Raw genomic sequence first — 42,241 nt, 5'->3', positions numbered from 1 at the left:
CCCACTCCCCCCTCCCCACTCCCCACTTCCCACCCCCCACTCCCCACTCCCCACTCCCCACTCCCCACTCCCCCCTCCCCCCTCAACCCAACCGCAACTCTCCCTGACGAATCCGTTCAATCATCGCGGCGGCGGTGAGGGGTTCCCCAAAATAGGGGCCTTGGGCGAATTCACAGCCGAGATCCTGGAGGGTGGCCACTTGGGGGGCGGTGGTGACGGTGGCGGCGATCGCCGCCATCCCCAACTGATGGGCGAGGAGGATTAAAATTCGCACGGTTTCCGCTGTTTTAGGGTTGTCTTCAATTTCGGCAATGAGAGCGGGGGCCAGTTTCAGGGTTTGAATGGGGCATTGATCTAAGCGGCTGAGGGTGGCGTGGCTGGTGCTGAAGTCGTGAATGCAGAGATGTAAACCGCGATCGCTCAACGCCAATAAACGTTCATTCCACACCTCTGGGGCAATACTCCACAGGCCTTCCGTCACTTCTAACCGCAGTTGGCTAGGGGGGACGGCGGTTTCTGTGCAGACGCGATCAATTTGATCAAGAAATTCAGGATGGAGCAGTTGGCGAGGGGAGCAATGGAGATGGATAAATAAGGGCTGGGTGAGTTCCCATTGTTGGCACTGTTGGCAGGCAGCTTGGATCATCCATTGGGCGATCGCCAACCCCTGGCCCGTTTCATCAACGGTGGTTAAAAATGCCAACGCCGGGATTAAACCCCGTTGGGGATGTTGCCAATAGGGGAGGGCTTCTAGGCCGACAATCCGCCGGGTGGCCAGGTCTAAAATCGGTTCATAATAGAGACAAAAGGCTTGGCTGGCTAAGGCTTGGCGGAGTTCTGTTTCGAGTTGCATCTGGCTGACAGCGTTTTGATGCATGGTGGGGGTAAACAGTTCGTAGCGGCCTTTGCCCCTCGCCTTGGCCTGATACAGCGCCGTATCCGCATCCCGCAACAACTCTTCAACGGTTTGATGGATGCCCACCCCTTGGAGGGGATGGACATTACGACTCAGGACAATGCCAATACTGGCTCCGGTAAACACCTGATAACCCTCCAACTCAAAGGGGGCATGGAGGGCGGTTTCAATGCGATCAGCAATGGCGGTGGCCGCATGGATGTCTTCAATGCCATCGAGAAGAATGGTAAATTCATCCCCCCCTAAACGAGCCACCATATCATGGTGACGCAGACATTGTTCAATGCGGCGGGCAATGGCGATCAGTAATTGATCCCCCACCAAATGCCCCAAACTATCGTTGACAATTTTGAACCGATCCAGGTCTAAAAATAACACCGCAAAATGATAGGGATGGGCGGCATCACTGGCTTGGCTACGGGCGATCGCCTCATTTAAACGCACCCGAAACAGCGCCCGATTCGGTAATTGGGTGAGGGGATCATAAAAGGCGCGGCGATGGAGTTCCGCCTCCACCTCTTTTTGATCCGTAATATCCATCACCATGCCTTCATAGCGGAGAATTTGCCCCGTTTCATCCCGCACCGCCCGCGCATTTTCCGCAATCCAAATCACCTGGCCATCGCGGCGATACACTTGCGATTCAAACCCCACCACCACGCCATGGTCGTCCATTAACTGTTGAAAGGCTAACCGCTGCTGTGGATCAACATAGAGTTGATGGCCAATATCGGTGAGGGAGGTGATCAGTTCAGCGGGGGAACTATAGCCGTAAATCCGGGCCAGGGAAGGGTTGGCGCTGAGATAATGGCCATCGGGGGAGGTTTGGAAAATTCCCTCTAGGGCATTTTCAAAAATACTGCGGTAGTTTTGCTCCGCTTCTGCGAGGGCTTGATGGGCCAGCTTCGTGGCGGTGACATCCCGCGCTACCCAAACAACGGTGCGATCAACGGTGGGGGAAATGGTGGCGGAAAACCAGTAGGTTTGGCCGCGCATTTCGAGGGCGTATTCGAGGTTGTGATGGGTTTCGTCAGTGGCGAGGACTTTGTGGATCGTGCTGAGAAACAGTTGGGCAATGTCCGGGGGGAAGATGTCCCCAATGCCATGGCCGAGGAGTTCTTCTGCCGGTCGATAGAGGAGTTGGGCATTGGTGGGGGCAATTTTTAAGTAGGTTCCCTGATGATCCAAGACCAGGATAATATCGGTCATCGCCGCAAAGAGGGCTTGCAGTTCGCTGAGATGAGAGTGCAAAGCCAATTCTGTTTGGCGGTGCTCGGTGATGTCGGAAATAAACCCTTCAATGGCCAGCAAGGTTCCGGTGGCATCGTAAACGCCATGGCCCTTTTCCCAAACCCATTTTTCCTGCCGCGTTTTGGTGATGATCCGATATTCCAAAACGTAGGGTTGACGGCGTTCGAGGTGGGTGCGCATCGTGGCCAGGACGCGGCCTAAATCTTCGGGGTGGATGACGCGATTAAAGGCATGGTCGGGGGCATCGACTAATTCCCGCACGGTGTAGCCGGTGAGGGCTTGACAGCCGGCGCTCATGTAGGTCATGGGCCACCCGTCTTCACTGGAGGCGCGAAAAAAGAGTCCGGGGACGGCATCGATGAGGCTGGTGAGTTGCCGCTGACTTTCTTCTAGGGCAGTGGCGATCGCCCCTGCGGCTTCGGTGGCCTGTTGTCGTTGGCGCATGGCCCCCAATTGGGTGGCGATCGCCCCCATCACATTCAAAAGGCGGCGATCGCGAACTTCCGCCCGGGTGGAAAAAAACACCAACACCGCCACCACATTTCCCTGAGCCATGATCGGCGTGCCAAACCCCGATTTAATCCCACATTCCTGAGCAAGGTGCGATCGTAAAAACGTCGGATCGAGGGTGACATCGGGGAACCATTGGGACTGTTGGGTCTCCCAGACCCGCCCCGGCAACCCCACCCCCGGCCCACAGCGAAAATCCACACTGGCCTCCCGGAACCGCTCCCCTTGGGCAGCGGGCAAACGACTATGCCACACCGGACTCAGCACCAAAACCTCCCCCCTCGGTTCAGGACACCACACCTCACCAATCACACAGTCCACCGTCGCACAGACCCGCATCACCACCCCCGCCAGAGCCGCCTCCCAATGGTCTGCGTTACTAATCACCTGGCTCAGTTCCTGGAGCAGTTGGCTTTCTTCCTCGGCGCGATGGGTAGGCTGTCGAGGCTCACGGTTCAGCCTCGTTAAGCGCCGCTGATGATCCTGTAACGCCTGCTCAATGGCACGGGGATAAGTGGTGTCATAAAACACCCCCAACACCCAGCCCTCTCCCCCCTGCTCAAACATTTGCAACGACACCACCCCGCAAATCCTTTGGCCGTCCTGTCGTCGCAGATGCAGTTCATAGTTAGGCAAAAAACGGTATTGCAACAAAGCCTGTTGAATCACCTGCCAAGCCACCGGATCAAAATAGTCATCAATACGCCGTGCTTGGCCCGGCTCAATGCCAAACATCTGTTCAAAATGTTCATTGGCATAGCCCACCTGACAATCAGCCATCCGCGCCACCACCATCGGCACAGGCATCGCCCGGAGTAAACAGAGGGCATGATCTAATCCGCCCACACCACAGGCAAACAGCTCACCCGTAGACAGTCCGCCGGGCTGAAACCGGGGAGTAGGGTCTGGTAAATTGGCAGCAAAATCTGAAGATGGCACAGTTCTCTACCCTAGACCAATGGCGAAGATGCACGGAGACAGTCTAAACAATGGGGCAACCGACCTGAAAACGGTAATTCGGTGCGCTAACGCGGCTCGCCCTCGTAACCCCTTAGCAATCTTAATCTGAGCACTGATGCCCCGAGTCTGTTGGTATCCTAACATCAAACTGCGTCTCAATGCAGAACCATTCTATCCTCTTCCTGAACAAGACAATGCCCCTGCCTTCACCTTTCCGTTCCCCCCGTTGGACTCCTTATCTTTTCCTCTTTCCCGCCCTTTTCATCCTCAGCTTGACCGTATTTTTACCGGCTATCCAAGCATTTTCCCTCAGTTTCACCCGCTATGGCTATGATCTCACCCAACCGCCCAGTTGGATTGGCTGGCAAAACTTCCAACGCCTCAGTCAAGATCCCGTCTTTTGGAAAACCCTAGGGAATACACTGATCTATCTAATGGGAGTCGTTCCCATTTTAGTGATCTTCCCCCTCGGTTTAGCGATTTTAGTCAATCAAAAACTCAGGGGAATTCACTGGTTTCGCATGGCTTTTTATGCCCCAGTGGTGATCTCCATGGTCGTGGCCGGCATCGCCTGGAATGCCCTCTATGCCTCCAATGGCCTGATTAATCAATGTTTGCAATTTCTCGGTTTTGCCCAAGGGATTCCCTGGCTCACTGACCCCCATTGGTCGATATGGAGTGTAATGGTTGTTACCATTTGGAAAGGATTAGGGTATTACATGGTGATTTATCTGGCGGGATTGCAAAGTATTCCCCTGGATCTTTACGAAGCCGCAGCCCTTGATGGCTCAACCGGCTGGCAAAAACATTGGGATATTACCATTCCCCTAATGCGCCCTTATTGGGTATTGGTGGCGGTTATTTCTGCCATTTCGGCTACCAAAGTTTTTGAAGAAATTTACATCATGACCCAAGGGGGGCCCCTCAATAGCTCGAAAACCGTGGTCTACTATCTCTATGAGCAAGCCTTTCAGAATTTAGAGATTAGTTACGCCTGCACCATCGGTTTAGCCTTGTTCCTCGTGATCTTTACCCTGTCGTTGCTGAATCTCAGGCTGACTCAAGGGGGTAGCGCCTGGCAAAAGCTCTAGCCCTGAGGGGGAAAACCCCACGGCCCTAAGGGAGGAGAAATCCTGCCACCGAAAGGCAAAATTGCTATAATGCCCCCCGAGGTTCACAAATGGAGCAATCAATTCAATTTCAGTAAATTTCAGCGTGAATGTCGCAAAATCATCCGAATTTTGGTTAAAATTGCTGATGTGACTGCTGCTAACTCTGCTAAGGTATGGTAGTCTGACAGACTACGGTGTCCATTGAACTGCCGTAAACATTGACTGAAGGTGTGAGGATAAACAACCATGGCTAAAAACTTTTTTAAGTTGAACCGCGTTAGCCCCGCATTGCTCGGCTTGGCGATCGCCCTTGCCACCGCAACGGGTGCAGCCGCCCAAACGGCTCCCAATGCTGAAGTATTGGATCAAATCAACCGCTACGGCACAGAAGACAGCAATGGCAGCCTCGGCCAAGGGGTTCCCGGTGCAGCACAGTTCTCCGATGTCTCCCCCAACGATTGGGCATTCCAAGCCTTAGACGATTTAGTCCGTCGCTATGACTGCTTAAAAGGCTATCCCAACGGCACCTACCGGGGTAACCGCTCCCTGACCCGCTACGAATTTGCCGCTGGTTTAAACGCCTGCTTACAACAAATCGAGCGTTTGATCGCCGCTTCCACCGCTGATTTCGTGACCCGCTCCGATCTCGAAGCGCTCCAACGCCTCATCCAAGAATTTGAAGCCGAATTGGCTACCCTCGGAACCCGCGTCGATGCCCTCGAAGGCCGCGTCGCCTTCCTGGAAGATCACCAATTCTCCACCACCACCAAACTGGACGGGGAAGCAATCTTCGCCCTCACCAGCGACTTCAGCAGCAACGAAGATGCCGCTGATGCGTTTAACAGTGTTACTGATGCAGTGTTTGGCAACCGGGTGCGCCTCGAACTGAACACCAGCTTTACCGGTGAAGACCGCTTAGTGACTCGCTTGGCCGCCGGTAACTTGGGCGTGCTTCCCACCGTTGGGGAAGTTACTGGTTTTGAAGGACGACAAACCTTCAACAGTCCCGACAACGGCAACAATGTTGAAGTGGATTGGTTGGCTTACTACTTCCCCTTCCAAAATTCCCGCGCCTATGTGGCTGCCACTGGCGGTGCGTGGGATGACTTTGCCCCCACGCTGAACCCCTACTTTGATGACAATGACGGCGGTAACGGCGCATTGTCCACCTTTGCATCCCGTAACCCGATCTACCGCATTGGTGGCGGTACGGGGGCGGCGATTAGCTTAGGGTTCACCCCGATTGAAAGCATCCTTGGCCCCAGCACCCTCACTTTGGGTTACTTGGCGGGTCAAGCCTCCACCCCCAGCCGTGGCTTGGTCAATAGTGACTACGCGATGTTGGGTCAAATCAATGCCAACATTAGCGATCGCTTTGGTTTAGGTCTCACCTACGTCCACGCTTACCACTCTGGCCAAAGCCCCATCTTCGGATCGGGTGCTGCCAATGCTGCCGGTGATCCTTTGAATGGGCTAGTGGGAACCGCCTTAGCCAATAATCCTATCGGTGCAGCCGCAACCTTTGGGGCGGCAGGTACAGCCTTCGAGAGCCGAGGCATTTCCAGTAACTCCTACGGTGTATCCGTTGCCCTTCGCCCCAGTGATGCCATTTCCTTCAGTGGCTTTGCCACCCTCACCCAAGCCCGCTTAATCAGCCGGGGTGATGCAGATATTTGGACGTTTGGGGCTGGTTTGGCCTTCCCCGACTTGGGTAAAGAAGGCAGTGTCCTCGGTTTGTTCGGTGGCGCACAGCCCACGCTCCGGGGTCTCGAAGGGGTGAACGCGAATAACACCGCCTTCCGCAAGGATTTTTCCTGGCACTTAGAAGCCTTCTACAAATACCAAATCAGCGACAACATCAGCATCACCCCCGGTGTGATCTGGTTGACAGATCCCAACCAACAACTGGGTGGCACGGGTAGCGATGCCATCATCGGAACCCTCCGCACCACGTTCTCCTTCTAGGAATTGGTGATGATCGGATTCTGTTAAAAGTAAAAAACCTCCCTGTTTCAGGGGGGTTTTTCTTTGATGGGTAGGGGCGAAAAATTTTTCGTCCCTACAGGTTAGTCGTTATTTCCCTTGGCAGATTTGCAATAACTTATCGACGGAGGCGTTGGGTTCTAGGAATGAAAAGCGGTGCTGATAAGCGAGTCGCCCTTCCCGATCCATAAGTAACTGGGCTGGGAGTGGCGCACCCAGGGCTTGCCCTGTGCCGTAGAGCCGAAATACATCGCAACTGGGATTACTCAACAGCGGCATTTTCAACCCCAAATCCGCCACGACTCGCTGACTTTGACGGCTATCGGTGCTGGCAATCATCAACACCCCGATCCCCTGCCCTGTAAATTCTTCATACCGTTGATTCAGTTCCACAATATGGGGATAACAGAGGGGGCAATAGTGGTTTTCCGTGAAGATGCGCGTAAAGGCTAATAAGACCGGACTTTGGCCGATAAAACTAGAAAGCTTGACGGTGGTGCGATGGGTGGCATCGGGTAGGAGAAAGTCCGGCAACTTTTGGCCCCGTTGTAATGCGGGTTGAGCGGGGAGGGGGAGCAGGTTTTGCCAAAAGCGGGGGGCGAAGAGGCCTTGAAGTTTAAGGGCTTGCATGGGGGATGGCGGGTGAGAAGAATCGGAAGCCCCTTACCCACCTGGGGAGAGGGGCTGTGAGGGCTATTTACCCAAGAGCCAGAAGGGGATAGTTTGGCTGGGGTTCATCGCTAACCCTTTGACTTCGTTGCGGGCAAAGAGATATTCTTTCGTTTGCCAGAGGGGGATATAGGGGAGATCATCAGCGAGTTTTTGTTGAATTTCACGGATGATACCTTGGCGGGCTTCGGGGTTGGTTTCCTTGCGTTGGGCTTCGATCAGTTCATTCATGGCTTCGCTGTAGTAAAACGAGCCTTGGTTTTGGGCAGCCCCCTGGGAACAACCGCCGACTTCACTGCCTTGGCTACAACTGAGGAAGGGGTGAAGGTAGTTATCGGGATCGAGAAAATCCGGATACCAATTGACTAAGGCAGCGGGATAAACCCCTTCGCGAATATTTTTAAAAAATGATGCACCATCAACGGTGTTAGGTTCAAAGGTGAGCGCCCCTTCCAGTTCTTGCTCCGCTAAGGCTTGGAGGGTTTGGGCAACGAGTGATCGCGGTGTGGAGGCACTGGGAAACCAAATGGGAATCACGGCGGGGTTTGTGGCAGAAAATCCCGCTTCATTGAGGATTTCCTTGGCTTTTGCACCGTCGGGTTCGCCGTAGTTATTTTGCAGGGCTGGCTCGTAGTAGTCGCTGAGGGCGGTGGGAATGAGGCTATAGACAGGTTCGGCTTGGCCTTGGAAAACCCGCTCGGTAATCAGAGCGCGATCGACAAGATGGGCGATCGCCTGACGCACCGGCAATTGATCCAGGGGGGCCTGGTTCTGATTCAACACCATATAGTTAACCGCCGTACCGGGGGCTTCGAGCATCTGCCAATCCCCCTTTTCTGCACCGCTGATTAAATTGGTGATTTGTTCGGGATCGAGGGCTTGATAGGCGAGATCCACCGCGCCGGTAGTGAAGGAATTGAACAGGTTAGCGGCGTTATCGGTGTAGATTTGCACATCTACGCCTTTATTTTTGGGTTTATCACCCCAATAGTTAGGATTAGCTTCTAGGTGGAGGGTATCGCTATTAAATTCGGTGAGGGTGTAGGGGCCAGTTCCCACAAACTGATTGGGGTTAAAGCTACCATCGCCAATTTCGTAGGCAGCGGGGGAAACGGGGCAAATCCCGGCAAAGGCGAGGAGGGCGGTAAAGCCCGCAAAGGGTTGTTGGAGGGTGATGGTAAGTTCGTATTCCCCAGTGGCTTGGGCTTCGAGGACAATATCGTTGAGTAAAAAGGCCGGTTTACCACCGTTATTCATAAAGCGATCAATGGAAAATTTCATCGCTTCGGCATTAAAAGGCGTGCCATCGTGGAATTCTACGCCTTCCCGCAGGGGAATGATATAGGTGAGGCCATCCTCGCTGATGGCAGGCATCGCGGTGGCAAGGTGGGGAACGAGGTCGGTGGTGCCGGGGGTGTAGGTGTAGAGCGTGTCCCCCAGGTTATAAATCATATCAATGCCGGCCATTTCATAACTGTCGGCGGGGTCAAGGGTACGGGGGCGGACGGTGGTTCCGTAGATAATGCGATCGCTCGGTGTACTAGAAGGGGTAACAGTGGAGCTGGGGGTGGTTTGGTTGGTTTGGGGGTTACAGCCGACAATCAGGGCGGCACAGAGGGAGAAGAGGGTGAAAAATTGGGCAAAAACTCGCCAAAAGCGGGGCAAGGTGCGGTGAAAATGAATCATTTTGGTTTGAGCGGGTTTCCTTTGGTTCCCGATTGTACTGTGAATTTTGGGCAATGGCGGCTTCCCGATCGTTAGATAACATGAGCTAAAGGATTAAGTTCTGCAATCCCTAAACGCAAGGGGTCTGTCTCTAGAGCTTGACTTCGAGAACTAGCTGCTTTTGCCATTCAGCCCCGACCACGAGAATGGGGGGCTTGCTCGCAGATTCCTAGTAAGTTGAGGATCATTTGGGCGAGTTCTTTGAGGCGGACGGGTTTGCTGAGGTATTGGTTCGCTCCGGCGGCAAGACAGCGATCGCGATCGCTCTCCATCGCTAAGGCGGTTAACGCAATAATCGGCGTTGTGGTTAACCCCGACAACCGGCGAATTTGTTTCATCGCTTCTAAACCATCCATGCCCGGCATTTGAATATCCATTAAGATCAAATCTGGTGCGAATCGGATTGCCCGATCAATCGCTTCCTGACCATTTTTAGCCACCTCAATCCGATAGCCTTTCGCTTTTAAATAACTGCAAATCGTGCTGATATTCGCTTCATTATCTTCCGCCAATAACAGCAAAGGCCCATCCGCAATCGGATGATCAAATAAATCGTGATGACCGTTGACATTAAGGCTCGTATGCTGCTTTGAAAAAACCGGGGTTTCCTGATAGGGTAAATCAATCATAAAGCAACTGCCCACCCCTTCTTCACTGGTTAAACTCACCCGCCCACCGTGAAGTTCAATGATTTGTTTCGTCAAGGCTAACCCTAACCCTGTCCCTTGATATTGGCGATTCAGGGCGCTATCAATTTGCATAAAGGGTTGAAACAAATTTTTCATGTGTTTGGGGCTAATACCAATGCCGGTATCAATCACGGAAAACCGAAGATAGTGGGTTTGCTCCTCTGATTCAGCAGGAGGGAGGGAGTTTACCTCTAGCGTGATCTGTCCCCCTTCATGGGTAAATTTCACAGCATTATTGAGTAGATTAATCAGCACTTGACGGATGCGCCGTTCATCGAGCATGATATCAGGTAAATTCAAAGGAAGATTGACGGAAAGTTGAATCCGTTTTTTCAAGGCTTGCTGTTTGATAAATGTGACACTCGATTGACAGAGGGGCGCAATGGCTGTGGGGGAGCAATCTAACTCCATTTGACCGGATTCAATTTTAGCGACATCTAAAATATCATTAATTAATTCCAACAAGTGAAAAGCACTGCGCTCCACAGTTTGTAAGGCTTTGATTTGTGGGTCATTCAAGGGGCCGAAAATTTCCTCTTGGAGTCCTTCGGTCATGCCTAAAATGGCATTGAGGGGGGTGCGCAGTTCATGGCTCATATTCGCGAGAAACTCATCCTTGAGGCGGGTGGCGCGGATCAGTTCCTCGTTAGTGGCTTGGAGTTGGGCTTGGGCGATTTTGCGATCGGTGATGTCTTCGGCAATCCCCGCCACCCGATAGATCTGACCTTGGGCATTGGGGATGGGGAAGGCGCGATCGCGAATCCAGCGAATTTCCCCATTGAGGCGCACAATCCGGTATTCCTGATCAAATTTTCCTTCGATTTGTTGGGGAAGCGCAGCGATCACACCCTCGCGATCCTCCGGATGAATCGCCTCCAACCAAATATCGGGAGAAATATAAATTTCATCTAATTCTCGTCCCCAAATCCGGGCATAGGCGGGGCTGACATAGACTCGTTCCGTGCGATCCACTTCAATAATCCAAAACACCGCATCCACCACCTGAGCCAACTGCCGGAATTTTTCTTCACTTTCTTGAAGAGCATGTTCAGCCTCTTTGCGATCTGTAATATCCTGGAAAGTGCCAACAACACCGACAACATTGCCAAATAAATCCCGCAGCGGCAACTTATTGATCTCTAGCCAGTGCAATTTTTGATCAGGAAAAATTGTATTGTCCATCATGCCAATCATCGGTAAGTTCGACTCAATTACTTGACGATCAATGGCCCGATAAGTCAGGGCTTCTCGCTCATGATATAAATCAAAGTCATTTTTACCTACCACATCTTGAGGATCATCTAACCCTAAACTCTGAGCAAATTGGTAATTACAGCCCACATATTCAAGAGCACAATCTTTCCAAAAAACCGCGAGAGGAAAAGTATCCAGTACCGTTTGTAAAAACTGTTGAGAGGCCCGTAGTTGTTTTTCCGCATCTTCCCGTTGTCGCAGGGCCGCCTGCTGTGCGCTAATATCTATATTCACCCCGGTCATCGCCAGAGGATGACCGGCTTCATCCCGGACTAATACCCCATAGGTTTTGAGGTGGCGCATTGTGCCATTGGGTAGGATAATCCGAAATTCAGCATTGTATTCTTGCCCACTATTGAGGATGCTCCCCAGGCCCTCAACCAAGTATTGTAGATCCTCCGGATGGACATATTTCTGCCATTGCTCATAGGTAATCTGATGCTCTGGGGGGAGATCGTAAAATTCTCGCATCCGTTCATCCCAGATCAGCGTATTATCTTCTAATTGCCACGTCCAACACCCCATAGATGCTGATTTTAAAGCGAGGGTAAGGCGTTCGGAGAGCTTTTGTAATTCGGCTTCCCGTTTTTGAAGTTCGGCGGTGCGTTGGGCAACCTTGTTTTCTAATTCTTGGTTGAGGTGATAAAGTTGGCGCTCGGCTTGCTTGCGTTCCCGCAGGGCTGCTTGGCGTTGGGTAATATCCCGCACCATAAATAACACCTCATCCTCCCCACTTTTCACCACCCGGACTTCTTCATCTTGGCGGCAATTGTTGATCCAAAGGGTTTGCTCATAGATTTGCAATTCCCCCGTGGCTAAGGCTTGCTGAAGGTAGTAAAGTTGGCGCTCCGCTAAATCCGGCGGCAGCATATCAATCATTAATTTCCCAGTGGAATCAATGTTGGTCGGCACGATATCTCCGCAACGATCAGCGGTGATAAAACCACGATAAACCCCGTCGGCCCCCACCCGAAACATTAAATCAGGAATTGCCATCAACATCGCCCGACTACGCTCTTGGCTCTCCCGCAGGGCTTGGTCTGCCTGGCGACGCTCATGGCGGATTTGGGCTTCCCGCACTTCCCGACGCACCGCTTCCGGAAGCCGAGCTAAGTTGCCTTTCATAATGTAGTCGGTGGCTCCGGCTTTCATCATTTCAACGGCTAACTTTTCGCCAATGGTTCCCGATACGACTAAAAAAGGAATATCCTGTTGGCTTTCCTTGAGGATGGCTAAGGCGCTGGGGGCATCAAAACCGGGAAGGTTATAATCGGAGATAATCACATCCCAAGCTTGTTGGGAGAGGGCATTCCGAAGGGCTTCAGCGGTTTGTACCCGTTCCCAGGTCAGCCTAAACCCATTGCGCTGCAAGACCCGCAGTAATAACTGGGCATCATCATCTGAGTCTTCGATTAATAACAGATGTAGTGCTTCCGGCATAATTATTCCCTGGGTTCATCTTCGGGTATGGATTCGTTGATTAAGGCCCAATACAATCCTAATTGGGAAACAGCTTGGGCAAATTGCTCAAAATCAACGGGTTTGCGGACATAACTATTGGCTCCTAAATTATAGCTTTCAATAATGTCTCTTTCTTCGCTGGATGAGGTTAAAACCACGACAGGTAAGGTTTTAAACCGGGGTTCGGCTCGCAGTCTCCGTAAAACATCTAAGCCATTTAGCTTAGGCAGTTTTAAGTCTAATAGCACCACTGTTGGTAAGGGCTGAGTGCTAAAAATTAAATCTAACGCTTCTTCACCGTTGCGGGCAATTAAAATGGGGTTGGTGACTTTGCTGCGACGGAGCGATCGCAATGTTAATCGTTCATCGTCGGGGTTATCTTCGACAAGAATAATCGGGCGGGGAGAAACCATGGGGGGAATGTTTAATGGTGCTTAGGCAAGGAAAACTTTGCTATTAGGGAATCGTAAAGTAAAACGTTGCACCTTGCTCTACGGCTCCCTCAGCCCAGATTTTCCCCCCATGGCGATGGATAATCCGTTGGACGGTGGCTAAACCGATGCCTGTACCGGAGAAATCAACGGTATTATGGAGCCGTTGAAACACACCAAAAAGCATTTTGGCATATTTCATATCAAACCCTGCTCCATCATCACGAACAAAATAAACGGGGGTTTTTTCCCCTGGCATCATTCCCAATTCAATGCGGGCATTGGGGTGATGGCTGGTGAATTTCCAGGCATTGTCCAGTAAGTTGGTTAACATGATCGCCATCAAAGTGGGATCTGCCGTCACCTTCAAATCCGGCGCAATGATCACCTCCACCAATCTTTGGGGATCTTGAATGCGCAAATCCCGGATCAAGTTGGTGGCTAAGGTGGTGAGGTTGATCCATTGGGGTTTCAGGTCAGAACGGGAAACCCGTGATAGGGAGAGGAGATCATCAATGAGGTTACTCATGCGCCCGACGTTATAGCGGATACGCTCGAAATAATCCCGGGCAATGTCGTCAAATAAGTCGCCATAGTCCTCTAGGAGGGCTTGGCTAAAGCCGTCAATAGCTCGCAGGGGGGCGCGAAGATCGTGGGAGACGGAATAGGCAAAGGCTTCGAGTTCTTGATTGGAGGCAGCTAATTGCTGGCTGATTTTCAAAAGGTCGGCTTCGTGGGTTTTGCGCTCGGTAATATCTAAGACCGTACCGACTAGACTGATAACGTTGCCTTTGGCATCCTGAATTGGTTCGCCCCTGGCTTGGATGTAGGTATAGGGGCCGTCGGGATGACAGACGCGGCATTCTAAATCGTAGGGTTTGCCGGTGGCGATCGCCGCCTCCACCACTTGATCATGAACAATCTGATCCTCCGGATGATAAATTTCCAAAAGTTCCTCATAACTCGGCATTCCCAGGGCAATATCGCGGCCTAAGAGCCGAAACACCTCATCAGACCAAGCAATCGCTCCGGTCGCCACATCAAACTCCCAACTGCCCAGATGGGCAATCCGTTGGGCTGTGGCGAGATGAGCTTCCCGTTTTTTTAACTCCTGCTCAATCTGCTGTCGTTCGGTCACATCCTGGGCTGTAGCATAGATCAAAGAGCCGTAGGGTTGGATGTACCACTCTAGATAACGATAACCACCATCGGCACAGCGATAGCGATTGATAAAACCTTCCAGTTTTTCCTGTTCCTTCAGGTGCTCAAGGGCGGCTAGGGTGGCGGCTTGGTCTTCAGGATGGACAAAATCTAAACAGGATTGCCCTTCAAGGTCGGCGGTCGGATAACCCAAAATGACTTCCCAGGCACGATTAACTCGGATAAATCGCCCTTGGAGATCGGTAATACAGAGCAGATTGAGGGCTAACTCAAAAAACGGTTCAAGATTGGATTGCATACCTAAACGGGGATAAGGGGTGAATGAAAAGATCACGGAGATTCAAGCATTGGGCAGTGGGATCAGACTGCGTACAGAATTATTTGTACCTCTGTTTTTAAGATGTGATTAGCTCTTGAATGGCGAGAGCTAATTGTTTTAACTTTACCGGCTTACTCAAGTATTGATTCGCCCCAGCCGCGAAACAGCGATCGCGATCACTGTCCATCGCTAAAGCTGTCAAAGCAATGATGGGCGTTGACGCTAGATCGGTGATTTTACGGATTTGTTGAATGGCTTGCAAGCCATCCATACCGGGCATTTGAACATCCATCAAAATCAAATCCGGGGCTAAAACAATGGCCTGATCAATGGCATCCTGACCATTTTTCACCACTTCAATGTGATAACCCTTGGCGGTTAAATAGCTGGAAATGGTGCTAATATTCGCTTCATTGTCTTCCGCCAACAACAACACCGGGACACGCCCTACCGGAGATTTTGCTTCTAAAGCAGGGGAATCAGTGGAATTTTGCGATGTAATGGGTGCAGAAAGTACGACAGAAGCCTGATAGGGGAGATCAATAGTGAAACAACTCCCTGTCCCCACTTCACTGGTTACGCCGACTTGGCCACCATGGAGTTCAACAATCTGTTTCGTGAGGGCTAAACCTAAGCCTGTGCCTTGATATTGGCGGTTGAGGGCGCTGTCAATTTGAATAAAGGGTTGAAACAGTTTTTTCAAATTTTCCCCACTAATGCCAATGCCTGTATCGCTGATGGCAAAGCGCAGATCAGGGGTTGCATTTTGTGCTGGGGGGGTTAGGGTGACAGCTAAGGTGATGCATCCCCCTGGGGGGGTAAATTTAACGGCATTATTGAGGAGGTTAATTAACACCTGACGAATGCGGCGCTCATCAAGGACAATATCCGGCAAATGGGCAGGCAAATTGACCACCAATTGAATCTGCTTTTTGAGGGCCTGTTGTTTCACAAAGGTGATGCTAGATTGACACAGGGGCGCGACGGCCGTTGGCGCACATTCTAACTCCACTTGCCCGGATTCAATTTTGGCCACATCTAAAATATCGTTAATCAATGCCAGCAAATGGCAACCACTCCTTTCAATGGTGTTTAAGGCTTTGACTTGGCCACTGTTAACGGCTCCAAACACCCCTTCTTGTAATCCTTCAGTCATGCCAAGAATGGCATTGAGAGGGGTGCGCAGTTCGTGGCTCATATTGGCCAGAAATTCATCTTTGAGGCGGGTGGCGCGGATCAGTTCTTGATTACGTTGGGTGAGTTGGGTTTGGGCTTGTTGGCGTTCGCTGAGTTCCTGTTGTAATTGCTCAAAGAGGTGGGATTGTTGGATGGCGATCGCCAATTGATTGGCAATTTGCTGTAATAGTTGGGCTTCGGATTCTTGCCAGACCCGTTGTTGATGGCAAGCGTGAACCACCAGCACCCCCCAGAGTTTGTTATTCGTCCTGGGGGCAACCCAGCGATGATCTTCGCTACTGTGCAATTCTTGGAGAATGGGGGCGATAATTTTCGATTGAATCTGGCCCGCTTGGGAATATTCCCGCAAGCAATCCGTCCAGCGGTCATCCATCACATCGGGGACAATCCGAGGTTGCCCCTGCCAATAATGTTCGAGAACCTCTTGGGGCCAGCTTTCATCCTCCCAATTCATGGTTTTGAGGCTGGGCAGGTCAGCACCGACGGCTTCGGCGACAATGGCACTGTGGCCATCGGTGCAAACCTGAAAGACAATGACGCGATCGCTCTGCAAAAGCTCCTGTACCTGTTGGGTGGCGATCGCCAAAATTTCCGGCAAATCGAGAGACTGGCGAATCTGCCGCAAAATCAGTTCTAAAGCCGTTTGTTGCCGCAGTTGTTGGGCAATCAGGGCTTCAGCCTGTTGCCGCATTCGATCCAAACGGTAGCCTTCAATCAAATTACTACAGGTGGTTAAAAAGGGCTGAAGCTGTTCGATCAAATCCGGATCATAGCCCCCTGGACGATTGGCAATGCCCACCATGCCGATCAATTCATTGCCTTTAAAAAAGGGAATGCCTAAAAAAGCATTCAGGGGGGGATGTCCCTTGGGAATGCCTCCACGACGGGGATCGGTGGGGGCATGATTGGCAATCACAGGTTTTCCCGTCAAAATAACCGCACCAAAGAGGGTTTTGAGGTTGGTGAACTGCATCCCTGATTGATAATTATCTTGATAAAATTTCTCTGTTTCCGCATCCCAAGCAATGTTAGTAATGCTATGGCTTTGTAGATAGGGAACGCCACGAATTTTAAGCAAGTTTTCTTCGATGTAGGCAGTACCATTGCCCCGAAATAACACCTCGCCAATAAATCCATACTCACTATTGGTTAATTCCAACAGGCTATTTAATAACCCTTCAAAAATCGTGAGGCGATTGGCGGCGGTAATAAATTGAGCCTGGGCATGGGTAATGGTGGAGAGGAGAGAATTGCTATCGGCGAGATCCAGTTCTACTTTTTTGCGGGTGGTAATATCAAATTGTACCGATAGGAAGCGTGTAGGTTGACCTTGGGCATTGAGAAAAGGAATGATTGTGGAATCTACCCAGTAAATTTCGCCATTTTTGGTGCGGTTGCAAATTTCATCCCGCCAAACGCGACCGGCTAAAATCGTTGTCCACATTTGGGCAAAAAATTGCTGGGGATGATGGTCAGAATTGACGATATGGGGGCTTTTTCCGAAAATTTCCTCATAGCTATAGCCAGAAATCGATTCAAACCGTTCATTGACATAGAGAATCCCGCCTTTAATATCTGTGGTGAGGACAATGGCGGATTGATCTAAGGCAAATTTAAACGACTCCAGTTCTTGAAGCAGTTTTTGCCGTTCGAGTTCGTTGTTTTTGCGATCGCTAATATCCGTATGCGTGCCAATAAACCGTAGGGGTTTCCCCGTTGCATCCCTTTCGACAATGCGCCCCTGGGCTAAAATCCAACGATAGGAATCATCTTTACAGCGGAGACGATGCTCATTGCGATAAACTTCGGTTTGCCCTTGGATATGCTGCTCCACATCTTGGTAGGTATGGGCTAAGTCATCGGGGTGAATGCGGCTTTCCCACTCGGTGAAGTGGTTGGCTAGTTCATGCTCGCCATAGCCCAACATCCCTTTCCACTGTTTATTAAACCACAGGGCATTGTTCTCCATATTCCAATCCCAGAGGCCAGTATTGGAGGATTCCAACGCCAGTTCTAAACGCAGTTGACTTTCTTGCAGTGCATTTTCATAGCGTTTGTGATCACTGATATCGACCACAACACAAACACAGGTTTCCTCCTCATCGGAAAGCATGGCAACCCCCAACAATACTGGCACAGGATGCCCATCTTTATGGATATAAATCTTTTCAAAAGGTTGAATGGAATGATAGGTCATCAGATGATAGATGGCTTCAATATCCTGTTGTTGATATTCTGGGGGGGTCAAGTTTGCCCAGTTTAATTGCCCCGATTCCATCTCTTCACGGCTATAGCCCAACATCTCTAAAAAGCGATCATTCGCATCGGTGACTTCACCGGAAAAATTAGTGAACATCATCCCCACGACATCCGATGCAAAAACACGCCGAAAACGGGTTTCGCTCTCTTTTAATTCCAGTTGGGCTTGGTGCATACGGGTCACATCCAAATTCACGCCAATGATGCTTTGGGGATTCCCCGCTGCATCCTGTACGAGCATCCCATAGGCGCGAATATAGTGGAGGCTACCATCGGGATGGATGACGCGAAATTCGCAGTCGTATTCGGCTTCTCTGGCCACGGTTTGCTGAAGGAGGGTTTCGATTTGGGGGCGATCCTCCGGGTGAACACCATTGGCCCAAACGTCATAGGGAACCATGGCTTGCCCCTGATATTCAACGCCATAGAGGCAGTACATTCGCTCATCCCAGGTAATCCGATTTTGGGCAATATCCCAATCCCAACAGCCAATGGAGCCAGAGGAGAGGGCAATGCTTAACCGTTGGGAGAGTTTGGCTAATTCTGCTTCCGCTGCTTGGCGGGCGGTGATATCCCGGAAGATGCCTTGTACCACGGTGGTATCCCCGACGGTAATGATCGTTCCGGAGAGATCGACGGGGATTTGATGACCATCGGCGTGGAGAATGTGGGCATTGAGGAGGGTGCGGTGCTGCTCTTTGGTGATCAGTTTTTCAAAGGCTTTAGTCATCCGCTCCAACTCTTCGGGGGGATAGAGTTGGGCGTAGTGGAGTTGGGTGAGGGCTTGGCGGGAGTAGCCGAATAGTTCTTCGGCGGCGGTGTTGGCTTCGATGATCTGGCCGGCGGGGGTGGCCAGGAGAATGGCATCGCTGGCCCCTTCCATGAGGGCGCGATAGCGGGCTTCGAGTTCGGCATTGAGTTGGGCGAGTTCCTGTTGGGCCCGGTGGCGATCGCGAATTTCTGCTTGCAGTTGTTGGTGATGGGTGGCCTGTTGGAGGGCAATGCCCAACTGGATGGAGAGCGATCGCATCAGTTCAATTTCGCTGGTTTGCCAATTGCGGGGTTGGCTTTCAGTGACATTCAACAGGCCCCAAGGCTCTCCCTCACAGAATAAGGGGACTAAAATTTTGGCGCGGGTGTGAATCCGGATCAACATCTCGCGATGCTCATCGGACATTTGGGTGCTGTAGATATCAGGAACAACCCGCACCGCCCCCTGGCGATCCACATCGACCTGGATTTCTTGAACACAACTATCAGTAATCTGCTCGCCGATCAGGGAATGTTCAGAATGGGTGGATTCCGCCACGATCCAGGCGGTGCCATCGGGATCCAACCGCCAGATATTGACGCGATCGCACCCCAGGATTTGCCAGACTTGCTGGACGGTGGTGTCTAAAATCACCTGGACATCCAGGGAGGCCAAAATTTGCGCCGCTAACCGGGCCATGAGGCGATCGCGCTCCGCCTGCACCTGCATCACCGCTGTCCGTTCCGCCACCTGCTGCTCTAGCTCGGCGGCTCGGATTTCCAAAAGGGAAATGCGTTCTGCCTCTAGGCGTGTCACCTTTTGCTCCAGCACTTCCGCCAAATGGTAAAGTTCCAAGGGGTTAAAGGCTTTTAACATACTGGTTTGGGTGACAATCCCCAACAACTCCCCCTGCTCTCCCGCCACAATCATGCGGCGAATCCGGTGTTTTTCCATGATTTGCTGCACCGTCCAGAGGGATTCCTGGGGAGAAATCGTAAACACCGGGCTACTCATGACGGTTCTCGCTGGGGTGGCGGTCAAGCTCAGGCCCAAGGCCTGAAACTGGACGAGATCTCGCTCGGTTAACAGTCCGATGGCCCGCTCAAAAGGGGCATCGGCACGGCCACCCGGTAGCGTAATCACCACAGAACTCACCCGCCGCTCCGCCATCAAGCGGGCAATCTCCAGCATTGATTGCTCCGGCCCCGCCGTCAGGACGCGATCGCTCATCACCTCCTCCACAGAACGCAACCGCAACAGATCAATGGGGCGCGTCTGTTGCCGGAGGCTTTCATGGGTCACGATCCCGATCAGGCGATTATCCCGATCAACAATCGGTAAATGGCGAATCTGATGACGCTTGAGGAGGGCGATCGTGCTAAACAAATCGGTAATTTCCGATTCACAGCAGGTGATCACCGGCTGCACCATCACCTCCCCCACCGCCAAACGATCTAAGGGATATTGCTGGGCGCTGAGGCGCACCACATCCCGCTCCGTGAGGATGCCACAGACCCGATCTTCCTCCACCACAATCACCACACAACTAGCCCGGGCTTCGAGGGAGAGACTATTCTCGGACTGGCGATCGCTCTGGCATTGGGTATGCACGGCCCCCATCAGGGCGATCGCCTCCCGTACAGAAGTTTCTGCCGTCACCATCAGGGGATGGGGCAGAATCGCGCCTTTTAGTTCCAGTAAACTAAGATCAAGATTGGGAAAATTCACAGGAGTACCGCCATCCATAGGCAACAACAACGGGGAGTTAAGATCAAGCTGCCAAGCCTCAGAAATTGTGGTCTAGAATCCCAAAAGATAAACAAGGCGAGGACTAAAGTTATCACGACTAATGCTCGTAGTCATGGCTTCAGTTGTTAGCTTACGCTGGGTTTAATTACTGACAATCCTAGCCATTATTGAACTGAGGTTCTCTGTAATTCCTCCTCTTGAAATTTGCCCGTGATGATCATCACCTCAAATCTCACAGCTTATCTTCACTATTTTAGCCTAGGGTTTAGGAATTGATCCTCAATTTCTGCCGCACTCAGGGGTTTTGCAAAGAGATAGCCTTGGCCAAACTCACAATCGAGATGCTGGAGCCAAGCTAACTGGGCCTGAGTTTCAATGCCCTCGGCAATCACCGCTAGCCCCAACTGTTGAGCCAGGGTGATAATTGTTTCCACTACTTGATGGGGAGGGTTCGTCACGCCACTGGTGGGATTAATCGCATTAATGAAGGAGCGGTCAATTTTTAGGGCATCCACGGGAAAACGGTGTAAATACCCCAGGGATGAATAGCCTGTGCCAAAATCATCAATACTTATTTGTAAACCCCGCGATCGCAGGGACTGGGTGAGGGCGATCGCCATTTCCGCATTGTCCATAATCGCGCTTTCCGTGATTTCCAGCTTTAAAACAGCCGGATTCACCCCGGTCTCCGCCAAAATTTGCTCCACATCAGCGAGCAATGTGGGGGAAGCAAATTGGCGCACCGAAAGATTGACACTCATTGTCAATTCTGGCCAGCCGCGACGATGCCACTGTTGCAACTGCTCGCAGGCTTGGCGCAACACCCACAGCCCCACGGAGACAATTAACCCCGTCATCTCCATCGAGGGGATAAATTCCGCCGGAGAGACCAAGCCTCGGCTAGGGTGTCGCCAGCGAATTAAGGCCTCAAACCCCGCCAGTTTTTCACTGCTTAAATCGAGAATCGGCTGATAGTAAACCGTAAAATCCGATTGCTTAAAGGCCAGTTGCAAATCATTTTCTAGGGTCAATCTTTGCAACATAGCTACATGCATTTGCGGGTCAAAAATTTGATAGCTGCTTTTGCCCCGCAACTTGGCCTGATACATGGCGGTATCAGCATCTTGAAAAAGCTGCTCTCCATCCTGATTGAGGCGGGTTGTTTTCGCCAAACCAATGCTAACGGTGATAAAAATTTCACAGCTTTCCACCCAAAAAGGCGCAGTGAAGCAGGCTAACATCCGCGCTACTAAAACCTCTAGTTGCTCATCGCGATCCACATTTTCAATTAGGATCGAAAACTCATCCCCCCCGGTGCGCCCCAGTAATTGCCCTGGGGAAAGTTGACGATTGAGACGTTGGGCGATCGCCCGCAACAACTGATCCCCCACCTGATGCCCAAAGGAGCCATTCACTAACTTAAACTGATCACAATCCAGCGTGATCAATCCCCAGGGCAATGGCTTAATTTCCTGCCGTTGCTCAAACATTTGCAGCAATCCCGCTCGACTGGGCAATGCCGTCAGGGCATCTTGAAAAATCATCTGCCGCAGTTGTGTCGTGCGCTGCTGCACAATCGCCTCTAAGCGGTTATTAAACTCCTCAAGTTGTTGATATTGCTGGCGAATGCGGAGCATAGAGCGAACCCTTGCCGTCAGTTCCATCCGATTCACCGGCTTACTGATAAAATCATCAGCCCCAGCACTAATACATTCCACTAAATCCGCTTTGGTCGTCAGCGCTGTTACGACAATAATTGGCACCGATTGCCACCGCTCCATTGCCTTTAACCGCCGACAACATTCGATGCCATCCAACCCCGGCATCATCACATCCAGCACAATTAAATCCGGCTTAAAGATATCTAAAGATTGCAAAGCATCTTGGCCATTGGAAGCATAATGAAGCTGATATTTTTCATTAGCTAAAAATGTTTCAATAACATCAAAGTTATTTGGCTCATCATCAACAACTAGAATTGAAAACATAACCTCAAATCCTTAACTGAACCGAATTTTTAACTCAATCAACTATCCTCCAAGATCTGATTATTGCTAATCGAGATGGAGATCACCCTGATCATGATTGATGATAATGGGCTTGGGTTTTGAATCCCATCGAACAATTTTCAATGTTTACCTTGATTCATGAGGCTCCACCCATAGCGGCAAGATCACTTCCACCTGTGTTTCCTGATTATAAACACTGGTGATTTTTAACGCTCCTCCCACTTTTTCAATAATTTTATTGACAATTTTCAACCCTAAGCCTACCCCCTGCTGCTCATAAAATTTACGCTCAAACTGCATGAAAGCCCCCACTTTATGCAATTGCTCCTCCGTCATGCCCCGACCAAAGTCGTGAACTAAAAAAACAAAGCGATCCTCCTGGATCTTGCCCTGGACTTTGATCGCTGTGCCGGGTTGAGAAAATTTAATGGCATTGTCAATAAGTTCATGAAGGATTGTCATGAGATAGCGTTCACTCATGGCCAGTTCTGCATCGGTGAGTTGCAGGATGAGATCTTCTTGACGATTGGCTTTGCTGGCAATGGTGGTTAAAAAGGCTTCGATCCTGTCAGCACAAAAATCCGTCTGCTCTGCTTCTAAGCTGTAGGGATAGGTTGGCTCTTGACGATGGGCCATCAATTCCAATTCCAGATAGATCAAAAACTTTTTGGTCAGTTTTTCTAAGCGCAGGGCTGACTCTTCCGCATAACCGATCAATTCCTGCAATTCTTCAATGGGCATGGTGGCTAAATCTTCTTTGATTAAGCCAATCATGCCTAACATGCCGTTGAGGGGCGTATTTAGCTCATGGGAGAGGCTAGAGGCTAAATTGCCCCGGAGTTCACTTAAACTACTTTCGAGAAGGTGAATGGTATTGTTTTGGACATTGGCAAGGTTTTGAATATTGTCATACTGCTGTTTAATTCGTAACATGGAATGAATGCGGGCCCGCAGTTCTAAGGCGTTGACGGGTTTGCTAATAAAATCGTCGGCCCCGGCGGTTAAACAGGCGGCTAAATCGGATTTGGCGGTGAGGGCTGTCACCATGATGATGGGGACGGCCTGCCACTGGGCCATGGCACGAATCTGCCGACAAACTTCAATGCCATCGATGCCGGGCATCATCACATCGAGGAGGATGAGGTCGGGGTTAAAGGTTTCCAGGGTGGCGATCGCCCCTGCCCCGCTAGCGGCATAATGTAATTGATAATTCTGTTCAGTTAGGAAGGTTTCAATAACGTCAAAGTTATTGGGTTCATCATCAACAACGAGAATAGAAGGAATATTGACCATGTTGCTCCTTTGACATCCTCTCCACGTTCATCAAAAATGATCGGATGCGTGAAGATCCATTGCTTCGGCTGCCTCAAGGATGTCCTGCTGTCAAGCTATTTCGCTGGACTTCAGCCATAGCTTTGGCGAGACCATCTCCACAGGCATTGTTGAGCACCCCGTAAATAACTCAGTTGGGGGGGAGAGCGTACTGTTGAGACAGTCAGTGTCTTGCTCCTGTTTCAGGGTTGTGCTGAACCAGTTGTTCCCTTTACTCAGTATGCATCCTGATGCTGCCCGATTAATGAAAAGGTTAATTCTACGATACGTCGTATTTTAATGCAATCAGGGAATAATATGGCATTAGGATCATTCAGATGGTGTAGCCTTTCAGTGATGTAGTGGCGCAAAATTTTCCGCCCCTACGCAGATCAACATACAGCCGGATTTCATCTCCTGTTATTCCCGAAGGTTAGGGCTGATGAGCACAAAGTAGGGGTAATAGAGGAACAATGCTGTGATCAAAATCACGGCTGATCCCTTCCGTGAGCCTGCATAACCCCTTGAAAAAACTGCATCCCCTCCCCATTCCTCAAGAAAATGGGCAGGGGATGCAGGCTAAAGCGAGATGCAATCAAAAATTTTCTGAAGATCGGGCCCAATGGCCCCTAATCTTCATCGACGAGCACAATGGTGATATTGTCTGAGCCACCATTGTTTTTTGCCACTTCTACTAAGGTTTGGATCGCCACTTCCCCATCGGCCTCCGCGAGCAGGTGTTGAAAAATTTCCTCATTATCCACTTCTTCCGTGAGGCCATCACTACACAGGAGACAGCGATCGCCTGATTGAATATCCACCTTTTGAATATCGAGGCGTTGCAGATCCCGTCGCCCTAAACATTGAGAAAGCACGTGTCGCCAAGGGTGATTGCGGGCATCTTCTGGGGACAGATCTCCCATTTTCATCGCCCGCGCCACCCAAGTTTGATCTTCGGTGATCTGCTCTAAGATTTCGCCCCGGAGCCGATAAAAGCGGGAATCGCCAATGTGACCGCACCAAGGTTCTTCATCCCGAAAGAGCAAGACCACCACCGTTGTACCCATATCCGCCCGCTCCGGGTGGGCATCTTGGTCATCAAGAATGTCTTGATTGGCTTCCCAGATGGCTTTTTGGAGGAGTTCATCGGAGCCGATTTCCGCATCCCAATTTTCATCGAGATACGTTCTAATCGTTGTGGTGGCAATGCGGCTGGCCTCTTGACCCCCGGCATGGCCCCCCATTCCATCGGCCACAATACAAAACCGGCCATCGGGATCGATGTAAAAATCATCTTGATTCACCGAGCGGAGAATGCCGGTATCTGTAATGCCTTTAAAACGACGTGCCATATCTCCTGTGTTGCTGCTAAGTAATGAATATTTGGCTCTCTGTGATTTTAGTCTGATTAGCGGATAGCGGCACGTTATGGTAAGCGATCGTAACGATTGATTTGCCGCATCAGGCGCAGGAGGATGATGGCCATGGCTCCGGCGGCGATCGCCGCCAAGATCGCCAGCGTCACTTTGCTATTGACAATCAAAATCGTACCGCAAACCAAAAAACCCACCAACAAAATCGAGTAATTGGTCAGCATCTGCACCATGCCCAAACGGCGGAGAATGCGATCGGATTCGCTCGATCGCACCCGCACGCGAATATCACCGCGATCAAGCTTCTCAATCGTATCCTCAATGCGGCGGGGCAACCCCAGAGCAGTGCTACTCACTTGGGCCGCCTGCCGCCCCAACTCATCAAGGATGCTATTGCCATTACTAGAATTATTCGTCATCAGATCCATTGCAAAGGGTTGAGCCACTTCCATAAAGCTAAATTCAGGATCCAGGCCCTTGCCCACCCCTTCGAGGGTGGAAAAAGCCCGCATCACGAAGGTGAACGTCGCAGGAAAGCGAAAGGGTTGATCGTAGGCGATTTCATAGAGGTCATCACTAATGGCCGTCACGGACTGCTCCTCAAAGGGCTTATCCATGAAGTTATCGAGCATATACTGCACCGAACGGCGCACCGGCCCCATATCCCCTGTGGGTTGTAATGCCCCCAGATTGATTAAAGAATTGATGACGCGATCGCCATTTTTCTCAGCAATGCCAAAGAGCGTTTCCATCAACCCCGATCGCACATTGGCGGTAATCCGCCCCATCATCCCAAAATCATAGAAAATCATCGCCCCATCGGGAGCAACGGCAATATTGCCCGGATGGGGATCAGCATGGAAAAAACCATTATTGAGCAACTGCTCTAGATAAGCCTCCGCCCCCTGACGGGCCAGGCGTTTGCGATCCAAACCGGCGGCCTCCAACGCCTCATAATGGCTAATCTTAATCCCCGGCACATATTCCAGCGTCAGCACCCTAGGGGACGTGTAACGCCAATACACTTTGGGGACGCGCACCCAATCAAAATCACGAAAATGCCGCCGGAATGTATCAGCATTCTGCCCTTCGAGTAAATAATCCGTTTCTTCCCAAAGAATCCGGCAACATTCCTCATAAATCCCCAACCAATCCCGGCCCCGACCCCAACGGGGATGATTTTGGAAATATTGGGTAATCCGCCGCAGGATGGCCAGATCAATGGTGAACAGTTGTTTTAACCCCGGTCGCTGTACCTTCACCACCACATCCTCGCCATTGTGGAGTTGGGCGCGATGGACTTGCCCCAAACTCGCAGCGGCTAGGGGCGTGGGATCGAAGCTGGCAAACAGTTCCGTCAACGATTTGCCCGTATCGCTTTCAATAATTTCCTTGACGCGATCGAAGGAAAAAGCAGGAACCCGGTCTTGAAGCTTGGTCAATTCCGCCACATATTCCACCGGGAACAGATCCCCACGGGTGGAAAACAGTTGCCCCACTTTAATAAATGTGGGCCCGAGTTCGAGAATGTTTTCCCGCACCCAGACGGCTTGTTTTTGGCGGCGTTTGCGCCGTTTTTCCTCGCTATAGCCACCGGGATAGCTCCACTTTTTCGCATCCCACCACAGTTCAGCCACGAAGGTGAAGACAAATCGCCAGATATCAGTGCGCCGCCGGAGGGGGGAATAGTGGTCACGGTTCCACTGATAACGTGCCTTGCCGATTTCCATGGCGGTGGGCATTTCCTCGGTGGAGGGGTTGGGGGAATAGGAGAGGGAGGTTTGAGACAGAGCAGACACGCGGTTTTATGAAAGGGGTTTATAAAAAATGAGTACAGGCAACGGGGGTTAAGCCCGGTACTGGGTCAGGGTCGATCGCAGCCGGGCAATTTCAGCGCGGAGGTCATCGATGGTTTCCTGTAAATCCGTGGGAGATGCTTCGGTGGCGGGGGTTTCGCCGGAGCCATGGGTTTCAAATTGGCTCAGTTCGCGATCGGCGCGGCTGAGTACTTCTGTGGTGAGTTGGCGGAGGTTTTCCCGCTGTTCGGCTTCAAATTTACCCAGGTCGCTGAGGGCGTTGGTGAGGCTGTGTTCTACTTTTTCACCGAGAACGGTGGCAAGGGCGCGGCCAACGAAGAAGGCACGGGTGACGGGATCGCTCATGGGGGGGTTTAAGTTTAGACTTTGTTACAAATTATATCGCAGTGCTTCAGGGAGATCCCCCCTGCCCCCCTTAAAAAGGGGGGTTTTTAAGGGGAGATCCCCCCTGTATCTCTTAAAAAGGAGGGTTTTTGAGTTCAACCCCCTTTTTAAGGGGGTCGGCGTAGCCGGGGGGATCATCCGCTTAAGGGGGTCGGCGTAGCCGGGGGGATCATCCGCTTAAGGGGGTCGGCGTAGCCGGATGTTTCTGAATTCAACCCCCTTGTTAAGGGGGTCGGCGTAGCCGGGGGGATCCTGGAACTACCAGGGGACGCGGGCGGTGACGGTCATCAGCCAGGGGTGGCCCCACCAGAGGAGGAGGGTGAAGAGGATCACACCGGCATAGGCGGGGCGGAAAAATTCACTCCAAACGAGGGTTTGACGGCCGTCAAGGAGGGCGCGGAAGGGGACGATCGCCGTGCGAGCTTTGGCGGCGGTGAAGGCTTCGCCATATTTGGCGGCGAGGCGGCGATCGCCATGCCAGACGGCAAAGAGATGATGGGCAATTAAGCCCAAGGAAGTTACCAGGGTGAACGTGGTTCCCAGCCAGAGGGTATGGGCCACACACCAAATAATTTGCCCCACCATTTGGGGATGGCGGGTGATGCGGATAATGCCGGTTTCAAAGAGATGGACTTCGGGACGGGCGATCGCCGCAATCTCCAGGAGGTTAAACGTGGCGGGATACAGGAACAAAAAAGAAATGGCACTGAGGATCCACACCGTCGGCTTCACCCCCGGCACACCCTGCAAATGCCACAACATCGCTCCATCATAGCGATGGTTAAAGAAGTAAATAATCAGCACCGTCGCCAAGGGGATACTCACCAACGCAAAGAGGACGCGATACAGTCGGGGCCCAATTTTTCCCTCGCCCCAAGGTCGCAAAGCTGCCAAACCACTATGGGCAATGGCAAACCCCAAAAGCAGGCCTAACATCACCGTATGGCTCGTTGTCCACCCAAAAAAATCCGTCATTGATCGGCATACTTAATATTTCTTAACCCTGTAATTGTAGCGGCCGAAGGTAACGCTTTGTTAAGTATTACGAATCAGGGGCAAAGCGCTTGATCCCCAGTTGTGATACTGTCTTTCACTAAGGGAAATTCCTTGATTTGACCCAGAACTTCCCTAACGGCATGACATCAAACATGCCCCTGGGTCACGCGGCTCCCTTGCTTTTCCTCAAGCTCCTGTGAATATGTCTGAAATTCCGTTCACGCTGGATCAATTGCGCATTCTCAAGGCGATCGCCACAGAAGGGAGCTTTAAGCGTGCCGCTGATAGTCTCTATGTTTCCCAGCCTGCCGTTAGTTTACAAGTGCAAAACCTCGAACGGCAGATGGATGTCCCCCTCTTTGACCGGGGCGGCCGCCGGGCCCAAATGACCGAAGCCGGCCATTTATTGCTCAACTACGGTGAAAAAATCCTCAGCCTTTGCCAAGAAACCTGTCGGGCGATCGAAGATCTCCAAAACCTCCAAGGCGGCACGCTGATCGTCGGCGCATCCCAAACCACCGGCACTTACCTGCTCCCCCGGATGATTGGCCGGTTTCGCCAAGCCTACCCCGATGTTTCCGTCCAGTTACAAGTCCATTCCACCCGGCGCACCTCCTGGAGTGTGGCCAATGGCCAGGTAGATTTGGCCATTATCGGCGGTGAAGTGCCAGCGGAATTGCAGGATGTGTTACGAGTGCGCCCCTATGCTGATGATGAACTGGCGCTGATTATCCCCGTGGATCATCCCTTGGCTAAAGTAGGAACAATTCAGCGGGAAGACCTCTATAAGCTCAACTTCATCGCCCTCGATTCCCAATCGACGATTCGCAAAGTGATTGATCAGGTGTTAAGCCGGGCGGAGATTGACCCCAAACGGCTCAAGGTGGAGATGGAACTGAACTCCATTGAGGCAATTAAAAATGCCGTGCAGTCGGGGTTAGGGGCGGCCTTTGTGTCGATTTCCGCCATTGAGAAGGAATTGCAAATGAAGGTGTTGCACCGGGCCATGATTGACAATGTGATAGTACGGCGGATGTTGGCGGTGATTGTCAACCCCAGTCGCTATCGCTCCAAGGCAGCGGATGCCTTTGTTCAGGAAATTCTGCCGGAATTTTCCACCCACGCTAATTTTTCCCTCTTTGACGCGGCTCCTCGCTTGGATTTGGATGCTGTGCCTTCTTTAACGGTGGAGACGAAGGAGTGAGGAGTGGGAAGTGGGAAGTGGGAAGTGGGAAGTGGGAAGTGGGAAGTTGATATAGGGGCGTTGGCGTAAGCCTGCCGGAGGCACAAAAATTTTTCGCCCCCACGCCCATCAAAAGGAGGAGTGAGGATTGCAACTTCGCTCTCTTCTCTATCCTCTATCCTCTTTCCTTCCATCAACGATATTGAAGATTCCCCCTTGGGTCGCTAGGCTAGAGAAGAAGTTTCCCGGTGGTCGGGATTCGCTTCATACCCCATTTTTCCCGACGCATGGAAATCCTTTGTACTCGTCCTAGTTGTGGCTCACGGAATCATTTTCCTGATCTTGATGATCCCAATACGCTCAAAACGACTCAGCAAAAATTTTGTACTCAATGCGGGATGCCGCTGATTTTAGGGGGGCGCTATTTGCCGGTGAAGCTCTTGGGTCAGGGGGGCTTTGGGACGGCGTTTTTAGCCCGCGATCGCTATACCACCTCGCTACGACAATGTGTGGTGAAGCAGTTTCAACCAGCGGGGAATCTTTCCCCCCAACAGTTGGCGATCGCCCAAGGCCTTTTTGAGCGCGAAGCGGCGGTTTTGGAAGATTTGGGGCGGGAACATCGACAGATCCCCGATTCCTTTGCCTTTTTCCCCCTCGTGACACCGAACCGCCAAGGGAATCAGGATGAACAGTTTTTCTATTTGGTGCAGGAATTTATTGATGGTCAGGATCTAGAGCAGGAGTTAGCGGCCCGGGGCCCCTTTAGTGAGGGGGAAGTGGTGGAGGTGTTGCGGGAAATTTTGGGGGTGTTGGCGTTTATCCATAGTCGGGATGTGATCCATCGGGATATTAAGCCCTCAAATATCATGCGTAACAAACAGGGGCGGCTGTTTTTACTGGATTTTGGGGCGGTGAAACAGGTGGCCAGTACAGCAGCAGCGGCGGGCGGTGGGCAAAATCGTTCGACGGGGATCTATTCGATGGGGTTTGCGCCGCCGGAACAGATGCAAGGTTCTCAGGTGTACCCTTCAACGGATCTCTATGCGTTGGGGGCAACCTGTTTGGTGCTGTTAACGGGGAAACCCTCTCAAGAACTGTTTGATCCCTATAACAATGCTTGGAATTGGCGGGGCTTTGCACCCCAGGCGAGCGATCGCCTCGCGATTATTCTCGATAAGATGATGCGCCCCACCCCCAAGGATCGCTTCCAATCCGCTGAGGATGTGCTGCGTTTCCTCACCCCTAAACCCCAAGCCGCTGCCCAACCGGCTCCCGCACCGCCCCCATCGGCCCCGGCCCCCGTTGCACCGCCGCCCCCCCCTGCGCCGGCGATCGCCCAACCCGGCCCCCCACCAGCCCCCATTCCCCAACCCTCCCGCCGAGGCTCCCGCGCCCCCTTTGGTTTAACTGAAATCCTTGCCAGTTCCGCCTTTACCGGGTTTGAAGGTTCCTTAATTTTCATGATCTTGATCAGCTTAATCCAGGGGATCACACCCATCAGCATCGGCCTTTGGGGGATGGCCATGGGGGGATTAATCTATTGCCAATATCGTCGCTTTTTAGAAAAGTGGGATTTCGCCATTTTAGGGGGGATTACGGTGGGATTGCTGAATTTCGTGCCGTGGTTCCATCGCAGTGCAGCCTTGGGAGCAGTTTTAGGGGGATTGGGTTTAACGGGACTGAAGGGCTATCTTTTGTTGGCAATTTTCGCAGCGGCCATTGTAGTCCTAATCACCGCCCTTTTCCGTCTCATTTATCAACTCCTCTCCTCCCTCCTTTAAATGCGCCTTCTTTACTCCCCTCAGTCCCTCACCCCCTCAGTCCCCCTCTCCCAAAGATGGGAGGGGGGGAGGCAAGATCGGGCTTTCCGGCTCCCCTTCTCCCTCCTTGGGGGTTGGGGGATGAGGGCGCATTGTTTAAAAGCGGGGTTGGGGGGGATCTTGCTCACTTGCTGCTTCTCTCTCAACGCCCAAGCCTGTCCCCAAGACTTTGAACCGCTCACCGCCAAACTGTTGAGCGATCTACCCAGCTATGCGAATCGGGTGATGCAGCGATCGCGCTCTGGCCCGGATTATCTCACCTATGTCCAATTGGCGGGCCAAACAGACTTTGAACCCTTGCCTTTGGGGGGGGCTGAGGATGGGGAGACTCGGCAGGTGTTTTTTACGACATTAGAGCAGCAGTTTAGGGGCGATCGCCTCCTCACCCGTCAGCATTACCATTGGCTTTTCCTCACCCCTACCGATACAGGTTGGGCCATGGTTTATCTCTTCACCCGCTTTGGGGAGAGCAGCCCAGACACAGAGCCAATGCCCCCCCGCGAAACAAGTTTGGGGATAATGGGTCAGGCGATTACATTATGGTTGCGGGATTGTCAGGCGGGAGCAGTGCGAGAGTAGGGGAATGATCTATTGATCTGAAGAGTAGGGATTTCAGGCTGATGCTTGTAGCAAGGGATTGCGAGCAGTCTTGACTGCCTCAGAAACCTTAAGGCTCCGCTGGAGCTTGGCTGAGGTGGATCACCTCCGTTAACAAATTATCAAGGCTGCCATTGACGTTAATGCGCTCGATTTTGTCGGCGATCCGTTCGAGAATTTCCAATTCCTTCAACCGCAAAGCCGTTGGATTATTTTCCATCACTCGCGCTGTGTTGAGCATACTGCGGGTGGCGGCGGTTTCCTCCCGGCGGCGGATAACGTTGGCTTGGGCGGCTTTTTCCGCTTCTACCACTTGGCTCAAGATGGTTTTAATTTCACCGGGTAGGATGATATCTTTCACACCCACGGATTCCACTTCAATGCCATAGTTGGGGATTTTTTGAAGGATATAATCGGCTACAGATTGATCAATTGCTCCCTTATCATCGAGCAACTCATCGAGGGTTTTTGTCCCTACTGCTCCTCGTAGAGCAAACTGCAATTCTTTATAGAGAAAACCAGGAATATCCACCAGTTCAGATTTAGCCCGCAGGGGGTCTGTGATGCGATAACCGGCGGTGAGGTTGAGGCGAAGGGGGACTTTATCTTTAGAGAGGATTTCTTGACCAGCAACTTCGAGAGTTTGCAAACGTAAATCTATCACCTCTGCTTTTAAGGACTGGCCAAATTTCCACCACAAATGCCAACCGGGTTCGAGGGTACTGTGAAAGGCACTTTCGAGATAAAGTAGCCCTAAATGTTGGGCGGGAACTTCGATCATATGCACATGGGGCAAGATGAGATCTAACACGTCCCTTAAGCCTGAAACCAGTTCTTTACTGAGGGCGGGGGAGAGTTTACTCCCATGGTTAATGTCGATGATTTCAACGCTCACTTCCCGCCAGAAAATTTTCCGGCTACAGGGGGGCAAAATGGCAATGACTTTGCGGTGATGACGGGCGATCGCCACCTGTTGCGCCCCCAATTCTGCCACTGTGCAGTAATCGCGGAGGAAATCGAGATGGGCTTGCAGGAGGGTGTCGGGGTCAGGAAATTGGGGATCGGGTTGGGTGTGATCATAGGTGCGGATCATTGCGCCGTTAGGGATTGACCAAAACCCATAATTGCCCGGCAAAAGGGGGCGGACAAAGTTGCCCCATTCATAAAGTAAGCCGATCCGTCCCTCTGGAATTTGCACAAATTGCACGCCAGCAATTTTTGACAATCGTTGTAATGGACTGACAAATTCAGCGGGAATCTCTAAACTGACCTCAAAGTTAAAGTGATGCACCGTGATGGGATCAAGGCCACGCCAAAATACGACCTGTTGATTGGCGGTAATGACCTGCCAATGTCGTCCAATTTGAACTAAGGCAACTTCATTAAAAGCGGTTTCAACAATGATTAATGATTTTTCTAAAGTGGGGCGATCGCTCTGCAATAAAAATCCAAGATTTTCAATCTGAGGAGAGGGATCATTGAGATCAAACCTTTGGATATTCCAATGCCAACCCATACGCCGATGGAGGCCGGGGCCGAGGATACCTTGAAAATGACTCCGCTCAAATAAAAAAGCACGTTCGTGGGGTTTGATGTAGAAGGTTTTTAGCAGGCCAAACATAGGAAAAGAAGGTTTTAAACAGGCTAAACATAGGGAAATTGGGGGTGCTCCCCTGGGGAGGAGGTTCCTAGATCTGGGGCGGGCGATCGCCCTTAGGGGGCTGGGATCTCCGGTTTAGCACTGTTGAGGCAGACGCAACCGGGGGAAACGATCCCCACCTGGCCCGCCCAGCCCAGGCCCAAAGCGGTAGACTCAAGCCATCCTAGAGGGGCGATCGCACTGGCTCCTTGCTCTAGTGCTGGCGCTGAACCTCCAGCCAAGGGAGCGGGGTGAAACTCGTCCTAAACGAGGTGCTCCTACCCGGAGCGGGGGTAAAAAGTTTGGGAATCGAACCCAAAACCGTCAGATTAACAGTCTGATGCTCTACCAGTGAGCTAACTTTTGGTTCTCGCTGTGGGAGTTGAACCCACGACCTGCCGGTTCATGCCGGCCACTCTACCCACTGAGCTAAACGAGAGGAGGCAAGATTCAACACGGCCCCTGTGGTACACAAGGGGGATGATGGTTAATCCCCTGCGCCAGTGGGGGATGTAGACCCCCAACCGCAACAGTTCTGCATTGAACAAGCCAGCTTGAACTTAACACAGGCGATCGCTCTCCTTCCTCAGTTTGGCTAAGTCTTAACAGAACAAAAGTGTGAACTTTTAATAAGAATTTTAATCACAATATTTTGAGAGATTGGGGGATTTTTCTGGGTGTATGGGGTGCGTTTGAGAGAGAATTGAAGTTCTCACGACGAACCTTGGAGAGAAAGGACTTCAGTCCCTTAGGCTTTTGGGAACTTCATGGCTCAGTTATACGTCTTGGCAGGTTGGGGTTAGTTCTGCCGTCACTCAATCTCTTGTCGTTACCCGTCTTAAAATTTGTTATGCATTTAAAGACTCTTTTCTACTCCACTCTGAGCCTCACCCTTTTAGGGGTTATGGCCCAAGCTGCCCCCAGTTGGAGCCAAGCCCCAGAGCAACCCACAGAGGGCGATGTTGTGGTTGAGCCGGTGGAAAATCCCCGGTTTAGCTGTCAAGTGATGACGGGGGCCCCCACGGTGGCCTATAGCCCCGTGGAGCAACCCAATCAGCAATACGCCTGGGCAACCCCCAGGGAATTAGGCGGGGGCTGGTCGGCAGAGCGTCGCTGTGCGGAAATTAGCCGCCGTTTGGAAGAATACCGCCCCGATGGTTTGGTGGAACTACGCACCGGGATGGAAAACGGCTACGACGTGATCTGTGTAACGACGGAAGATGATCCCGCTTGCCGGATTGTGTTGACGGTTCCCCCTGGGCAAGATGCGATCGCCACCCGTGACAGCGTTTTTAATAACCTCACCCTTGCCAACAGTGGCGAACAAACCCAAGGCGTTCCCACATTGCGGGATAACAATGGGAGCGGTGATATTCTCCGGGATTTAGGTAATGTCTTAGGGGGTGGGTTGCAATTACCCGGTGGTTTACAGTTGCCCGGTGGCGGTGCTGGTCAACCGGCTCCCACGAGGGGATTAGCGGGGATCAATCTGCGGCCTTTCCTAGCCCCTTCCGATCGCGGCACAGGTGAGCAACTCAATTTACGATCCAATGCCCCCCGCCCTACCACCCCGACCAATCGCCCTAGCCCCACAGGTTTACCCATTGATTTTGATCTTTAAAAAGCTCAATCTTGCTTGAGTTTGTTGATCATCGGCCACTCCTCTCTATGCCTCCGCCCAGCGGAGGTTTTTTTGCGCCTTGACTAGAAATTAGTGAAAATGGGGGCAGATTTGGGGTTGAGTGATGAGTATTAATTTAGCGGAAGAGGCGATCGCCGTCCTGGTTGACCTGGCCCAGCGGGGGGAAATTGACCCCTGGGATGTGCAGGTGATTGATGTCATTGACCGCTATTTGAGTAAATTAGCCCTCAGTGGGGATTTAGAACCCCATCAGGAACAAGCAGATCTGCCGCGATCGGGTCAAACCTTCCTTTGGGCCTCCATGCTCGTCCTCCTCAAAGCCGATAGTCTCGAAATCCCCCTAGAACCCGAACCGGAAGACATTCCCGAAGACCTCAATGATCTCCCGGAGCGGCAACTCCCCACCCGTATGGAAAAACACATCCGCCGCCGCCCCGCCGCCCCGCCCCTGCGCCGCCGTCGCGTCACCCTCGACGAACTGATCACCCAAATTCAACAAATGGCGCAGGTACTGGAAACCAAACCCCCCCGCCCCCGCCCCCCAACCAAAGGCTACAGCCACAAAGAAGCCCGCCAACACATCACCGCCCTCGCCCACGATGAAAACCTCACCGAAATGGCCAGCCAACTGGAAATCTTTGTGCGGGAGGTCTTGCCTCAATATCAGCAAAAACTGGCCGCCCTTGCCGATCAAGCCCCCACGGAAACCATCCCCCTCGATCAATTGGTGCAATGGTGGGCGGAATCTCAGCACCAACTGGCCAACACCCATGAGCGGGTGGGGGTGTTTTGGGCCTTGTTGTTCTTAGCCTCCCAATCCAAGGTAGAACTATTTCAATCTCACTTCTACGAAGACCTCTCGATAAAACCCCTGATTCACTAAGCCAGTCTCGGAAGATGGGATAAAATCAGGTGGAGTCATCCAAGCTTGTTGAGAACCGACGTTAACGAGGATAAGTACGCATGAAAGCCATGATTCTGGCAGCCGGGAAGGGAACAAGGGTTCGCCCCATTACCTATACGATCCCCAAACCGCTGATTCCCATTTTGCAAAAGCCAGTCATGGAATTTCTCCTAGAATTGTTGCGCAAGCATGGTTTTGATCAGGTGATGGTCAATGTCAGCCATTTGGCCAATGAAATTGAGGGATATTTCCGCGATGGCCAGCGGTTTGGCGTGGAGTTGGGCTATTCCTTTGAGGGAAATATTGTCGATGGGCAATTGGTGGGCCGGGCGTTGGGGTCTGCGGGGGGGTTGAAACGGATTCAGGATTTTAAGCCCTTTTTTGATGATACGTTTGTGGTGCTCTGTGGCGATGCCCTGATCGATCTGGATCTCACCGCTGCGGTGGAATGGCATAAATCCCATGGGGCGATCGCCACGATCATCACCAAAACCGTCCCCAAAGAACAAGTCCCCAGTTATGGAGTCGTCGTCACCGATGACACTGGCCGCGTCCAAGCCTTTCAGGAAAAACCCGCCGTCGAAGATGCCCTCAGCACAATGATCAACACCGGCATCTATATCTTTGAACCAGAGGTGATCGACTACATCCCCGCCGGTCAAGTCTACGACATTGGCGGCGACCTCTTCCCCAAGTTGGTGGCAATGGGAGCGCCCTTCTATGCCGTCGCCATGGATTTTGAATGGGTGGATATTGGTAAAGTCCCCGACTATTGGCACGCCATTCGCAGCGTGTTGCGGGGGGATATTAAAAACGTAGACATTCCCGGCCGTCAAGAGCAACCGGGGGTTTATACCGGCTTAAATGTGCGGGTCAATTGGGATAAAGTAGATATTCAAGGCCCAGTTTACATCGGCAGCATGACCTATATCGAAGATGGCGCAACGATTATCGGCCCAGCAATGGTGGGCCCCAGTTGCCATATTTGCGCTGGGGCTACGGTGGATAATAGCGTGATTTTTGAATATTCTCGCCTCGGGCCGGGGGTGCGGTTGGTGGATAAATTAGTCTTTGGTCGCTATTGTGTCGATAAAAACGGCGCGGCGATCGATGTCAAAGCCGCCGCCCTCGATTGGTTAATCACCGATACCCGCCAAAGTTTACCGTTAACAGAACCAGCGGAACGCAAGGATATGGAAGAACTCCTCAGTGAACGGTAATTGTGTTGGTTGCATCTCATTGCGCGAGAACTAAATTCCTCACGACAAACGCTTGTAGTAACGATCTTAGTCGTTATTCCACAGTATCAAAAGTGAGATGCGCCCATTTTATTTCGGTTCACCCTATGCCTACGGTTGAACTGCTGCCTTCACCCTCAAAAATAGAAGCCCTAGGGAGATTGAACGATGCATTTCATGTTGGTGTTATATGCGGGGGACTATCGCAACGCCTGGTATCGGATTCAAGCGGGCAAACCCTCCACCTGGCACGGTCACAGCTTTATGGTAGAGCGCTTTACTGAGATGAGTAAACATCATCAAGTAACGGTGTTTACCTGTAAATCAGAAATAGCCCATGAAGAAACCTTGCCCGATGGTTGTCGCGTCATTGAAGCGGGTTTAGCCGATCCCGTCAAGCAACATCGGGAATTAGTGGCAAAGGTTGCTGCCCAAAAGCCCACCCATTTAATGGTGCGTGCGCCGATGATGAGTATTCTGCGCTGGGCCAGTCATCAAAAAGATCTGCGCACCATTGCGGCCTTGGCTAATTCCTATCACCAAAACACTTGGCGGGAACGGTTAAAAAATTGGCGCACAGCACAACTGTTTAATCATCCTCAAATTGAATGGGTATTTAATCACAATATTAACTCCAGTTACAGCTTACAAAAAATTGGCGTTAACCCCGCTAAAATTATCCCTTGGGATTGGCCGCAAACTTGGTCAAATCGTGAATCTAAGCCTTTTCCCCCTTGTTCTGAAACCCAGCCTTGGACGATGTTTTATGTGGGTTCTGTGATTCCTGAAAAAGGTGTGGGGGATGGGATTAATGCGGTGGCAAAGTTGCGCCAAGCGGGGATTAATCTTCAGTTTAAAATTGCCGGAAAGGGGAATCTGGATTTATTTAAACAGCAAGCGGCAAGTTTGGGGATTAGTGATGCGGTTACGTTTCTCGGCCTCATTCCTAATTTTGAGGTCATTGATGCGATGGCCGCAGCGGATTTGGTTTTGATTTCCAGTCGTCACAACTACCCTGAAGGTTTTCCCTTTACGATTAACCAAGCGTTATTATCCCGAACCCCGATTATTGCCTCAGACCATCCGATGTTTGAGGGGATTTTGCAACATCGGGAAAGTGCGATGATTTTTCCGGCGGGGGATGGAGAGGCGATCGCCCGTTGCGCTCAAGCATTAATCACTTCCCCCTCCCTCTACACATCCCTTTCACAAAACAGTCAAGCGGCTTGGGAGTTTCTCCAGGTTCCGGTACGTTGGGGCGATGTGATTGAGCGCTGGTTGGCCGATAGTCCGGGCGATCGCCAATGGTTAGCTGACCATTCGTTACAATCTGGCCGCTATCAAGCCCGGATTGCCCGTCTTTCTCCCCTGTAATGTTTCATCTTTGCAACGATCTGCTGTGGCGATCGCTGCTATCGATGCTGACCATCCCATGGGCCCCCATTAAATTCATACAAGAACATTTGTATGCTGGATGAAACACAGGATTTTGACGGCTCACGCCAGCCTGTTATAATTTGAAGGAATCCTCGTTCATGTTTGAATGATTCATTTAATTGTTACTACAACAGCGTCAACAACGGTGGATCTTTTATGTCCGATTGGGAGCGTCGCTTACAAGAACTGGGATTAGTGGCAATTATTGTGCTGTTGGCTCTGACTGTCTGGGTTTTCGTGGAATGGAGAAAAGGCCAGTCGAAGGGTACTGAATGCATTATTTTGAACGAGGATGGGGAACAGATCATCCGTCATGGCAAACAATGCACTGCTGATGAGCTTTTTTGACAAAGAAAGTTCCATGAACAGCATTAGGGCTTTCTGCCATTCGTAAAATCCTGTGTTAGAGTAGCGTTAAGTGACTCCTCATCTCAACGAGTGTTTATGGTATTCGCAAAACGTGGACTTGTCCTTGGCGCAACCGCCTTTGTGTTAACGACGGTGGCGGTGACTGGAGCCGGACTGCACTTATCCCAGGGACAGATTTTGAGCTTAAGCACTAGCCCGAAGGAGTTAGTGGATGAGGTGTGGCAGATCATTAATCGGTATTATGTGGATGGGACGTTTAACCAGCAGGATTGGCGATCGCTCCGCACCGAATACCTCGAACGCTCCTACACCAGCCAAGACGATGCCTACGAAGCGGTGCGGGAGATGCTCAAAACTTTGGATGATCCCTATACTCGCTTCATGGATCCCAAAGAGTTTCAAGATATGCAGATTGATACCTCCGGTTCCCTAACGGGGGTGGGGATTCAGATCGCCAAGGATGAGGAGAGCGATCGCCTGATTGTCATTTCCCCCATTGATGACAGTCCCGCCTTTAATGCCGGGATTCTCGCCAAGGACATCATCATGAAAATTGATGATGTGGATACCTTGGGGATGGATGTTAATGATGCGGTGCAATTGATTCGTGGGGAACGGGGAACGGAGGTGATTCTGACGATCCGCCGGGGAGAGCGGGAGATTGAATTCCCCCTCCGGCGCGATCGCATTGAAATTCATCCCGTGCGCACCCGTGTCGAATCCACCCCAGCGGGAAATATCGCCTATATTCGCCTCACCCAATTTAACGCCAACGCCACCCAAGATATGCGCAAGGCATTGCGGGACTTTGAAGCAATCCGAGGCGAGGGGGCTGTGGTGGGCTACGTTTTAGATCTGCGCTCCAATCCCGGCGGCCTACTCAATGCCAGTATTGATATTGCGCGGATGTGGCTCAATCGCGGCCGCATTGTCTCCACCCATGACCGGCGTGGTGAAGTGGAACGGCAAGAGGCCAACAATACCGCCATCACCAATAAACCCCTGGTGGTGATGATTGATGGGGGTTCGGCTAGTGCCAGCGAGATTGTTTCAGCAGCCTTGCAGGAAAATCGCCGCGCTACGTTGGTGGGGACAGATAGTTTTGGTAAAGGGTTGGTGCAATCGGTGCGGCCCTTGAGTGATGGGTCAGGTTTAGCCGTTACCATCGCTGAATATCGCACCCCCAACGGCAATAGCATTACGAAGGATAAAAAAATTAAACCGGATATTGTTGTCGAACTCAGTGATGAGCAACGGGAAGAACTGCAATTAAATAATGATCGCATTGGTACGGTGGAAGATCCCCAATTTGCTCGGTCGTTGGCAGTGGTGCTGGAGCAGGTGACGGCCCGACGGCCCGGCTCTGTGTCGCGGCCCCCTCAAGCCCAAACCAGCCCCTCCCAATAGCCATCAAATCCAGTGGGAAAACCACATCCGCAATTGATAGCTTTGGGGAGATAGGGGTAAGCCTAGATAGAGGGGCGACCAAAACCAGAAGGCCACTGCACAGAGGGTGATTAAACCGATACCCCATGGCCACCGGGTTAGGGGGCCTTGCCAACAGAGGCGATCGCAAGCGTAGGCGAGGGCAAGAACGGCGAAAATCAAGGCCGCCATGTAGTGATAGAGAAATGTGCAGCGGCTGACATTGGCCCAGGGGAGCAGATTCGCCCCATAGCTACAGAGGAGATAGAAGTTGATCCCCCGTTCCTGTGGGTCAGCTTGCCATACCCGCAAAAGTAACGTGCCGACCGCCGCCGTTGCCCCCCACCAGAGGATTGGATTCCCCATGCCATGGACATCATAGACCACCTGCACCGCTTCCGGGGGGAGGGTGGGATAGGCGGGGACAGTCTCGCTAAAATTGCGGGCGGTGGCATAGAAATAGGCGACGGGTCGCCACATGAGGAGCCAACTAAACCAGGGGGAACAATAGGGGTGTATGCCTGCGCCACTGCCTAGGGCATGGTGAAAGGCGAGGATCTGGCGATGAACTTGCCAGAGGTTGGGGTGGGGATTGAGGAGCAGATGGGGGATCCAGGCGAGGCTATAGGTGAGGAGGGGAACCAGGCCAAAATAAAGGGCGATGTTGAGGGGGGTGAGGGTGGCTAAACGGTTACAGGGAAAGCCTAAGGTTTGAGGGGCGATCCAGGTGAGGAGGTGGGCGATCGCCCACAGTCCATAAATGGCTAATAAAAACCCTAAGCCATTCCATTTCACCGCAGCGGCACAGCCCAACCAAAACCCCGCCAACATAAAATATTGTTCCGGCTGAAGGGGGCGACGGGAGCGGAGGCCATCGCTCACCCAATCACTCAACCGCCGCAACTGGGCAAACTTGGCCCCCCGATAGTCCCGGAACCAGCGTACTCGTCGGGTGATTACCGTGGGGCGGGGGCGATCGCCCAAGCCTTGCAACAAAGCCAAATGGCCCAACAGGCCAAACAACACCAAATAGATATTATTCAAACCATAGCGGGATTCCACCAACAGCAGGCCATCGAGGGAGAGCAACAGCGCAGTAGTGATCCCGAAACTGCGCCGCTGGCTGAGGTGATAGGCAATCAAGCCCCCGACGACGGGAATTGCGGCTCCGGCGATCGCATTCAACCAACGATAACTAAACGTGGAGCGCATCGCTCCCGTTAACCCATTGATCGTATCTGGTTCAGCGGGCAACCAACTGGCTAACCACATCCCCACGGCGATCAGGATTTGGCTCAAGGGGGGATGGGAGTTATAGACAAATTCCCCGGTTAGGTAGCGATTGGCAAAAACCGGATAGTAGATTTCGTCAAATACAAGAGTATTAAACTGCTCCAACCGCCACAGGCGTAGCAGCAGGCATCCCAAAAAAATTACCCCTAAAGCAAGACGAAACCAAGGGCGTGGCATAGCGGGGCGGATTGTCTCCAGGATCATCAGCGGCAGGGGAGCACAGCGATTAAGAATGCTTTCTGCCCTCAACGTTAACAAGTTGGGAGAGCCTGGGCAAATATTGCCTCAATTTCTATACCCGACAAATTTTATCGGGTATGTTTGACCGGCATTTTTGCCCGTGTTACTATCAGGCAACCGTTGAATTGAGAGTAAGTTTTACATGACACAAGCGATCGCCAAACGCA

Annotated in this window: 27 protein-coding genes and 2 tRNA genes (1 of these 29 running past the window's edge); 12 read left to right on the top strand and 17 right to left on the bottom strand. The window is 51.7% G+C overall.

The features are described 5' to 3' along the window. Nucleotides 1–82 precede the first annotated feature (82 nt). The gene (locus VB712_RS11890) at nucleotides 83–3,616 is read right to left on the bottom strand and encodes an EAL domain-containing protein (protein WP_323254924.1); all 3,534 of its coding nucleotides are present in this window, start codon (nucleotides 3,614–3,616) and stop codon (nucleotides 83–85) included. Nucleotides 3,617–3,831: 215 nt separating this feature from the next. Here VB712_RS11890 and VB712_RS11885 point away from each other — a divergent pair, with 215 nt between their 5' ends. Together VB712_RS11885 and VB712_RS11880 are read left to right on the top strand one after the other, a co-directional pair. Further along, on the top strand, nucleotides 3,832–4,728 hold the full coding sequence (locus VB712_RS11885) for a sugar ABC transporter permease (RefSeq protein WP_323254922.1): 897 nt from the start codon (nucleotides 3,832–3,834) through the stop codon (nucleotides 4,726–4,728). Nucleotides 4,729–4,995: 267 nt separating this feature from the next. Further along, nucleotides 4,996–6,714 (top strand): iron uptake porin, encoded by a 1,719-nt coding sequence (locus tag VB712_RS11880; RefSeq protein ID WP_323254920.1) that lies wholly within the window; start codon nucleotides 4,996–4,998, stop codon nucleotides 6,712–6,714. A gap of 108 nt (nucleotides 6,715–6,822) precedes the next feature. On the opposite strand, the gene VB712_RS11875 is transcribed toward VB712_RS11880, so the two are convergent. From VB712_RS11875 to VB712_RS11820, 12 genes are all read right to left on the bottom strand, one after another. Continuing rightward, the gene (locus VB712_RS11875) at nucleotides 6,823–7,362 is read right to left on the bottom strand and encodes a peroxiredoxin family protein (RefSeq protein ID WP_323254918.1); all 540 of its coding nucleotides are present in this window, start codon (nucleotides 7,360–7,362) and stop codon (nucleotides 6,823–6,825) included. 63 nt (nucleotides 7,363–7,425) lie between these two features. Then, nucleotides 7,426–9,087, bottom strand: a complete 1,662-nt coding sequence (locus VB712_RS11870; RefSeq protein ID WP_323254916.1) for an ABC transporter substrate-binding protein — start codon at nucleotides 9,085–9,087, stop codon at nucleotides 7,426–7,428. A 167-nt stretch (nucleotides 9,088–9,254) separates the two neighbouring features. Then, nucleotides 9,255–12,509: a response regulator gene (locus VB712_RS11865; RefSeq protein ID WP_323254914.1), complete on the bottom strand. Its 3,255-nt coding sequence runs from the start codon at nucleotides 12,507–12,509 to the stop codon at nucleotides 9,255–9,257. A gap of 2 nt (nucleotides 12,510–12,511) precedes the next feature. Continuing rightward, a complete protein-coding gene (locus VB712_RS11860) occupies nucleotides 12,512–12,943 on the bottom strand; it encodes a response regulator (protein ID WP_323254912.1) in 432 nt (143 codons plus the stop codon). A gap of 43 nt (nucleotides 12,944–12,986) precedes the next feature. After that, nucleotides 12,987–14,420, bottom strand: coding sequence for a sensor histidine kinase (locus tag VB712_RS11855; protein WP_323254910.1), 1,434 nt, complete (start codon nucleotides 14,418–14,420; stop codon nucleotides 12,987–12,989). A gap of 97 nt (nucleotides 14,421–14,517) precedes the next feature. Next, entirely contained in the window at nucleotides 14,518–20,394 is a 5,877-nt protein-coding gene (locus VB712_RS11850; protein WP_323254908.1) for a PAS domain S-box protein, read from the bottom strand. A 251-nt stretch (nucleotides 20,395–20,645) separates the two neighbouring features. Beyond that, nucleotides 20,646–22,385 (bottom strand): EAL domain-containing protein, encoded by a 1,740-nt coding sequence (locus tag VB712_RS11845; RefSeq protein WP_323254907.1) that lies wholly within the window; start codon nucleotides 22,383–22,385, stop codon nucleotides 20,646–20,648. 147 nt (nucleotides 22,386–22,532) lie between these two features. After that, nucleotides 22,533–23,699, bottom strand: coding sequence for a hybrid sensor histidine kinase/response regulator (locus VB712_RS11840; protein ID WP_323254905.1), 1,167 nt, complete (start codon nucleotides 23,697–23,699; stop codon nucleotides 22,533–22,535). Nucleotides 23,700–24,346: 647 nt separating this feature from the next. Then, complete coding sequence (locus tag VB712_RS11835; protein ID WP_323254903.1) at nucleotides 24,347–25,069, bottom strand: PP2C family serine/threonine-protein phosphatase; 723 nt, start codon at nucleotides 25,067–25,069, stop codon at nucleotides 24,347–24,349. Nucleotides 25,070–25,143: 74 nt separating this feature from the next. Next, the gene (locus tag VB712_RS11830; RefSeq protein ID WP_323254901.1) at nucleotides 25,144–26,889 is read right to left on the bottom strand and encodes an AarF/ABC1/UbiB kinase family protein; all 1,746 of its coding nucleotides are present in this window, start codon (nucleotides 26,887–26,889) and stop codon (nucleotides 25,144–25,146) included. Nucleotides 26,890–26,937: 48 nt separating this feature from the next. Continuing rightward, nucleotides 26,938–27,252: a DUF6825 family protein gene (locus VB712_RS11825; RefSeq protein WP_323254899.1), complete on the bottom strand. Its 315-nt coding sequence runs from the start codon at nucleotides 27,250–27,252 to the stop codon at nucleotides 26,938–26,940. Nucleotides 27,253–27,549: 297 nt separating this feature from the next. Then, nucleotides 27,550–28,266, bottom strand: a complete 717-nt coding sequence (locus tag VB712_RS11820; protein WP_323254897.1) for an NnrU family protein — start codon at nucleotides 28,264–28,266, stop codon at nucleotides 27,550–27,552. Between the two features lie 223 nt (nucleotides 28,267–28,489). Here VB712_RS11820 and VB712_RS11815 point away from each other — a divergent pair, with 223 nt between their 5' ends. The 3 genes from VB712_RS11815 to VB712_RS11805 all read left to right on the top strand — a co-directional run bounded on the left by VB712_RS11815 (nucleotide 28,490) and on the right by VB712_RS11805 (nucleotide 31,869). Then, nucleotides 28,490–29,491 (top strand): LysR family transcriptional regulator, encoded by a 1,002-nt coding sequence (locus VB712_RS11815; protein WP_323254895.1) that lies wholly within the window; start codon nucleotides 28,490–28,492, stop codon nucleotides 29,489–29,491. A gap of 266 nt (nucleotides 29,492–29,757) precedes the next feature. Continuing rightward, nucleotides 29,758–31,251 carry a serine/threonine-protein kinase gene (locus VB712_RS11810; RefSeq protein ID WP_323254894.1) on the top strand — a complete coding sequence of 498 codons (1,494 nt, stop codon included), beginning with the start codon at nucleotides 29,758–29,760 and terminating at the stop codon, nucleotides 31,249–31,251. A gap of 120 nt (nucleotides 31,252–31,371) precedes the next feature. Continuing rightward, nucleotides 31,372–31,869, top strand: a complete 498-nt coding sequence (locus VB712_RS11805; protein ID WP_323254892.1) for a hypothetical protein — start codon at nucleotides 31,372–31,374, stop codon at nucleotides 31,867–31,869. 88 nt (nucleotides 31,870–31,957) lie between these two features. On the opposite strand, the gene VB712_RS11800 is transcribed toward VB712_RS11805, so the two are convergent. The 3 genes from VB712_RS11800 to VB712_RS11790 all read right to left on the bottom strand — a co-directional run bounded on the left by VB712_RS11800 (nucleotide 31,958) and on the right by VB712_RS11790 (nucleotide 33,965). Further along, on the bottom strand, nucleotides 31,958–33,499 hold the full coding sequence (locus tag VB712_RS11800) for a slipin family protein (RefSeq protein WP_416236332.1): 1,542 nt from the start codon (nucleotides 33,497–33,499) through the stop codon (nucleotides 31,958–31,960). A gap of 321 nt (nucleotides 33,500–33,820) precedes the next feature. Continuing rightward, nucleotides 33,821–33,892: transfer RNA gene (locus VB712_RS11795), tRNA-Asn, on the bottom strand. Continuing rightward, nucleotides 33,891–33,965: transfer RNA gene (locus tag VB712_RS11790), tRNA-OTHER, on the bottom strand. Before VB712_RS11790 ends, VB712_RS11795 begins: the two co-directional genes overlap by 2 nt. 465 nt (nucleotides 33,966–34,430) lie before the next feature. On the opposite strand from VB712_RS11790, the gene VB712_RS11785 reads away from it, so the two are divergent. From VB712_RS11785 to ctpC, 6 genes are all read left to right on the top strand, one after another. Continuing rightward, nucleotides 34,431–35,147, top strand: coding sequence for a COP23 domain-containing protein (locus VB712_RS11785; RefSeq protein ID WP_323254888.1), 717 nt, complete (start codon nucleotides 34,431–34,433; stop codon nucleotides 35,145–35,147). A 124-nt stretch (nucleotides 35,148–35,271) separates the two neighbouring features. Beyond that, nucleotides 35,272–36,051 carry a segregation/condensation protein A gene (locus VB712_RS11780; protein WP_323254886.1) on the top strand — a complete coding sequence of 260 codons (780 nt, stop codon included), beginning with the start codon at nucleotides 35,272–35,274 and terminating at the stop codon, nucleotides 36,049–36,051. 80 nt (nucleotides 36,052–36,131) lie between these two features. Further along, a complete protein-coding gene (locus VB712_RS11775) occupies nucleotides 36,132–37,292 on the top strand; it encodes an NDP-sugar synthase (protein ID WP_323254884.1) in 1,161 nt (386 codons plus the stop codon). Nucleotides 37,293–37,478: 186 nt separating this feature from the next. Then, on the top strand, nucleotides 37,479–38,684 hold the full coding sequence (locus VB712_RS11770) for a glycosyltransferase (protein ID WP_323254882.1): 1,206 nt from the start codon (nucleotides 37,479–37,481) through the stop codon (nucleotides 38,682–38,684). Between the two features lie 219 nt (nucleotides 38,685–38,903). After that, entirely contained in the window at nucleotides 38,904–39,095 is a 192-nt protein-coding gene (locus VB712_RS11765) for a hypothetical protein (protein WP_323254880.1), read from the top strand. 96 nt (nucleotides 39,096–39,191) lie between these two features. Then, entirely contained in the window at nucleotides 39,192–40,523 is a 1,332-nt protein-coding gene (gene ctpC, locus VB712_RS11760) for a carboxyl-terminal processing protease CtpC (RefSeq protein ID WP_323254878.1), read from the top strand. A 3-nt stretch (nucleotides 40,524–40,526) separates the two neighbouring features. Here ctpC and VB712_RS11755 read toward each other — a convergent pair whose 3' ends face one another. Next, on the bottom strand, nucleotides 40,527–42,038 hold the full coding sequence (locus tag VB712_RS11755; RefSeq protein WP_323254876.1) for a phospholipid carrier-dependent glycosyltransferase: 1,512 nt from the start codon (nucleotides 42,036–42,038) through the stop codon (nucleotides 40,527–40,529). A 178-nt stretch (nucleotides 42,039–42,216) separates the two neighbouring features. Between VB712_RS11755 and thrC the strand changes: the two genes are divergently transcribed. Then, nucleotides 42,217–42,241, top strand: partial view of a threonine synthase gene (gene thrC / locus VB712_RS11750; protein WP_323254874.1) — the start only. The gene runs 1,274 nt beyond the window's last position; only the first 25 of its 1,299 coding nucleotides appear in the window; its start codon is at nucleotides 42,217–42,219; its stop codon lies beyond the right edge, outside the window.

It is taken from the genome of Spirulina sp. CCNP1310, assembly GCF_034932185.1.
Classification (GTDB): Bacteria; Cyanobacteriota; Cyanobacteriia; order Cyanobacteriales; family Spirulinaceae; genus Spirulina.
Note: the sequence above shows the minus strand (reverse complement) of the source record. Positions and strands in the feature narration are given on the sequence as shown.

What these genes read in the sequence shown, in the direction of transcription:
- VB712_RS11885 (WP_323254922.1), top strand. Translation starts at nt 3,832, where the DNA reads ATGCCCCTGCCTTCACCTTTCCGTTCCCCCCGTTGGACTCCTTATCTT.
- VB712_RS11880 (WP_323254920.1), top strand. Translation starts at nt 4,996, where the DNA reads ATGGCTAAAAACTTTTTTAAGTTGAACCGCGTTAGCCCCGCATTGCTC.
- VB712_RS11875 (WP_323254918.1), bottom strand. Translation starts at nt 7,362, where the DNA reads ATGCAAGCCCTTAAACTTCAAGGCCTCTTCGCCCCCCGCTTTTGGCAA.
- VB712_RS11870 (WP_323254916.1), bottom strand. Translation starts at nt 9,087, where the DNA reads ATGATTCATTTTCACCGCACCTTGCCCCGCTTTTGGCGAGTTTTTGCC.
- VB712_RS11865 (WP_323254914.1), bottom strand. Translation starts at nt 12,509, where the DNA reads ATGCCGGAAGCACTACATCTGTTATTAATCGAAGACTCAGATGATGAT.
- VB712_RS11860 (WP_323254912.1), bottom strand. Translation starts at nt 12,943, where the DNA reads ATGGTTTCTCCCCGCCCGATTATTCTTGTCGAAGATAACCCCGACGAT.
- VB712_RS11855 (WP_323254910.1), bottom strand. Translation starts at nt 14,420, where the DNA reads ATGCAATCCAATCTTGAACCGTTTTTTGAGTTAGCCCTCAATCTGCTC.
- VB712_RS11850 (WP_323254908.1), bottom strand. Translation starts at nt 20,394, where the DNA reads ATGGATGGCGGTACTCCTGTGAATTTTCCCAATCTTGATCTTAGTTTA.
- VB712_RS11845 (WP_323254907.1), bottom strand. Translation starts at nt 22,385, where the DNA reads ATGTTTTCAATTCTAGTTGTTGATGATGAGCCAAATAACTTTGATGTT.
- VB712_RS11840 (WP_323254905.1), bottom strand. Translation starts at nt 23,699, where the DNA reads ATGGTCAATATTCCTTCTATTCTCGTTGTTGATGATGAACCCAATAAC.
- VB712_RS11835 (WP_323254903.1), bottom strand. Translation starts at nt 25,069, where the DNA reads ATGGCACGTCGTTTTAAAGGCATTACAGATACCGGCATTCTCCGCTCG.
- VB712_RS11825 (WP_323254899.1), bottom strand. Translation starts at nt 27,252, where the DNA reads ATGAGCGATCCCGTCACCCGTGCCTTCTTCGTTGGCCGCGCCCTTGCC.
- VB712_RS11820 (WP_323254897.1), bottom strand. Translation starts at nt 28,266, where the DNA reads ATGACGGATTTTTTTGGGTGGACAACGAGCCATACGGTGATGTTAGGC.
- VB712_RS11815 (WP_323254895.1), top strand. Translation starts at nt 28,490, where the DNA reads ATGTCTGAAATTCCGTTCACGCTGGATCAATTGCGCATTCTCAAGGCG.
- VB712_RS11810 (WP_323254894.1), top strand. Translation starts at nt 29,758, where the DNA reads ATGGAAATCCTTTGTACTCGTCCTAGTTGTGGCTCACGGAATCATTTT.
- VB712_RS11805 (WP_323254892.1), top strand. Translation starts at nt 31,372, where the DNA reads ATGAGGGCGCATTGTTTAAAAGCGGGGTTGGGGGGGATCTTGCTCACT.
- VB712_RS11785 (WP_323254888.1), top strand. Translation starts at nt 34,431, where the DNA reads ATGGCCCAAGCTGCCCCCAGTTGGAGCCAAGCCCCAGAGCAACCCACA.
- VB712_RS11780 (WP_323254886.1), top strand. Translation starts at nt 35,272, where the DNA reads ATGAGTATTAATTTAGCGGAAGAGGCGATCGCCGTCCTGGTTGACCTG.
- VB712_RS11775 (WP_323254884.1), top strand. Translation starts at nt 36,132, where the DNA reads ATGAAAGCCATGATTCTGGCAGCCGGGAAGGGAACAAGGGTTCGCCCC.
- VB712_RS11770 (WP_323254882.1), top strand. Translation starts at nt 37,479, where the DNA reads ATGCATTTCATGTTGGTGTTATATGCGGGGGACTATCGCAACGCCTGG.
- VB712_RS11765 (WP_323254880.1), top strand. Translation starts at nt 38,904, where the DNA reads ATGTCCGATTGGGAGCGTCGCTTACAAGAACTGGGATTAGTGGCAATT.
- ctpC (WP_323254878.1), top strand. Translation starts at nt 39,192, where the DNA reads ATGGTATTCGCAAAACGTGGACTTGTCCTTGGCGCAACCGCCTTTGTG.
- VB712_RS11755 (WP_323254876.1), bottom strand. Translation starts at nt 42,038, where the DNA reads ATGATCCTGGAGACAATCCGCCCCGCTATGCCACGCCCTTGGTTTCGT.